At 61.6% G+C, this 57,431-nt stretch carries 53 protein-coding genes (2 of these 53 only partly in view); 42 read left to right on the top strand and 11 right to left on the bottom strand.

Features of this window, described 5'->3' with window-relative positions:
* On the bottom strand, positions 1-202 hold the 5' end (the start) of the coding sequence (locus BLU15_RS12520) for an amino acid ABC transporter substrate-binding protein (RefSeq protein WP_034796750.1). The gene continues 824 nt to the left of window position 1, outside the view; 202 of the gene's 1,026 nt are visible here — the first part of the coding sequence; its start codon is at positions 200-202; its stop codon lies off the left edge, out of view.
* A 340-nt stretch (positions 203-542) separates the two neighbouring features.
* Here BLU15_RS12520 and BLU15_RS12515 point away from each other — a divergent pair, with 340 nt between their 5' ends.
* A complete protein-coding gene (locus BLU15_RS12515) occupies positions 543-1,733 on the top strand; it encodes a cystathionine beta-lyase (protein WP_060585308.1) in 1,191 nt (396 codons plus the stop codon).
* Positions 1,734-1,843: 110 nt separating this feature from the next.
* On the opposite strand, the gene BLU15_RS12510 is transcribed toward BLU15_RS12515, so the two are convergent.
* Complete coding sequence (locus BLU15_RS12510; protein ID WP_090295674.1) at positions 1,844-3,010, bottom strand: FAD-dependent monooxygenase; 1,167 nt, start codon at positions 3,008-3,010, stop codon at positions 1,844-1,846.
* Positions 3,011-3,019: 9 nt separating this feature from the next.
* Positions 3,020-3,265 (bottom strand): zinc-finger domain-containing protein, encoded by a 246-nt coding sequence (locus BLU15_RS12505; RefSeq protein ID WP_057255736.1) that lies wholly within the window; start codon positions 3,263-3,265, stop codon positions 3,020-3,022.
* A 174-nt stretch (positions 3,266-3,439) separates the two neighbouring features.
* On the opposite strand from BLU15_RS12505, the gene BLU15_RS12500 reads away from it, so the two are divergent.
* From BLU15_RS12500 to BLU15_RS12465, 8 genes are all read left to right on the top strand, one after another.
* On the top strand, positions 3,440-4,225 hold the full coding sequence (locus BLU15_RS12500) for an alpha/beta fold hydrolase (protein ID WP_034796743.1): 786 nt from the start codon (positions 3,440-3,442) through the stop codon (positions 4,223-4,225).
* A gap of 88 nt (positions 4,226-4,313) precedes the next feature.
* On the top strand, positions 4,314-5,141 hold the full coding sequence (gene cysE / locus BLU15_RS12495) for a serine O-acetyltransferase (RefSeq protein ID WP_034796741.1): 828 nt from the start codon (positions 4,314-4,316) through the stop codon (positions 5,139-5,141).
* Between the two features lie 99 nt (positions 5,142-5,240).
* A complete protein-coding gene (locus BLU15_RS12490) occupies positions 5,241-5,444 on the top strand; it encodes a DUF3126 family protein (protein ID WP_034796738.1) in 204 nt (67 codons plus the stop codon).
* Positions 5,445-5,723: 279 nt separating this feature from the next.
* A complete protein-coding gene (locus BLU15_RS12485) occupies positions 5,724-6,080 on the top strand; it encodes a phasin family protein (RefSeq protein WP_034796735.1) in 357 nt (118 codons plus the stop codon).
* A 240-nt stretch (positions 6,081-6,320) separates the two neighbouring features.
* The gene (gene clpS, locus BLU15_RS12480; protein WP_043622145.1) at positions 6,321-6,674 is read left to right on the top strand and encodes an ATP-dependent Clp protease adapter ClpS; all 354 of its coding nucleotides are present in this window, start codon (positions 6,321-6,323) and stop codon (positions 6,672-6,674) included.
* A 9-nt stretch (positions 6,675-6,683) separates the two neighbouring features.
* Positions 6,684-9,200 carry an ATP-dependent Clp protease ATP-binding subunit ClpA gene (clpA, locus tag BLU15_RS12475; protein ID WP_090295672.1) on the top strand — a complete coding sequence of 839 codons (2,517 nt, stop codon included), beginning with the start codon at positions 6,684-6,686 and terminating at the stop codon, positions 9,198-9,200.
* Positions 9,201-9,392: 192 nt separating this feature from the next.
* The gene (locus BLU15_RS12470) at positions 9,393-10,130 is read left to right on the top strand and encodes an AzlC family ABC transporter permease (RefSeq protein ID WP_060607501.1); all 738 of its coding nucleotides are present in this window, start codon (positions 9,393-9,395) and stop codon (positions 10,128-10,130) included.
* Positions 10,127-10,471, top strand: a complete 345-nt coding sequence (locus tag BLU15_RS12465) for an AzlD domain-containing protein (protein WP_034796719.1) — start codon at positions 10,127-10,129, stop codon at positions 10,469-10,471. Before BLU15_RS12470 ends, BLU15_RS12465 begins: the two co-directional genes overlap by 4 nt.
* A gap of 88 nt (positions 10,472-10,559) precedes the next feature.
* Here BLU15_RS12465 and BLU15_RS12460 read toward each other — a convergent pair whose 3' ends face one another.
* Genes BLU15_RS12460 through BLU15_RS12445 form a run of 4 tightly spaced genes read right to left on the bottom strand, consistent with a single transcriptional unit; the run spans position 10,560 to position 13,418 of the window.
* Positions 10,560-10,976, bottom strand: coding sequence for an HIT family protein (locus BLU15_RS12460; RefSeq protein WP_090295669.1), 417 nt, complete (start codon positions 10,974-10,976; stop codon positions 10,560-10,562).
* A 43-nt stretch (positions 10,977-11,019) separates the two neighbouring features.
* Positions 11,020-12,207 (bottom strand): GNAT family N-acetyltransferase, encoded by a 1,188-nt coding sequence (locus BLU15_RS12455; RefSeq protein ID WP_090295667.1) that lies wholly within the window; start codon positions 12,205-12,207, stop codon positions 11,020-11,022.
* A 4-nt stretch (positions 12,208-12,211) separates the two neighbouring features.
* Complete coding sequence (locus BLU15_RS12450; protein ID WP_060585298.1) at positions 12,212-12,937, bottom strand: glycerophosphodiester phosphodiesterase; 726 nt, start codon at positions 12,935-12,937, stop codon at positions 12,212-12,214.
* Between the two features lie 13 nt (positions 12,938-12,950).
* Complete coding sequence (locus BLU15_RS12445) at positions 12,951-13,418, bottom strand: RidA family protein (RefSeq protein ID WP_043622203.1); 468 nt, start codon at positions 13,416-13,418, stop codon at positions 12,951-12,953.
* A gap of 145 nt (positions 13,419-13,563) precedes the next feature.
* On the opposite strand from BLU15_RS12445, the gene BLU15_RS12440 reads away from it, so the two are divergent.
* The 8 genes from BLU15_RS12440 to rseP all read left to right on the top strand — a co-directional run bounded on the left by BLU15_RS12440 (position 13,564) and on the right by rseP (position 20,830).
* Positions 13,564-14,391, top strand: a complete 828-nt coding sequence (locus BLU15_RS12440) for a cell envelope integrity EipB family protein (RefSeq protein ID WP_034796712.1) — start codon at positions 13,564-13,566, stop codon at positions 14,389-14,391.
* Positions 14,392-14,573: 182 nt separating this feature from the next.
* The gene (gene rpsB / locus BLU15_RS12435) at positions 14,574-15,341 is read left to right on the top strand and encodes a 30S ribosomal protein S2 (RefSeq protein ID WP_034796710.1); all 768 of its coding nucleotides are present in this window, start codon (positions 14,574-14,576) and stop codon (positions 15,339-15,341) included.
* Positions 15,342-15,593: 252 nt separating this feature from the next.
* Entirely contained in the window at positions 15,594-16,517 is a 924-nt protein-coding gene (tsf, locus tag BLU15_RS12430) for a translation elongation factor Ts (RefSeq protein WP_034796708.1), read from the top strand.
* 192 nt (positions 16,518-16,709) lie between these two features.
* On the top strand, positions 16,710-17,432 hold the full coding sequence (gene pyrH / locus BLU15_RS12425; protein WP_090295665.1) for a UMP kinase: 723 nt from the start codon (positions 16,710-16,712) through the stop codon (positions 17,430-17,432).
* 53 nt (positions 17,433-17,485) lie between these two features.
* Positions 17,486-18,046, top strand: a complete 561-nt coding sequence (gene frr / locus BLU15_RS12420) for a ribosome recycling factor (protein WP_034796704.1) — start codon at positions 17,486-17,488, stop codon at positions 18,044-18,046.
* A 42-nt stretch (positions 18,047-18,088) separates the two neighbouring features.
* On the top strand, positions 18,089-18,832 hold the full coding sequence (locus BLU15_RS12415) for an isoprenyl transferase (protein ID WP_090295662.1): 744 nt from the start codon (positions 18,089-18,091) through the stop codon (positions 18,830-18,832).
* Positions 18,832-19,665, top strand: a complete 834-nt coding sequence (locus tag BLU15_RS12410; RefSeq protein WP_090295660.1) for a phosphatidate cytidylyltransferase — start codon at positions 18,832-18,834, stop codon at positions 19,663-19,665. Before BLU15_RS12415 ends, BLU15_RS12410 begins: the two co-directional genes overlap by 1 nt.
* Before the next feature lie 31 nt (positions 19,666-19,696).
* Positions 19,697-20,830, top strand: a complete 1,134-nt coding sequence (rseP, locus tag BLU15_RS12405; RefSeq protein WP_090295657.1) for an RIP metalloprotease RseP — start codon at positions 19,697-19,699, stop codon at positions 20,828-20,830.
* An 84-nt stretch (positions 20,831-20,914) separates the two neighbouring features.
* Here rseP and BLU15_RS39525 read toward each other — a convergent pair whose 3' ends face one another.
* Positions 20,915-21,139 carry a hypothetical protein gene (locus BLU15_RS39525; RefSeq protein WP_162251000.1) on the bottom strand — a complete coding sequence of 75 codons (225 nt, stop codon included), beginning with the start codon at positions 21,137-21,139 and terminating at the stop codon, positions 20,915-20,917.
* Here BLU15_RS39525 and bamA point away from each other — a divergent pair.
* From bamA to lpxB, 6 genes are read left to right on the top strand one after another with little or no spacing between them, the layout of a single operon-like run.
* Positions 21,081-23,417 (top strand): outer membrane protein assembly factor BamA, encoded by a 2,337-nt coding sequence (bamA, locus tag BLU15_RS12400; RefSeq protein WP_060607504.1) that lies wholly within the window; start codon positions 21,081-21,083, stop codon positions 23,415-23,417. The two genes, BLU15_RS39525 and bamA, sit on opposite strands and share 59 nt — an antisense overlap.
* Before the next feature lie 46 nt (positions 23,418-23,463).
* On the top strand, positions 23,464-24,531 hold the full coding sequence (gene lpxD / locus BLU15_RS12395; RefSeq protein WP_034796696.1) for a UDP-3-O-(3-hydroxymyristoyl)glucosamine N-acyltransferase: 1,068 nt from the start codon (positions 23,464-23,466) through the stop codon (positions 24,529-24,531).
* Positions 24,524-24,988 carry a 3-hydroxyacyl-ACP dehydratase FabZ gene (fabZ, locus tag BLU15_RS12390; protein ID WP_034796695.1) on the top strand — a complete coding sequence of 155 codons (465 nt, stop codon included), beginning with the start codon at positions 24,524-24,526 and terminating at the stop codon, positions 24,986-24,988. Before lpxD ends, fabZ begins: the two co-directional genes overlap by 8 nt.
* The gene (gene lpxA / locus BLU15_RS12385; RefSeq protein WP_162731877.1) at positions 24,985-25,800 is read left to right on the top strand and encodes an acyl-ACP--UDP-N-acetylglucosamine O-acyltransferase; all 816 of its coding nucleotides are present in this window, start codon (positions 24,985-24,987) and stop codon (positions 25,798-25,800) included. The genes fabZ and lpxA overlap by 4 nt, the downstream gene beginning before the upstream one ends.
* A 5-nt stretch (positions 25,801-25,805) precedes the next feature.
* Entirely contained in the window at positions 25,806-26,693 is an 888-nt protein-coding gene (locus tag BLU15_RS12380; RefSeq protein ID WP_060585276.1) for an LpxI family protein, read from the top strand.
* On the top strand, positions 26,690-27,865 hold the full coding sequence (gene lpxB / locus BLU15_RS12375) for a lipid-A-disaccharide synthase (RefSeq protein ID WP_090295651.1): 1,176 nt from the start codon (positions 26,690-26,692) through the stop codon (positions 27,863-27,865). Before BLU15_RS12380 ends, lpxB begins: the two co-directional genes overlap by 4 nt.
* Before the next feature lie 198 nt (positions 27,866-28,063).
* Here lpxB and gltA read toward each other — a convergent pair whose 3' ends face one another.
* Positions 28,064-29,353 (bottom strand): citrate synthase, encoded by a 1,290-nt coding sequence (gene gltA, locus BLU15_RS12370; RefSeq protein ID WP_034796688.1) that lies wholly within the window; start codon positions 29,351-29,353, stop codon positions 28,064-28,066.
* Positions 29,354-29,668: 315 nt separating this feature from the next.
* On the opposite strand from gltA, the gene BLU15_RS12365 reads away from it, so the two are divergent.
* From BLU15_RS12365 to exoR, 9 genes are all read left to right on the top strand, one after another.
* Positions 29,669-32,143, top strand: coding sequence for a ComEC/Rec2 family competence protein (locus BLU15_RS12365; protein WP_244546739.1), 2,475 nt, complete (start codon positions 29,669-29,671; stop codon positions 32,141-32,143).
* Positions 32,144-32,326: 183 nt separating this feature from the next.
* Positions 32,327-33,409: a tonB-system energizer ExbB gene (gene exbB / locus BLU15_RS12360; RefSeq protein WP_244546738.1), complete on the top strand. Its 1,083-nt coding sequence runs from the start codon at positions 32,327-32,329 to the stop codon at positions 33,407-33,409.
* 3 nt (positions 33,410-33,412) lie between these two features.
* Positions 33,413-33,838: a TonB system transport protein ExbD gene (gene exbD / locus BLU15_RS12355; RefSeq protein WP_034796684.1), complete on the top strand. Its 426-nt coding sequence runs from the start codon at positions 33,413-33,415 to the stop codon at positions 33,836-33,838.
* A 204-nt stretch (positions 33,839-34,042) separates the two neighbouring features.
* Positions 34,043-34,708, top strand: a complete 666-nt coding sequence (locus BLU15_RS12350; protein WP_060583185.1) for a protein-L-isoaspartate O-methyltransferase family protein — start codon at positions 34,043-34,045, stop codon at positions 34,706-34,708.
* A 288-nt stretch (positions 34,709-34,996) separates the two neighbouring features.
* Entirely contained in the window at positions 34,997-36,364 is a 1,368-nt protein-coding gene (locus tag BLU15_RS12345; protein WP_034796676.1) for a TolC family outer membrane protein, read from the top strand.
* Between the two features lie 208 nt (positions 36,365-36,572).
* Positions 36,573-37,376 (top strand): PopZ family protein, encoded by an 804-nt coding sequence (locus BLU15_RS12340; protein ID WP_060516970.1) that lies wholly within the window; start codon positions 36,573-36,575, stop codon positions 37,374-37,376.
* A 121-nt stretch (positions 37,377-37,497) separates the two neighbouring features.
* Entirely contained in the window at positions 37,498-40,338 is a 2,841-nt protein-coding gene (locus tag BLU15_RS12335) for a valine--tRNA ligase (RefSeq protein WP_090295648.1), read from the top strand.
* A gap of 499 nt (positions 40,339-40,837) precedes the next feature.
* Positions 40,838-42,115 (top strand): outer membrane protein transport protein, encoded by a 1,278-nt coding sequence (locus BLU15_RS12330; RefSeq protein ID WP_034796673.1) that lies wholly within the window; start codon positions 40,838-40,840, stop codon positions 42,113-42,115.
* A gap of 467 nt (positions 42,116-42,582) precedes the next feature.
* Entirely contained in the window at positions 42,583-43,389 is an 807-nt protein-coding gene (exoR, locus tag BLU15_RS12325) for an exopolysaccharide production regulator ExoR (RefSeq protein ID WP_034796672.1), read from the top strand.
* Between the two features lie 79 nt (positions 43,390-43,468).
* On the opposite strand, the gene xth is transcribed toward exoR, so the two are convergent.
* On the bottom strand, positions 43,469-44,260 hold the full coding sequence (xth, locus tag BLU15_RS12320) for an exodeoxyribonuclease III (protein WP_060607481.1): 792 nt from the start codon (positions 44,258-44,260) through the stop codon (positions 43,469-43,471).
* Positions 44,261-44,466: 206 nt separating this feature from the next.
* On the opposite strand from xth, the gene BLU15_RS12315 reads away from it, so the two are divergent.
* A complete protein-coding gene (locus tag BLU15_RS12315; RefSeq protein WP_090295647.1) occupies positions 44,467-45,930 on the top strand; it encodes a phospholipase D-like domain-containing protein in 1,464 nt (487 codons plus the stop codon).
* 61 nt (positions 45,931-45,991) lie between these two features.
* Here the strand turns inward: BLU15_RS12315 and erpA are convergent, their stop codons facing one another.
* A complete protein-coding gene (gene erpA / locus BLU15_RS12310; protein ID WP_034796669.1) occupies positions 45,992-46,324 on the bottom strand; it encodes an iron-sulfur cluster insertion protein ErpA in 333 nt (110 codons plus the stop codon).
* 212 nt (positions 46,325-46,536) lie between these two features.
* Here erpA and BLU15_RS12305 point away from each other — a divergent pair, with 212 nt between their 5' ends.
* From BLU15_RS12305 to tatB, 9 genes are all read left to right on the top strand, one after another.
* Positions 46,537-47,754 (top strand): deoxyguanosinetriphosphate triphosphohydrolase, encoded by a 1,218-nt coding sequence (locus BLU15_RS12305; RefSeq protein WP_034796668.1) that lies wholly within the window; start codon positions 46,537-46,539, stop codon positions 47,752-47,754.
* Positions 47,755-47,850: 96 nt separating this feature from the next.
* Positions 47,851-49,611, top strand: a complete 1,761-nt coding sequence (gene argS / locus BLU15_RS12300; RefSeq protein ID WP_034796661.1) for an arginine--tRNA ligase — start codon at positions 47,851-47,853, stop codon at positions 49,609-49,611.
* 63 nt (positions 49,612-49,674) lie between these two features.
* The gene (locus tag BLU15_RS12295; protein ID WP_090295645.1) at positions 49,675-52,551 is read left to right on the top strand and encodes an SPOR domain-containing protein; all 2,877 of its coding nucleotides are present in this window, start codon (positions 49,675-49,677) and stop codon (positions 52,549-52,551) included.
* A gap of 152 nt (positions 52,552-52,703) precedes the next feature.
* A complete protein-coding gene (nagZ, locus tag BLU15_RS12290) occupies positions 52,704-53,720 on the top strand; it encodes a beta-N-acetylhexosaminidase (protein ID WP_090295642.1) in 1,017 nt (338 codons plus the stop codon).
* Positions 53,721-53,773: 53 nt separating this feature from the next.
* On the top strand, positions 53,774-54,640 hold the full coding sequence (locus tag BLU15_RS12285; RefSeq protein WP_371589813.1) for a segregation and condensation protein A: 867 nt from the start codon (positions 53,774-53,776) through the stop codon (positions 54,638-54,640).
* A complete protein-coding gene (scpB, locus tag BLU15_RS12280) occupies positions 54,633-55,361 on the top strand; it encodes an SMC-Scp complex subunit ScpB (protein WP_060516985.1) in 729 nt (242 codons plus the stop codon). Before BLU15_RS12285 ends, scpB begins: the two co-directional genes overlap by 8 nt.
* 82 nt (positions 55,362-55,443) lie before the next feature.
* Positions 55,444-56,556: an ABC transporter ATP-binding protein gene (locus BLU15_RS12275; protein ID WP_090295639.1), complete on the top strand. Its 1,113-nt coding sequence runs from the start codon at positions 55,444-55,446 to the stop codon at positions 56,554-56,556.
* A 91-nt stretch (positions 56,557-56,647) separates the two neighbouring features.
* Positions 56,648-56,854, top strand: coding sequence for a twin-arginine translocase TatA/TatE family subunit (locus tag BLU15_RS12270; protein ID WP_034796642.1), 207 nt, complete (start codon positions 56,648-56,650; stop codon positions 56,852-56,854).
* A gap of 74 nt (positions 56,855-56,928) precedes the next feature.
* A protein-coding gene (gene tatB / locus BLU15_RS12265) for a Sec-independent protein translocase protein TatB (protein ID WP_090295637.1) crosses the window boundary here: on the top strand, positions 56,929-57,431 show its 5' portion. The gene runs 214 nt beyond the window's last position; 503 of the gene's 717 nt are visible here — the first part of the coding sequence; its start codon is at positions 56,929-56,931; its stop codon lies off the right edge, out of view.

Raw genomic sequence — 57,431 nt, 5'->3', positions numbered from 1 at the left:
CGATTGCCTTGCAGTAGTCTACGTCGAATCCGCTCCAGTTGCCCGAAGCATCCGGCGCAGCGAAGCCGGCGAGACCGGTGTTCACGCCGCACTGGACAAAGCCCTTGGCCTTGACGTCATCAAGAGTAGCGCCCGAAGCCGCCTGTGTGCCAATCCCCATGACAGCAGCGCCAACGAGAGCTGTCAGAATTCTTTTTGCCATTTTTAGAACCTTTTTCTGTTGTCGTTAGTTCCAGTCTGCACCGTCGCGTCTCCTAGCGCGGTGAGCCTCCGCCACCCTCCTGGCGCGAGTGTCGGCTATCTCATGCTCAATTTCCATGAGGGTCAAGAGAGGCCGCCGATTTTCTGGTTTTGCATGTGAAAAACTCGAAACAAGCCAGAAAGTTAGGCAGATCTTGGGGGTGTGAAGCACGCTCTGGCGGAAAATTCGCCAGAAGTGGCCTCGCGACGGTCAAAACGACGCTTCATGATTTTTGCCACTTGACCGCGATTGTGGCTCGTTCGAAGAGTTTTGCATTCGAAATCTAGAAGCGGAATGAGCAATGGCAGACAGTGGCAATGTGAACGGCAAGGCAGGCATCAACACGCGTCTCGCCCATAGCGGCAACAACCCCTCCGATTACTTCGGCTTCGTCAATCCGCCGGTCGTGCACGCCTCCACGGTGCTGTTCCCGAACGCCAAGACCATGGAGACGCGGGCGCAGAAGTACACCTACGGCACGCGCGGAACGCCGACCACGGACGCGCTCTGCGACGCGATCAACGAACTCGAAGGGTCCGCCGGAACGATCCTCGTGCCGTCGGGGCTGGCGGCGGTCACGGTGCCGTTCCTCGCCTATCTCTCGGCCGGCGACCACGCCTTGATCGTCGATTCGGTCTACTTCCCGACGCGCCATTTCTGCGACACGATGCTGAAGCGACTTGGCGTCACGGTCGAATACTACGATCCGATGATCGGCGCTGCGATCGAGAGCCTGATCCGCCCGAACACGCGCCTGGTACACACCGAAGCACCGGGATCGAACACCTTCGAAATGCAGGACATCCGCGCGATTGCCGATGCCGCCCATCGCCATGGCTGCATCGTCACCATGGACAATACCTGGGCGACGCCCGTCTACTTCAAGCCGCTCGACCATGGCGTCGATGTGTCGATCCATGCGGCCACCAAGTATCCGTCCGGCCATTCGGACGTGCTCTTCGGTACCGTTTCGGCCAATGCCGAGCACTGGCCGGCCCTGACAGAGGCCATGGTGACGCTCGGCGTCTGCGTTTCGCCCGATGACAGCTACCAGATCCTGCGTGGCCTTCGCACCATGGGCATCCGCCTCGAACGGCACCAGGAGAGCGCACTGACACTGGCGAAGTGGCTGGAAACACGCGACGAAGTGGCCCGCGTGCTGCATCCGGCGCTGCCGAGCTTCCCCGGCCACGAGCTCTGGAAGCGCGATTTCACCGGCGCGAGCGGCATCTTCTCCTTCGTGCTGAAGGCGGAGAGCCCTGACCGCTTCAAGGCCAAGGCGCACGCCTTCCTCGATGCGCTGAGATTGTTCGGGCTCGGCTATTCCTGGGGCGGTTTCGAAAGCCTCGCGCTCCATGTCGGTCTCGGAGATCGCAAGGTGGCGCTGGCGCCGACCGAAGGTCCGGTTCTGCGCCTGCAGATCGGCCTTGAGGACGTGCCGGATATCCGGCGCGACATCGAAGCGGGCCTGGCTGCGGCAAACGCCGTTTGACGAAGGCAATGACGGACGCCGCGGTCATCCGCGGCGTTCTGCTTTTCTGGACTAGATCTTTCGCGCGCCGGCAGTTTATCGAACGGATCGCGGTGAATGGCCGTCGCTTCTCAGTGCTCCGGCGCGCCGTAGCCGTAGAGCCAGTCGAGGTCGGCTGCAAGCGCGTCGGGCCCCTTGAGCTTCAATACCATGTCGCGGCCGATACGCACCGGGCCGCGGGCGTGATAGGCGAAATGGTTGAAGGCCGCACGGCGGCGGACGCGCGCGATGCGTGGCCTGCGAAGCGCCTCGAATTTCCGCAAGGAATTCGCGACGCTGAGGTTTTCAGACAGGCAAGCCGCAAGCGCGGATGCGTCCTCGACGGCCATGGCCGCACCTTGCGCCGCAAAGGGCGTCATCGCATGGGCCGCGTCGCCGATCAGCACTGTATTTTGACCATCATGCCAGGCGCCGTCGTCGACGGTGCAGAGCGGCCAGTAGGTGGGCGCCACGGCCTTATCGAGAAGTGAGCGGATGCCTGGGCTCCAATCGGAAAAGGCGTTGAGGCAATCCTGGCGCCGCGCGTCCGAATCCTTGCCGACCCAGATCGCGTCGGTCTCCTTGCCCTCGATGATGGCGACGAGATTGAAACCGCCGACCTCCCGCAGAGGATAGGCAACGAGGTGGGCGCGCGGGCCGAGGAAGGCGGTGACCTCACCGCGGTTGAGCACGCCCGCGGCAACGTCGCCTGCAAGCGTCATGCGCCAGGCGATATTGCCCGAGAACCGGACACGGCCGGCGGCGGGCACAGTCTCGCGCAGCCGCGACCAGATGCCGTCGGCGCCGATGACGACGTCCGGCATGCGCCCTGTCACTGCCGCGATCGCCTGGTCCCCGGGCTTGTCGATCTGGCATCCGAGGTGGAGACGGCAGCGCGGTTCGGATTGAACAGCCTGAAACAGGATTCTCTGAAGGCTGGCGCGGTGGAGAACGGCATAGGGCGCATGCCAGCGGCGGCGCGCGAAGGTCCCGGCCGGTACGCTGGCAAGCGCGCGCAGAGAGCGGCCGTCAACGAGCCCGATGCGCTCGGGCTCCGTCCATACGCTCTCAAGCTGCGTCAGTAGGCCGAGCTCGATGAGGATGCGGGAGGCGTTCGGTGAGAGCTGCAGGCCGGCTCCGACCTCGGTCAGTGCCGTCGCCCGCTCGATGATATCGACGTCGAAGCCGCGCCGGGCAAGGCATAGGGCAGCCGTGAGGCCGCCGATGCCGGCGCCGATGATCGCGACGGGGCGCGACATCGTCGCTTATCAGGCGGCTTTATGGGCGAAGAGGCAGCCGGGGGGATTGGTTTCGGTCGCCTTCAGCTTCGGATTGTAGCGATAGAGCGTAGAGCAGTAGGAGCAGACCTTCTCGTTGTCGTCACCCATGTCGATGAAGATGTGCGGGTGATCGTAGGGAATGGATGCGCCGGTGCACATGAATTCCTTGACGCCGATTTCGATTGCCTGATGTCCGCCGTCGTTCTGGAAATGCGGGATGCTGTGGCCGGCCATGTCATGCTCCGATGAATGCAAGTCTGAAGGTCAAATTTGGCGGCACCATAGTCAGCTTTGCCGGAAATGTGTAGCGGCAAAGCTGCCGCAGTTGTGGTTTTTGCCGGTGCGGGGTTTCGCCCGCCAAGGCGACGAACTAGGTTGCGCGGGATCGATATGCCCAAGGATGAATAGATGGATCTCACCCCGCCGCCGTTTTCCCGTTTCAATCATGACGGTCTGGAGATCGCCTTCTTCGACGAGGGCGACCCGTCCGGCGCGCCCGTTCTGCTCATTCACGGCTTTGCCTCCAGCGCCAACGTCAACTGGGTTTTCCCGGGCTGGCTGAAGACGCTGGGTGACGCCGGCTACCGCGTCATCGCGCTCGACAATCGCGGCCATGGCAAGAGCAGCAAGCCCTACGACCCGGAACTCTACCACCCTCAGCAGATGGCGGGTGACGCCGCCGCATTGCTTGGGCATCTCGGGATCGCCGAGGCCCATGTCATGGGCTATTCGATGGGCGCTCGCATCTCGGCCTTCCTGGCGCTCGCGCATCCCGACCGCGTGCGCTCGCTGGTCTTCGGCGGCCTCGGCATCGGCATGGTGTCGGGGGTAGGAGATTGGGATCCGATTGCCGACGCTCTGGTGGCGCCGTCGCTTGACGACGTGACCCATGCGCGCGGGCGCATGTTCCGCGCCTTTGCCGACCAGACCAAGAGCGACCGGCAGGCGCTTGCCGCCTGTATCTCGACCTCGCGGGATCTGCTGACGGCACAGGATATGGCGCGCATCGAGCAGCCGACGCTGATTGGCGTCGGGACGACCGATGACATCGCCGGGTCGGCGCAGGAACTGGCAGCGCTGATGCCGCGTGCGCGTGCGCTCGACATTCCGGGCCGCGACCATATGCTCGCCGTCGGCGACCGGGTTTTCAAGAAAGCGGTGCTCGAATTTCTGGCAGAGATCGATCGCATCTAGCGTATCGTCATTGCCGCCAGTCGCCATTTAAGTCACGCCTGATTTCCCCTATAGTGGTGGCAGGCACGGACAAGGAAGGAGAGCGACGATGGTCGCCAAGACCGAACTTCGCCAGGCAGAAGCGCTGCAAGTGATGGACCCGATCTGGAATAGCCTGCGCGAAGAAGCCCGGATTGCCGCCGAGCAAGACCCAATGCTCGCGGCCTTCCTCTATTCCACCGTGGTCAATCAGCACTCTCTCGAAGAAAGCGTGATCTACCGCATCTGCGAAAGGCTGGATCACCCGGATCTGCAGGCGAACCTTTTGCGCCAGACCTTCTCGGAGATGCTGGAGGACTGGCCGGAATGGGGCACCATTCTGCGTGTCGACATCCAGGCCGTCTACGACCGCGACCCCGCCTGCACCCGCTTCATCGAGCCGGTGCTCTATTTCAAGGGCTTCCATGCGATCCAGACGCATCGCCTGGCGCATTGGCTATTGAAGCGCGGCCGCAAGGATTTCGCCTTCTACCTGCAGAGCCGGGCGTCGAGCGTCTTCCAGACGGACATCAACCCCGCCGCCCGCATCGGCCGCGGCATTTTCCTTGATCATGCCACCGGCCTTGTCGTCGGCGAGACCGCGGTCATTGGTGACAACGTCTCGATCCTGCACGGCGTGACGCTCGGCGGCACGGGCAAGGAAGGCAGCGATCGCCACCCGAAGATCGCCGACGGTGTGCTGATTGGCGCCGGCGCCAAGATCCTCGGCAATATCCATATCGGACACTGCTCGCGCGTCGCTGCGGGTTCGGTCGTGCTGAAACCGGTGCCGCCGAAGTCGACGGTCGCCGGCGTACCGGCAAAGGTCGTGGGCGAGGCCGGCTGTTCCGAGCCGTCGCGCCAGATGGACCAGATCCTTGCCAGCTTCGATATCTGACATGCGGGAACCGGTGTGTAGCCTCTTTCGAGGGGTTTACACCCGCCGATGCAGCGTGCGAGAAGCGCCGCACAGTTTAAACGGCTACGGAGACGTGTTTTGAAGCCCGAAGAAATCCGCAAGCTTGAAGCCTACTTCAAGCGCACCTTCAATCAGCAGATGGTCGTCAAGGCTCGCCCGAAGAAGGACGAGTCCGCTGAAGTCTATCTCGGTGACGAGTTCCTCGGTGTGGTCTTCCGCGATGAGGAAGACGGCGAGCTTTCCTACAACTTCTCCATGGCGATCCTCGACATCGACCTCTAAGTCGCGACGCCGGACGCTTTCAGTATAAACCCCGAAAATCCATGGGATTTTCGGGGTTTATTGTTTTGTGCGGGATGTTGATGTCTTGCTGGGCAATTGCTCGCTAGTGCTTATCTTGCGGCTGTAGCGAGCGCGGCAAGAAATTTCATGCCGGACCGCGATATTTCATCAAGTTGTTGCATCTGTTGTATTTTATTGCATCGCACACTCGTCTTGACTTTTTGTGCAGTGCACATAAACTGAAGCCTCCAGATCAGGCCGTCACCAAGGAGACACCGGATGTTCAACTTCGACGATGCAAACAAGAAGAGCAAGGAAGCCATTGATGTGGCTGTGAAGAGCTATTCCGCTTGGACCAAGGGTCTCCAGGCTATCGCGACCGAAGCTGCCGACTTTTCGAAGAAGTCCTTCGAGGACAGCGTCGCGCATGTCGAAAAGCTGACCAGCGTCAAGAGCGTCGAGGCTGCTTTCGAACTGCAGACCAACTTCGTGAAGTCGAGCTACGAAGGCTTTGTCGCCGAAGCAACGAAGATCGGCGAAATGTATGCCGACCTCGCCAAGGACGCCTACAAGCCCTACGAAGCGCCAGTTGCCAAGGCAACGGCAGCAGTTAAGGCCGCCGCTGCAGCAGCCTGATCACCGGCTAAAACAATTTCTCAACAAAAAGGCCGGTCGCAGCGCTTGCGACCGGCCTTTTTGTTTTTCGCATAAGCTGTGCGCAGCCCAAAGAAAGTTGATCAATCTTGCCGGTCAACGTGCGATTATGATTGCAGTGTGTTGGTTCGGTCTTAAAATCTGAAAACGAACCATTAGATAAAGGGCAAGCAGGCTGCGGCCGAGTTCGATGGGTCGCTACTGTACAAGGAACTGACAAGAATGATCGCCATGCCGGTCCGGATGCAGCAAGGTAGCGATGATGAGGGGAACGGCAACAACCGCAGCACGTCCGTCATCACGCGTACCAAGCCGAAGACCAAGAAGCCAAGTTTGTATCGTGTTCTGCTTTTGAATGACGATTACACGCCGATGGAATTCGTCATCCATATTCTGGAGCGCTTCTTTCAAAAGAACCCGGAAGAGGCGACCCGCATCATGCTCCACGTCCACAATCACGGTGTGGGAGAGTGCGGCGTCTTCACCTATGAGGTCGCCGAAACCAAGGTGACGCAGGTGATGGACTTCGCCCGGCAGCATCAGCATCCGTTGCAATGCGTCATGGAAAAGAAATGAGGAACTAACGTGCCAACATTTTCGCCCAGCCTCGAAAAGGCGCTGCACCAGGCACTGACTTTTGCCAACGAGCGCCACCACGAATACGCTACGCTCGAGCATCTGCTTCTGGCATTGATCGACGATGCCGACGCGGCGGCCGTGATGGGCGCCTGCAACGTCAATCTTGAGACGCTGCGCAAGACCGTAACCGATTACGTCGACAACGAACTGTCGAACCTCGTGACCGGCTACGACGAAGATTCCAAGCCGACGGCCGGGTTCCAGCGCGTGATCCAGCGGGCGGTGATCCACGTGCAATCGTCCGGCCGCGAGGAAGTGACCGGCGCCAACGTGCTGGTCGCGATCTTCGCCGAGCGCGAAAGTCACGCAGCCTATTTCCTGCAGGAGCAGGAGATGACCCGCTACGACGCGGTCAACTTCATTTCGCACGGCATCGGCAAGCGGCCCGGCAGCTCTGAGTCCCGTCCTGTGCGTGGCTCTGACGATCATGAGAGCGAGCAGAAGCCCGCGCGCGACAACGAAGAGGCCAGCGCCAAGAAGCAGCAGGACGCGCTGACCGCCTATTGCGTCAACCTCAATGAGAAGGCGAAATCCGGCAAGATCGACCCGCTGATCGGCCGTCACGCCGAGGTGAACCGCACCATCCAGGTGCTGTGCCGCCGCTCGAAGAACAATCCGCTCTATGTCGGGGACCCCGGCGTCGGCAAGACGGCGATCGCCGAAGGCCTTGCCAAGCGCATCATCGAAAAGAAGGTGCCGGAAGTGTTGCAGGATGCGACGATCTTCTCGCTCGACATGGGCACGCTTCTTGCCGGCACGCGCTACCGTGGCGATTTCGAAGAACGGTTGAAGCAGGTCGTCAAGGAGCTCGAGGACTATCCGGGCGCCGTGCTCTTCATCGACGAGATCCATACGGTCATCGGCGCCGGAGCTACGTCCGGCGGCGCGATGGATGCATCCAACCTTTTGAAGCCGGCGCTTTCCTCCGGCGCGATCCGCTGCATCGGTTCGACCACCTACAAGGAATACCGCCAGTTCTTCGAGAAGGATCGGGCGCTGGTCCGCCGTTTCCAGAAGATCGACGTGAACGAGCCGACGATTGCCGACGCGATCGAGATCATGAAGGGGCTGAAGCCTTATTACGAGGAATATCATCACCTGAAATACTCGAACGAGGCGATCAAGGCCGCGGTCGAGCTTTCGGCCCGCTACATCAACGACCGCAAGCTGCCGGACAAGGCGATCGACGTGATCGATGAATCCGGTGCCGCACAGATGCTTCTGCCCGCCAGCAAGCGCCGCAAGCTGATCACCGAGAAGGAGATCGAGGCGACGATCGCGACGATGGCGCGCATCCCGCCGAAGACCGTCTCCAAGGACGACGAGGCCGTGCTTGCCAATCTCGAGCGAGAGCTGCGCTCGGTCGTCTACGGCCAGGACCTGGCGATCGAGGCGCTCGCTTCGTCGATCAAGCTGGCGCGTGCCGGCCTGCGCGAACCGAACAAGCCGATCGGCTGCTACGTCTTCTCCGGCCCGACCGGCGTCGGCAAGACGGAAGTCGCCAAGCAGCTTGCGACCTCGCTCGGCGTCGAGCTCCTGCGCTTCGACATGTCGGAATACATGGAGCGGCATACGGTTTCGCGCCTGCTCGGTGCACCTCCCGGCTATGTCGGCTTCGACCAGGGCGGCCTCTTGACCGATGGCGTCGATCAGCACCCGCATTGCGTGCTGCTGCTCGACGAGATCGAGAAGGCGCATCCGGACCTGTTCAACATCCTGCTGCAGGTCATGGACCATGGCTCGCTGACGGATCACAACGGCAAGAAGATCGACTTCCGCAACGTCATCCTGATCATGACGACCAATGCCGGCGCATCGGAAATGGCCCGGGCCGCCATCGGCTTCGGTTCTTCCAAGCGTACGGGCGAAGACGAAGAGGCGCTGAACCGCCTGTTCACGCCGGAATTCCGCAACCGTCTGGATGCGGTCATTCCGTTTGCTTCGCTGCCGACACCGGTTATCCACCAGGTGGTTCAGAAGTTCGTCATGCAGCTTGAAACCCAGCTTGCCGAGCGCAACGTCACCTTCGACCTCGCGCCGGAGGCGATCGCCTGGCTTGCCGAAAAGGGCTACGACGAGAAGATGGGCGCGCGACCGCTGTCGCGTGTCATCCAGGAAAACATCAAGAAGCCGCTCGCCGATGAAATCCTCTTCGGCAAGCTGAAGAAGGGCGGGGTCGTCAAGGTGACGATCGGCACGAAGGCCGATGGCACCAAGGGCCTGCTGCTCGATGCCGTTCCTGAGACGACGCCAATCAAGCCGAAGGCGGAAGTATCCCGCCCGGCGATGAAGGCCGCCAAGCCGAAAAAGGCCGAGGACAAGGAAGAGGTGGGCGCCGAGCCTGCGCCGAAGTCCAAGCCGAAGAAGGCTGCCGCCAAGGCGTCAACGGATGACGAGGCCGGGGCGGGCGACGCGGCTCCCAGAAAGGGCCGCACGGTGCCGAAGGTGCCGCGCAAGAAGTAGCCCCCGCAAGACACGTTTGACGGTGCTGGATGCAAACCATTCGGCACCGTTTTTCTTTAAAGAAGAAATGAGAAGAGCCTGCGTGGTTTTTCGTCCGCGTGCCGGTCTGATAGCCTATATTCGGTCATGCTGATCCCGGACGATTCGATCCGGGGTGGTCGTATTCGAGTTGAAAACAATCCGGAATCGCCGATGAAGAGAGAAGAAGACGAGCAATCTTCGCTCGCCTGGTTCGGGAAAGGCATGCGCGGCATTTTCAGTCTGCCGGCCTTCATTCTGATGTTGTCCTTTGTCGGCTTCTGTTCGCTGACGGCTCAGGCCGGCATCCCGGTCGAGCAGGTGGTCTTCATGGTCGGCATGGTCTGGGCGCTTCCGGCCAAGGTCATTCTCGTCAGTTCGATGATGAGCGGAGCCGGGCTCGCGACCGCGTTCCTCGCGGTCTCGCTGTCGTCCGTCCGGCTGATGCCGATGGTCGCCGCGCTGATACCGGAGCTGCGCGGGTCGCGCACGCCGACTTGGCTTCTGCTCTTCCTGTCGCATTTCGTCGCGATCACCGCCTGGGTGTTCGCGATGGAGAAGGTGCCGCACGTGCCGCGCGAGCGTCGCGTCGCCTTTTTCGCGGGCTTCGGCATCACGCTGGTGGCGGCAAACATGCTGCTCGTCGCTGTCGTCTACCACTTCGTCGCCGATTTCCCGCCGATCGTTGCCGGCTGCCTTTTCTTCCTGACGCCGGTCTACTTTCTCGCCTCGATCTGGCATTCGGCGCGCCATCCCGTCGTCTATGTGGCGTTGCTCTTTGGTCTTGCAGGCGGGCCGCTGTTCTACTGGCTGTTTCCGGAATTCGACATCCTGCTCGCCGGCCTCGTCGGCGGCACGCTTGCCTGGCTCATCGAGCGCCTCTGGCGGCGCCGCAAGGAGGTGGGAGCATGACCTGGCAGGATGGTTGGTGGGCCTATGTCTTTATCGCGATTGCCGGCTGGCTGGCGACCGACATCTGGCGCTGGTTGGGTGTCATCACAGGCAACAGGCTGCGCGATGATTCCGAGGCGCTGAACTGGGTGAGGGCGGTTGCCACCGCGCTGGTCGCAGCGGTCATCGCCAAGCTTATCCTCTATCCGACCGGCGTACTCGAACAATCCCCGCTCTGGCTGCGCGCAGGTGCCGTCGCGCTCGGGGCGGCCGCCTTCTTCCTGTTCGGAAGAAAGCCGGCGATCGGGATCGCGTCAGCGATTGCCGCGTTGGCGCTGGGCCTGTGGTGGTTGGGTTTTTAGGCCGGGTGAGGTGCTTTCACCTGACCGTCGGTTAAAGAGCCGGCGCGTCGCCGGCTCCCTGGCTCCTGCGCGGATAGTATGAGCGCGATCAGAGCGCCTGCCGAACCTTTTCGGCATTGGCAGCCAGAACGGCGCCGTCTTCCATCGTGCCGGAATGCGGCTTCAGCGGCACGCCTGCTTGCCGCGGAATGACGTGGAAGTGCAGGTGGAAGACCGATTGTCCAGCCGGTGCTTCGTTGAACTGCATGATCGTCACACCATCGGCGTCGAAAGCTTCCTTGGCGGCAACAGCCAGCTTCTGTACGGTGGCAATCAGCGCCGGCAGCGTTGCTGCATCGGCGTCGAGCAGGTTGCGCGAAGGGGATTTCGGCACCACGAGCAGATGGCCTTCTGCCTGCGGCATGACATCCATGAAGGCGATCGTCGCGTCGTCCTCGTAGACGCGGTGCGAGGGAATTTCACCGCGCAGGATCCTGGCGAAAATGTTGTTGTCGTCGTAGCTCATTGTTCTTCCTCGTGTAATGAAGCCGGCCTTCACGAAAAGGCGGTCAGTCGTCCTGCCGTTCACCTTTGCGGAAAGGTCCGTGCTCGGCAAGAAACTCGCCCGTTTCCTCCACATCCCTGCGCTCGCGCTGAAGATAGTCGCCGACGGCGCGGGCAAGTCCCGGATGTGTGATGAAATGGGCGGAATGGGTGGTGACGGGCATGTAGCCGCGCGCAAGCTTGTGCTCACCCTGGGCGCCAGCCTCCACCCGTTTCAGCCCCTTGGCGATCGCGAAATCGATCGCCTGGTGATAGCAGACTTCGAAATGCAGGAACGGGTGATCCTCGATGCAGCCCCAGTGGCGACCGTAGAGCGCATCGCCGCCGATGAAGTTGATCGCGCCGGCGATGTAGCGGCCGTTGCGGCGTGCCATCACCAGCAGGATATCGTCGGCCATGCGCTCGCCAATGAGCGAATAGAACGCGCGCGTCAGATAGGGGCGGCCCCATTTGCGTCCGCCGGTGTCCATGTAGAAGGCGAAGAACTCGTCCCAGATCGATTCCGTCAGGTCGCTGCCGGTCAGCCAGTCGATCGAAATGCCGTTTTCGAGCGCAGCCCTGCGCTCCTTCTTCAGCGCCTTGCGTTTGCGTGAGGCAAGGGTCTCCAGAAAATCGGCGTGGGAGCCATAGCCTACATTGGTGAAGTGGAACTGCTGGTCTGTGCGGTGCAGGAACCCGGCGCGCTCAAGCGCAGGGATCTCGGCTTCGGGCACGAAAGTCACATGTGCCGAAGAGACATCGTGTCTGCGGGCAAGCTCTTTCAGGCCCGCGGCAAGCGCATCCTGAACGGCGTTCGTATTTTCGTCCGGTGCCGAAAGCAGCCGTGGTCCGGTCGCAGGCGTGAAGGGGATGGAACTTTGCAGTTTCGGATAGTAGCGACCGCCGGCGCGCTCGAAGGCGTCTGCCCAGCCGTGGTCGAAAACGTATTCGCCCTGGCTGTGGCTCTTCAGGTAGCAGACGAGGCCGCCGCGCAATTGCCCGTCGCCGCCTTCAAGCAACAGATGCTGGCCGAGCCAGCCGGTCTTGGCCGTCGCCGACCCGGACTCTTCGAGCGCCGAGAGATAGGCATGCGAGAGGAAGGGATTGTAGACGCCGCCAGGAAACGCCTTCGATGCACCGGACAGCACATTCCAGCGTGCCGCTGGTATATCGGTGAAGGATTGCGCGATGCGGAGGGTGACGGCGTCTGACATTACTTTAGGAAACCAGGGCCTCCCGCGGGTCGAAACCCTCGAAGGTCATCTGATCCGCATGGGCAAACGTGTAGGCTTCGGCCTGCCGGTCGCGCACGGTCCAGGTGATGATCGTCTTGCCGAGCGTCCGTTCCTTGGTGATGAACGAGTTCGGCAGGTGGCCGTAGTGGTAGGAGATGAAATCGAGCCCGAGCTGCATCGCTTCCTCATGCACGAAGAAGGTCTCCGGATTGGCACCTTCCGCTGTGAGGCCCAGCGGGTAGGGCGCGTCGAGCGCCTTCAGGTCCTTGAGCAGCCAGTGATCGAAGCTCATCAGCGCAACGTGGCCCTTGTAGCCTTCGAGCGTTTCGAGCACGGCGGCGGCAAAGCCCTCGTCGTCGCCCTTGCGGCCCTTGAGCTCGATGACGAGCGGCACCTTGCCGGCAACCAAGCGCAGCATCTGCGTCAACGTCGGCACCTTGTCCTTCGTGCCGCCGATCGCCATCAGGCCGAGTTCGCCGGCGGTGCGCGCGCGAACGTCGCCCTTGATCCCGCACAGTCGCTCGGTATCGTCATCGTGGAAGACGACCGGAATGCTGTCGGCGGTATACTGCAGATCGCATTCGATCGCGAAACCGGCGTCGACGGCGCGGGAGAAGGCCGAAAGCGTATTCTCCCACACCTGCTTGTTCATGTCGTGATAGCCGCGATGGGCAATCGGTTGGGCCTTCAGCCAGGAAATATCAGCCATGCCGGGCACTCTGTCAGGCGATTTCGATGACGGCGTCGATCTCGACGGCGGCATTGAAGGGAAGGGAAGCCATGCCGACGGCGGCACGCGCGTGCTTGCCGGCTTCACCGAGCACGGTCGCAAGCAGATTGGATGCGCCGTTGATGACCAGATGCTGCTCGACGAATTCCGGTGTCGAGGCGACGAAGCCGTTGATCTTCACCAGGCGTCGGATGCGACCGAGATCGCCGCCGAGTGCTGCCTTGGCCTGGGCGAGGATGTTGATTGAGCAGAGTTCGGCGGCGCGCTGTGCGCGGGCCACGTCCACATCCTTGCCGACGATGCCGGTCACAGCGACCTTGCCGTCTTCCATCGGAAGCTGTCCGGAGATGTAGAGCATCGAGCCGCTGATGACGTAGGGCACGTAGTTTGCAACCGGGGTCGCAGCCTGGGGAAGTGTGACTCCGAGGTCCTTGAGGCGCGCTTCGATCTCTGCCGACATGGAAAGCTCCATTGTTGTCTTTTGTGTTAAAATCCTGCATTCAGGCCGGATCGCGGCGGGCACCGGCTTTTTCCTGCGAACGCCGCCTCGCTTCTGCCGAACGCTTGTTTATAGCATTGCCGGCGAGTCCAACAGGAGGAAACGGATGTTTCATAAAGGCTTCGGTCTCGTCACTTTGGGCAGCGCCTGTTTCGCCGTCATGACAGTATCGGGCGCCACGGCGGCACACGCAAACGCCCTTGTGCCGCACCGCGCCGTCTATGATCTCGAACTCAAGGATGCATCGGATCGTTCGGGCATTGCCGGAATGTATGGTCGCATGGTCTACGAGTTCAATGGCTCGGCCTGTGCGGGCTATACCGTCAGCTTCCGTTTCGTCACCCAGGTCGATACCGGCGAGGAAGTGCGCCTGACCGATCAGCAGACGACCACCTACGAAGATCTAAAGAATGGCAATTTCCGCTTCCTGACCCGCTCCTTCACCGATGAGAAGCTGGACAAGGAAGTACGCGGTACAGCGCATGAGGAAAAAGCGGGCGTTAAGGTCGAGCTGACTGCGCCGGACAAGCGCGAAATCGAGCTTGCGGCGAGCCGGTTTCCGACGGCGCACATGATGGAGGTGATCTCGCGAGCGAAGAAAGGCGAGAGCCTCTTTGAGGCGCGCATCTTCGACGGCTCCGATTCGGGTGACAAGACCTTGATCACCTCGACCTTCGTCGGCAAATCGCGCAAACCCACGGCGGACGAGCCGGATGCAGGCAAGGCGGGCAAGCTCAGCGGCGACAATTACTGGCCGGTGACGATCTCCTATTTCAACGATGACAAGAGCGGCGACGCGCTGCCGATCTACCGTATGTCGTTCAAGCTTTACGAGAACGGGATTACCCGCGACCTGACGATGGACTACGGCGATTTCGTCCTGAGCGGCAAGCTTGCGGACCTCGAAGTGTTCAAATCCGAGGACTGCAAATAGCCGATTGCGGTAAAAAGCGGCGTTTGCGGCTTGATTTCTCGGGCAGTTGCCGTTAAGGGGCTGCCCATTCCACACGTGAAGCTTGGGATGTTCCGGGAGAAATCCGGATCGTTCCGCCGGTGGGCCGGTCGAAAGACATGCTCGACGCTTCGCGGAGGTTCAACCGGAAAAGGAGAAAAGGCATGGCATTGCCTGATTTTAGCATGCGTCAGCTTCTGGAAGCTGGCGTTCACTTCGGCCACCAGACGCACCGCTGGAACCCGAAGATGAAGCCGTACATTTTCGGCGATCGCAACAACGTTCACATCATCGACCTCGCACAGACCGTGCCGATGCTGTCGCGCGCCCTGCAGATCGTCAGCGACACCGTTGCCAACGGCGGCCGCGTTCTGTTCGTCGGCACCAAGCGCCAGGCGTCCGAAATCATCGCTGACGCTGCCAAGCGTTCGGCCCAGTACTACGTCAACGCTCGCTGGCTCGGCGGCATGATGACCAACTGGAAGACGATTTCGAACTCGATCCAGCGCCTGCGCAAGCTCGACGAAATCCTCTCTTCGGAAGCTTCGGGCTTCACCAAGAAGGAACGCCTGAACCTCGAGCGCGAACGCGAAAAGCTGAACCGCGCTCTCGGCGGTATCCGCGACATGGGCGGCACGCCGGACCTGATGTTCATCATCGACACCAACAAGGAATCGATCGCGATCGACGAAGCCAAGCGCCTCGGCATCCCGGTTGTCGCAGTCATCGACTCGAACTGCGATCCGGACCAGATCGACTATCCGATCCCGGGCAACGACGACGCTTCGCGCGCCATCGCTCTCTACTGCGACCTCATTGCACGCGCTGCCATCGACGGCATCGCACGTCAGCAGGGCGCATCGGGCCGTGACCTCGGCGCATCTGCCGAAGCTCCGGTCGAGCCGGCGCTCGACGAGGCCTCCGACGCCTGATCGGGCCTTGGCGGCAGGTAAGCCTGCCGCCCCCAATGAAATGTCGGGACAAGGCCGTTTGTGATGAAAATCTGAACGGCCTTGTTCTTTTCAGCCGGGGATGGCGCTGATCCGTTCGGATCTTTGGAGCCGAGCAACCCCGTGATGGTTCAGTCATCACGGTGTCACATTGAAAAGCCATTCCCTGCCACACCTCCTGGTACCGCGCCCTCAAGGGCAGCGCGCCAACCAAACAGACAAAGAGGCAATAAGATGAGTGTAACTGCAGCAATGGTGAAGGAACTGCGCGAAAAGACCGGCGCAGGCATGATGGACTGCAAGAAGGCGCTCGCCGAAACCAACGGCGACATGGAAGCTGCGATCGACTGGCTGCGCGCCAAGGGCATCGCCAAGGCCGACAAGAAGTCGGGCCGCACGGCTGCTGAAGGCCTCATCGGTATTGTCAGCGGTGGCGTCAAGGCTGTCGTCGTCGAAATCAACTCCGAGACCGATTTCGTTGCCCGCAACGAAGCCTTCCAGGAACTCGTCCGCGGCGTTGCCAATGTAGCGCTGACCACCGACGGCTCGGTTGAAGCCATCGCGGCTGCAAACTACCCGGCAACCGGCAAGTCGGTCGACGAGACCATCAAGGACGCGATCGCCACCATCGGCGAGAACATGACGCTTCGCCGCGCAGCCCTCCTCAAGGTCGAAGACGGTGTTGTTGCTACCTACATCCACAACGCTGCCGGCGACGGCATCGGCAAGCTCGGTGTTCTCGTCGCCCTGAAGTCGATCGGCGACAAGGAAGTTCTCTTCTCGGTTGGCCGTCAGATCGCCATGCACATCGCTGCGACCAACCCGCTCGCGATCCGTGCGGACGAAGTCGACGCCGCTGTTGCCGAGCGCGAACGCAACGTCTTCATCGAACAGTCGCGCGCTTCGGGCAAGCCGGACAACATCATCGAAAAGATGGTCGAAGGCCGCATGCGCAAGTTCTTCGAAGAAGTCGCTCTGCTGTCGCAGGCCTTCGTCATGAACCCGGAAATCACCGTCGGTCAGGCCGTCAAGGACGCTGAAAAGCTCGCTGGCGCACCGATCGAAGTCACCGGCATGGCTCGCCTGCTGCTCGGCGAAGGTGTCGAGAAGGAAGAGTCCGACTTCGCTGCAGAAGTTGCAGCCGTCGCCAAGGGCTGATTTCTTCACCCATATTGGGAAAACCTTGGGGCATCGCGTGACAACGCGGTGCCCTTCGTGTATCCGGCTTCGTCAATGCGCTGGACCCGCCGGAAAATAAGCCGCTGCGGTTGAAACCATGGTGCGCAATGTGTCCTTATGCGCTGTGCGCCGCCATCGTGCGCACGCGCGCCGATCTGTTCAGGAGCGATGATGCCGGCCGAGCCACTCTACAAACGCGTTCTACTCAAAGCCTCCGGTGAAGCTCTCATGGGCAGCCAGGGCTTCGGCATCGATGTGGCGGTCGCTGACCGGATCGCCGCAGATATCGCGCAAGCGCGCGCCATGGGCGTCGAAGTGGGCGTGGTTGTCGGCGGCGGCAATATCTTCCGCGGCGTGGCCGTCGCTTCCAAGGGCGGCGACCGGGTAACCGGCGACCACATGGGCATGCTGGCAACCGTCATCAACGCGCTGGCGCTCGCAACGTCGCTGCGCAAGCTCGACATCGATACGGTCGTGCTCTCGGCAATCGCGATGCCGGAAATCTGCGAGAGCTTCTCGCAGCGCGCAACGCTCTACCATCTTTCCCTCGGCCGCGTCGTGATCTTCGCCGGCGGCACGGGCAATCCTTTCTTCACGACCGACTCTGCCGCCGCCCTTCGCGCCGCCGAAATGGGCGCGCAGGCGATCTTCAAGGGCACCCAGGTCGATGGCATCTATTCCGCGGACCCGAAGAAGGATCCGGACGCGACCCGCTTCGACCGCCTGACGCACAGCGAAGTCCTCGAGAAGGGGCTTGCCGTCATGGATGTTGCCGCCGTCGCGCTTGCACGCGAAAATGCCATTCCGATCGTTGTCTTCTCCATTCATGAGAAGGGTGGCTTTGCGGAAATATTGACCGGCGGCGGTCGCGCGACCATCGTCACAGACAATTAAGAAGCTGCAGAACGGCCCTCGGGCCGGCGAATGATAGAACGGGAGTTTCGACCATGAGTGAAGGTGTTGACCTGAAGGAACTGAAGCGTCGCATGGATGGCGCCATTTCCGCATTCAAGAGCGATATCGCGTCGCTCCGTACCGGCCGCGCGTCGGCGAACGTTCTCGACCCGGTGACCGTCGAAGCCTATGGCTCACGCGTGCCGCTCAACCAGGTGGCGAACATCACGGTTCCCGAGCCGCGCATGCTGTCCGTCTCGGTCTGGGACAAGCAGATGGTCGGCGCTGTGGATCGCGGCATTCGCGAATCGAACCTCGGCCTCAATCCGATCATCGACGGCCAGAACCTGCGCATTCCGCTGCCGGAACTCAACGAAGAGCGCCGCAAGTCGCTCGTCAAAGTGGCACATGACTACGCCGAAAAGGCGAAGGTCGCCGTGCGCCACGTGCGCCGTGACGGCATGGACGACCTGAAAAAAGCCGAAAAGGATGGCGACATCGGTCAGGATATCAGCCGTTCTCAGTCCGAGCGCGTGCAAAAGATGACCGACGAAACGATTTCCGATATCGACCGCTTGCTCGTCGAGAAGGAAAAGGAAATCATGCAGGTCTGATCTGCTCTGCTCGTGATCTGAGTCTCCTTTCGCGGACGCCTTATGCAAAACCTCACTTCCACGACCGTTCCGGAACATGTTGCCATCATCATGGATGGCAACGGGCGTTGGGCGAACGCGCGTGGTCTGCCGCGCACGATGGGGCACCGCAAGGGTGTCGAGACCGTTCGCGCCGCCGTCAAGACGGCGGGCGACTTGGGGATCCGCTACCTCACGCTTTTTGCCTTTTCCTCGGAAAACTGGAGCAGGCCGGCGGCGGAAGTCAGCGATCTGATGGGGCTGCTCAAGACCTTTATCCGCCGGGATCTTGCCGATCTGCACCGCGAGAATGTCCGCATCCGAGTCATCGGTGACCGCTCCAACCTCAGAGGCGACATTCTACCGTTGCTGGTGGAGGCGGAAGAAACGACGCGGGCAAATACCGGGATTACGCTCGTCATTGCCTTCAATTACGGCGCCCGGGACGAAATGACACGAGCCATGCGGCGGCTGGCGACGGAAGTCGCCGAAGGACGCTTGCGGCCGGAAGACATCAACCCCGAGCGTATCGCGGCGATGCTGGACACGTCGGACATTCCCGATCCGGACCTGATCATCCGCACCAGCGGCGAAGAGCGTCTCTCGAATTTCCTTCTTTGGCAGGGCGCCTATTCGGAACTGATCTTCGTTCCGGAGTTGTGGCCGGACTTTACGCGCGAAACGTTCCAGGCGGCGCTTGAAAAATACGCCTGCCGCGAGCGCCGCTTCGGCGGCGTCGCCGAGCCCACGTTGGCGGTCGGTTCCTGATGCAGACTGAACTTAAGCTTCGTATCGCTTCGGGCGTGGTCCTCGCAGCGGTGACACTAGCGGCGACCTGGTTCGGCGGTTTGGCGTTTCAGTTGCTGTCGGCGCTGATTGCGCTGCTCGTCTATTATGAGTGGTCGACGATCACGGACCTCCAGGAGCGGGATTTCCAAGGCAATGCCGTTGGTTGGCTGGGCGTCGTGATCATCGCCGGCCTGATCGTGACCGGCTATATCGGCTACAGCCTTCCGGTCCTAGCCGCTTTTGTAGTTCTCACTGTCCTTTGGGTATTTCTGCAGAAGACCAGTTGGTGGCTGCCGGGTGGCATCGCCTATGCCGGGCTGACCGGCATTTCGCTTGCGGCCCTTCGCGGCGCCGACGATCTTGGCTTGATGGCGACGCTGTTCGTCTTTGCCGTCGTCTGGGCGACCGACATCTTCGCCTATTTTACCGGCCGCGCGATCGGTGGACCGAAGCTCGCGCCACGCATATCGCCCGGCAAGACATGGTCGGGTGCCATCGGTGGCACAATTTGCGGCATTGTTGCCGGTGTTGCCGTCTTTATGGCTTATTTTTCACTGCAAGATCTCCGCATTCCGATCATTGCGCTGGTGCTTTCCGTCGCCAGCCAAGTGGGAGACTTGTTCGAATCCTTCATCAAGCGCCGTTTTGGGGTGAAGGATTCCAGCCGTCTCATTCCGGGGCATGGCGGCGTTATGGATCGGGTCGACGGGTTGATTTTCGCGTGTGTCGCGGCGTTGATTCTGGTCATGGTTCAGTATTTCGTCAGCGATGGGCGCCAGATCGCTTTCGGATCCGTCCTGTATAGCCTTTGAGCTTAGGCCCGCGGGTGCTTGAGGAACGTTCATGACATATCTGCTTGATGCCCTTCAGATTCTGACCGGCTACGTCGTCCCATTTCTTCTGGTGCTGACGCTGCTGGTCTTTGTGCACGAGATGGGCCACTACCTCGTTGGCCGCTGGTCGGGCATCCGCATTCTGGCTTTTTCGATCGGCTTTGGCCCTGAGCTCGTCGGCTGGACCGATCGGCACGGAACGCGGTGGAAACTGGCGGCGATTCCCCTTGGCGGTTACGTCAAGTTCTACGGCGACGAGGATGCGGCGAGCGTGCCGGACTACAAGCGCCTGGAGGCGCTGGCGCCGGAAGAGCGCAGCCAGACCTTCCTCGGCGCCAAATTGTGGAAGCGTGCGGCAACCGTCGCCGCCGGACCGATCGCAAACTTCATTCTCGCCATCGCCATCTTTGCCGTGCTGTTTTCCGTCTACGGGCGTCAGGTCGCCGATCCGGTGGTTGCGCGGGTGAATGAGAACAGTGCTGCTGCGCAAGCCGGTGTCGTGCCGGGAGACCGTCTGATTTCGATCGACGGCACGCCCGTCGTCACCTTCGACGACGTTCGCCGCTACGTCAGTGTTCGCCCGGAAATGCCGATTTCGATCCGAATCGAACGCAACGGCGCGATGCTCGATCTGTCCATGGTGCCGCAGCGTACCGAGCTCACGGATCAGTTTGGCAACAAGATGGAAATCGGCGTCATCGGTATCCTGACCGACCAGGAAGCCGGCAATTTCCGCACGGTCAGCTATGGTCCGATCGAGGCCGTCGGGCAGGGCGTCCTGCAAAGCTGGCACGTTGTCACCGGTACTTTCGACTATCTCTCCAATGTCGTGACCGGGCGGATGAAGGCGGATCAGATCGGCGGACCGATCCGCGTCGCCAAGGTCTCGGGGCAGATGGCGACGCTTGGAATTCCGTTTTTGCTGAATATTGCCGCGATCCTGTCTGTTTCCATAGGATTGCTTAACCTCATGCCCGTTCCGGTGCTTGATGGCGGCCACTTGATGTTCTATGCGGTTGAGGCCTTGCGCGGAAGGCCGGTGGGCCCGGCCGCGCAGGATGTCGCCTACCGGATCGGTTTTGCCATGGTGCTGATGCTCATGGTCTTTGCCACCTGGAACGACATATCGATGTTCTTCGGCTAGCGTTCGGCCGGGGAAACGGCGAGGGGGATTTCGACGGATACTGTGAACGATTGGTTTTCAACGGCTTGCGACGAAAGGTTTTGTTTACGATAAATCGAAGCTGTAGTGGCCGTTAAGCCACGGTTCGAATTGAAGTAAACAGAAATTAACGAGCTGGCTTGCTTGTATGGGAAAAGCGGTTAAAACGGCAACCGTGACCGGAGTCGGCACGAAACTGCCGCGCGACGTTTGGAAAAGGTAAGATTTGAACATGAAAGCTGGTTCAAGGTTTTTGAACGCGGTGTCGGCGGCTGCGCTGTCAACAAGCATTGTTGTTTCCGGCGCTGGTGTTGGGTTGCTCGCAGGCACGTCCGTTGCAGAAGCTGCGGTCATCAATCGTGTCGAAGTGCGCGGCGCCACGCGCGTCAGCGCTGAGACGGTTCGCGCCAACATCACGATCGTTCCGGGCAAGAGCTTCAACAACACCGACATCGACGCTTCTGTGAAGCGCCTGTATGCGACCGGCTACTTCTCCGACGTCAGCATCAATGTTTCCGGCGGCACGCTGGTCGTCAGCGTCAGCGAGAATCAGCTTGTCAACCAGGTCGTCTTCAACGGCAACCGCAAGATCAAGGACGACAAGCTGCAGGGCGTCGTGCGCACGCAGCCGCTCGGTCCTTACAGCGAAGCGACGGTCGAGACGGACATCCAGTCGATCAAGGACGCCTATGCGGCGATCGGTCGTGGCGATGTCACGGTGACGACGCAGGTCGTTCCTGTCGCCGAAGGTCGCGTCAACCTCGCGTTCGTCATCAACGAAGGCGAGCGCACCAAGATTTCTCAGATCAACTTCGTCGGCAACGAAGCCTACAGCGACGGTCGTCTGCAGTCGGTCATCGCGACGAAGGAATCGGGCATCTTCTCCTTCATTACGCGGAAGGACGTCTACAATCCTGACAAGCTGCGCGCGGACGAAGAACTGCTACGTCAGTTCTACTACAACCGCGGCTACGCCGACTTCCAGGTCGTTACTTCGGATGCGACCCTGAATGAAGCGACCAACGAATACACGGTGACGATCACAGTCGAAGAAGGTCCGCGCTACGACTTTGGTTCCGTCAATGTCGAATCGACCGTTGAGGGCATCAACGCCGAAGAACTGAAGGGGCTTATCGTCAGCCGTCAGGGTTCGGTCTACAAGGCCAAGGACGTTCAGGCGACGATGACCGAGATCTCGAAGCGCGTCGCTTCGGCTGGCTACCCGTTCGCTCGCGTCACGCCTCGCGGCAACCGCGATCTCGGCAACCACACGATCGCCGTCGACTACCTCGTCGACCAGGGCGAGCGCGCCTATGTCGAGCGTATCGAAATCCGCGGCAACACCCGTACCCGCGACTACGTTATCCGTCGCGAGTTCGACATGGGTGAAGGCGACGCCTTCAACCAGGAAATGGTAGCGCGCGCCAAGCGTCGTCTCGAGGCTCTCGGTTACTTCTCGACGGTCAACGTTTCGACCGCTCCGGGCAGCGCCGCTGACCGTGTTGTCGTGATCGTCGACGTACAGGATCAGTCGACCGGTTCGTTCGGTATCGGTGCAGGTTACTCCGCCGGTAGCGGTGGTGGCTTCCTCGTCGAAGCTTCGATCGAAGAAAAGAACTTCCTCGGCCGTGGTCAGTACATCCGCGTTGCCGCTGGTCGTGGTGACGAGAGCCGCACGTACAACGTTTCGTTCACGGAGCCGTATTTCCTCGGCTATCGTCTGGCCGCAGGCTTCGACGTCTTCAAGAACGAAAACGACTTCGATGACGACAACTACAGCTACGAAGATCAGGGCTTCAGCCTGCGCGTGACCGCGCCGATCACCGAGAACCTGTCGACGACGCTGCGTTACAACTTCACGCAGTTCGATTATAGCGGTGACCGGTCGAAGCTTTCGTCGCCCTACATTCGTGCGATCGACGGCGGCAACTGGGTCCGTTCGTCGGTGTCGCAGTCGATCACCTACAACACGCTCGACGATGCGCAGCTGCCGCATGACGGCATTCTTGCGACCTTCACGCATGAATTCGCCGGCCTCGGCGGTGACTCCGACTTCTACAAAATGACCGGTAAGGCCAAGTGGTACTACACGGTCAACGACGAAGCCGACATCATCGCCTCGCTCGGCGGTAGCGCTGGCCATATCTTCGAGACCGGTAGCGATCTGCAGGTCTTCGACCAGTTCCAGCTCGGCACCAGCGACATCCGCGGCTTCGAGCGGAACGGTATCGGCCCGCGCGAAAAGCAATCGGGTGACTCGCTCGGTGGTACGACCTATTTCACGGCTTCGGCCGAGGCGACGTTCCCGCTTCCGGGTATCCCGCGTGACAGCGGCTTCCGCGGTGCGGTCTTCGCTGACGCAGGAACGCTCTACAGCAACAAGGTCGCGCTCACCGGTCCTGGTGAATCGGTCCAGGGCAACGACGCCTCGCTGCGCGCCTCGGTCGGTATTGGTCTGATCTGGGCTTCGCCCTTCGGTCCGCTGCGAGTCGACTACGCATGGCCGGTTGCCAAGGAAGATTTCGACCGGGTTCAGAACCTGAAGTTCGGTATTTCGTCGTCGTTCTGATAAGAAGCAGTCCAGAACTGCCAGAAAAGATCGTTCTGGAGTGTACATGGAACAGAACTGGTTTTTTCCGCCCCACGATGGGATCCGCCTGGGCGACCTGGCGGATCGAATTGGGGCGGAATTGGTGGATGTCGCGGTCGCTGACCGTGCTGTCCGCTCCGTAGCGCCGGTCTATCGGGCAAAGCCCGGGGACGTCTGCTATATGTTGTCTCGCAAGAGCCGTGCCGAGCTCGAAACGTGTGAAGCATCGGCGATCATTTGCGATAAGACGATTTCGTCTCTCGTCCCTGCACATATTCCCGTCCTTTTGACAGCGCGGCCGCACACGGCCTTTGCGCTTGCCGGCACGTTGTTGCACGAGATTGCGATGCGTCCGGCACGCAATACGAGCCTGCGCGGCATCGCGCCTGGGGCGTTCGTGGATCCGACGGCGCGGCTTGAGGACGATGTCGAGGTCGAACCGACGGCTGTGGTTGGTGCCGGCGCCGAGATCGGCCGCGGCACGCGGATCGCGGCCGGCGCGGTCATCGGCCCAGGCGTGCGCATCGGTCGCGAGTGCACGATTGCCGCAGGTGCAAGCGTGCTTTGCGCTCTCGTCGGCAACAGCGTGATCATTCACCCCGGCGCTCGCATCGGTCAGGACGGCTTCGGCTATGCGCCGGGTCCGAAAGGCGGGATGATCAAGATCGTTCAGGTCGGACGGGTGATCATTCAGGATCATGTCGAGATCGGCGCGAATACGACCATCGACCGTGGCACGATGGATGACACAGTGATCGGCGAGGGTACGAAGATCGACAATCTCGTTCAGATCGGTCACAACGTGCGCATTGGTCGCTATTGCGGCATCGTCAGCGGGGTCGGCATCGCCGGCAGTACAAAGATCGGCGATGGCGTCATGATCGGCGGCGGCAGCGGCGTCAATGGCCATATCACGGTTGGTGATGGCGTCCAGATCGCCGCCATGAGCGGCGTGGCGGCTGATGTTCCCGCCGGCGAACGGTACGGCGGTATTCCAGCGCGCCCGATGCGTGATTTCCTGCGCGACGTTGCGGAAATGGCCATGCGGGCAGAGGAAAGACAGAAAAAGAAGAAGGGCGGCGCGAATGAGTGAAGCAGCAACGGTTCTCGGCACGGCGGATATTCAGGAAATCCTGAAACTGCTTCCCCATCGCTACCCATTTCTGCTCGTCGATCGCATCATCGAGATCGACGGCGACAATTCGGCGATCGGCATCAAGAACGTTTCGGCGAACGAGCCGCATTTCACCGGCCACTTCCCGGAGCAGCCGATCATGCCGGGCGTCCTGCTGGTCGAGGGCATGGCGCAGACTGCCGGCGCGATCTGCGCCCGCAAGGTGGGAACCGGCACGAACCTGGTCTATTTCATGACCATCGACAATGCCCGTTTCCGCAAGCCGGTCGTGCCCGGAGATCGCGTCGAATTCCATGTCGTGAAGCAGAAGCAGCGCGGCAATATCTGGAAATTTCACTGTGACGCAAAAGTTGACGGGCAACTTGTCGCAGAAGCTGATATCGGCGCGATGATAGTCAGCAAGGAAGACGCCTGAACATGATTGCAGCATCTGCGAAGATCCACCCGTCCTCGATCGTCGAGAGCGGTGCTGTGATCGGCGAGAACGTCAAGATCGGCCCGTTTTGCTACATCGGGCCGAAAGTCGTTCTGGGCGACGATATCGAGCTTCTCAGCCATGTCGCGGTGATCGGCCGGACGACCGTCGGCAAGGGAACGAAGATTTTCCCGAACGCCGTTATCGGCGGTGACTCCCAAAGCGTTCATCACAGTGCCGTCGACACCGAGCTTCTGATCGGCGCCAATTGCACGATCCGTGAAGGCGTGACGATGAACACCGGTACCGTCGAGCATGGCGGTAAGACGGTCGTCGGCGATAACAATCTCTTTCTCGCCAACTCGCACGTGGCGCATGATTGCCGCCTCGGCAGCAACATCATCCTGTCCAACAATGTGATGCTGGCGGGCCACGTCACGGTCGAAGATCGCGTCATTCTCGGCGGCGGCTGTGCGGTCCACCAGTTCACCCGCGTCGGCCGTCAGGCCTTTGTCGGCGGTCTGTCGGCTGTCAGCTACGACGTCATTCCCTATGGCATGCTCAACGGCAATCCCGGTCTGCTGAGCGGTCTGAATGTCGTCGGCATGAGCCGGGCTGGCATCGATCGTGCAACGATCCATGTGGTTCGCCGCGCCTACAAGCAGATCTTCGAAGGGCCGGAATCGATCCGCGCCAATGCCGCAGCGATTCGCGAAGACTATATGGATTGCGCGCCGGTCATGGAAATCCTCGATTTCATCGGCGCCGAGAGCGACCGCGCGCTATCTTCGCCGCAACGCGGCAAGGCCTGACCGTGATGTCTTCTGCTGCGAGCCGCGCGGCGACCAGCGGCCGGCTCGCAATCATCGCTGGTGGCGGCGCGCTGCCTCATCACGTTGCCGAAGCGGTTCGTGCACGCGGCGAAGATCCCTACATCATCGCGCTCACGCGTGAAGCGGAAGAAACCGATTGGGTCGATTTTGACCATTCGGTTCTGGCGATCGGCGATTTCGCCAATATCAGCCGCACATTCAAAGAAGAGGGCATCGACCGCGTCGTCTTGTCCGGGTGGGTTCGGCGTCGGCCGGAGTGGCGCGATATCCGCCCGACGTTGCGGACCCTCGCAAAGATACCGTCAGTGCTGAAGACCTTGGTCTCGGGCGGGGACGATGCGGTTCTGCGCATGGCGATGCAGCTGATCGAGGCAAGCGGCGCGCACGTCATCGGCGTGCACGAGGTGGTACCCAATCTCCTGGCCGAATCAGGCCCCATCGGTGCTGTGAACCCTGACGGTGACGACCAACGCGACATAGAAGCGGGCATCGCTGCGGCCAACGCGCTCGGCGCGCTCGACGTGGGGCAGGGGGCGGTTGCGGTCGGCGGGCGTGTCGTAGCGCTCGAGGGCGCGGAGGGCACGGACGCCATGCTGGAGCGTGTCGCTGTCTTGAAGGCGGAGGGGCGCGTCTCTTCGCGCCGGCGCGGCGTTCTCGTCAAACTTTGCAAGCCCGGGCAGGATCTGCGCGCGGACCTGCCGTCGATCGGCCCGTCCACCATCGCGCTTGCCGAGCGGGCCGGTCTTGCCGGTGTTGCCGTCGAAGCCGGACGGGCGCTGGTGCTGGAACGTAGCGAAGTGGTCAAGGTCGCCGATCAAGCGGGGCTTTTTGTCGCCGGAGTGGAGCGCACTTCCGGAGGTATCAGACGATGAACGCGCCACGTTACAAGCTCGCAGTGATCGCGGGTGAAGTTTCCGGCGACCTTCTGGGTGCCGATCTCGTCCGCGCGCTTCGGGCGCAAAGCCATTCTGACGTCGAACTCGTCGGGGTCGGCGGCGAGGCGCTGGAGGCCGAGGGCCTTCGCTCGTTGTTCGACTATTCCGAACTGTCGATCATGGGCTTCACCCAGGTGCTCGCCCGTCTGCCGAAGCTGATCATGCGTATTCGCCAAACGGCAAAGGCGATCATCGCAGCCCGACCCGACGCGCTTCTGATCATTGATAGCCCGGATTTCACCCACCGCGTGGCGCGAAAAGTGCGCGCCGCATTGCCGGATCTGCCCGTCATCAACTACGTCTGCCCGAGCGTCTGGGCCTGGAAGCCGGAGCGAGCACCGCGCATGCGCGGCTACGTCGATCACGTGCTCGCCGTCTTGCCGTTCGAGCCGGAGGCGATGGAGCGGCTGCAAGGCCCCCCGACCACTTATGTCGGCCATCGCCTTGCAAGCGACGCCAATGTGCTCGCCGTTCGCGCAAGCCGCCAGCCGCGCCTTGCGGGCGCCAAGGAGGGGCGTGTTGAGACATGCCTTCTATTGCCGGGCTCGCGCTCCAGCGAGGTCGGTCGCCTGCTGCCGATCTTCCGCGCGACAGTCGAGGAACTCGAAGCCCGCCATCCGGGAATTCGCTTCCTGCTCCCGACCGTCCCGCGCCAGGAGAAGCTGGTGCGGGAAATTACCGCATCCTGGACGATCCAGCCGGAAATTTCCGTCGGTGCGGCCGACAAATGGGCGGCCTTCGATCGAGCCGACGCGGCGATTGCTGCTTCGGGTACGGTCATTCTGGAACTCGCTTTGGCTGGCGTGCCCGTGGTTTCAACCTATGCGCCGGATTTCCTGGTGAAGTTCCTGCACAAGCGCATCCGCATCTGGAGTGGCGCGCTGCCGAACCTGATCGCGGATTTCCCGATCGTCCCGGAATATTTCGGCGAATCGATCCGCCCCGGCGCGTTGACGCGCTGGATGGAGCGGCTTTCGGGCGCAACGGCGCAGCGGGCCTCGATGCTCGACGGTTACGCGCTGGTGCAGCAGCGCATGACGACCGATCATCCGCCGGGCGAGATGGCGGCCAAGATCGTTTTTGGCTATCTCAACAAGAGCCAGCCGTAAGACTTAGCGCCGCCCGAGCGCACGACTGCCGCAATACTTCTGAAGACGGTGCCTGGTGCACAGTGCGCGCTAGGGTGGCGTTGTGTTGCCGCCATTACGAGACCGGCCACAACCGGTGCGAAACGTCGATCCTACCCTGCAAAAACAAAAGCCCGGCCATCGCTGACCGGGCTTTGTTGTCTCTGCTGATTGTCAGTCTTAGCGCTTGGAAACCGGCACGTAGTCGCGCTGCGGAGCGCCGACATAGAGCTGGCGCGGACGGCCGATGCGCTGTTCCGGATCCTCGATCATCTCGTTCCACTGCGCGATCCAGCCGACGGTACGGGCAAGCGCGAAGAGAACGGTGAACATGGTGGTGGGGAAGCCGAGAGCCTTCAGCGTGATGCCCGAGTAGAAGTCGATGTTCGGGTAGAGCTTCTTCTCGATGAAGTACTCGTCGGTGAGCGCGATGCGTTCGAGTTCCATCGCCACTTCGAGAAGCGGATCGTCCTTGTGGCCGAGTTCGGCGAGCACTTCATGCGTGGTCTTCTGCATGATCTTGGCGCGCGGATCGTAGTTCTTGTAGACGCGGTGACCGAAGCCCATCAGGCGGAACGGATCGTTCTTATCCTTGGCGCGGGCGATGAATTCCGGAATACGGTCGGCCGTGCCGATTTCGGCAAGCATGTTGAGTGCCGCTTCGTTGGCGCCGCCGTGCGCCGGGCCCCAGAGGCAGGCGATGCCGGCCGCGATGCAGGCGAACGGGTTGGCACCCGACGAGCCGGCGAGACGAACCGTCGAGGTCGAAGCGTTCTGTTCGTGGTCGGCGTGCAGGATGAAGATACGGTCCATGGCGCGCGACAGAACCGGGTTGACGACATATTCTTCGCAGGGAACGGCGAAGCACATGCGCAGGAAGTTCGAGGCGTAGTCGAGGTCGTTCTTCGGGTAAACGAAGGGCTGGCCGATGTGGTACTTGTAGGCCATGGCCGCAATCGTCGGCATCTTGGCGATCATGCGCAGCGACGCAACCATGCGCTGGTGCGGATCGGTGATGTCGGTCGAGTCGTGGTAGAAGGCAGAAAGCGCGCCGACGCAGCCGCACATGACGGCCATCGGGTGTGCGTCGCGGCGGAAGCCGGTGAAGAAGCGCGACATCTGCTCGTGCACCATGGTGTGGTGCGTGACGCGGTAGTCGAAGTCAGCCTTCTGCGCCTTCGTCGGCAGTTCGCCGTAAAGCAGCAGGTAGCAGACTTCCAGGAAGTCGCCGTGCTCGGCGAGCTGTTCGATCGGATAGCCGCGGTGGAGCAGCACGCCTTCGTCGCCGTCGATATAGGTGATCTTGGATTCGCACGACGCCGTCGACGTGAAGCCCGGGTCGTAGGTGAACATCTTCGTCTGCTTGTAGAGCGAGCCGATGTCCACGACGTCAGGGCCGATGGACCCAGATCGCACAGGAAGATCCGCCGACTTTCCATCGAGTGTTACAACCGCGGTTTTATCAGTCATCGGACCCTCCGTCTTATGGCAACGTGGCACACAGACGTGCCACGACAATGAACGTTGCGAATTTGCTATATGATTTATTTTCGACTGCCAAGCTGTACGAAAGGCAAATTGTGCGATGCGAAAATGTGCATATGGCGACGCAATAATGGCATGTTACGGCAATAAGTCCAAAGAGATCAATAAGCTCGTCCGATGATGGTGCGGTACCATTCTATATAGGTTTGCCGCTTTTTTCGGCAGATAGCGCCTCGGTTGCAGTTGCGCTGCGTTGGTTGCATGATCGACCGCGAAGTCAGGGTCCAAAGTGCGGGCGCAATGAGCGAAACGGAAATGCGGCAAGCGTCGCTCGACGTCGAACGCGGAAGCTTCAGGCTTCCCGGATCCGATGCCGCCGTTATCGCCGCGACATTACCTACGCGAGGCCGGTTCTCCCTGTTTCTCCGGCCATCGTGGCAAGCAATTGCGGGCCGCGCAGCCCGTTTCCGGCCTGCCGCGCTTAAACCGGCATTCCTCGCCGCCATCGAAGAGGAACGGGCATTCGGTCACGGTTTCGTGTTGATCCCGGTGTTCTTGATCTTCGGCGTGCTCGCCTGGCTGGCGCTGCCCTTCGATATCCGGATTGCCAATCTTGCAGTGCTGCTGTGCATTTTCGGAATAGCAGCGCTGGCCTGTCGGTGGCGGCTGGCGCCTTTGAGGGCTCCGTTGATTGCGGTTACGCTCTTCATCTCCGGCATGCTGCTGGTCGCGATCGAGACATGGCGCACCGACACCATTGTTCTCGACGCTCCGGTGACCACGAACCTTCGGGGTGTGGTCTTTTCACGCGAGCAGGATGATCGCGGCCGGTGGCGCTACGGGCTGGAGATCGAGGAAACGAGCCGGCCAAAGCTGCGCCGCCAGCCGCTGAAGGCGACGCTGGTGACGCGGGGCTCCGGAGAGCCGTTTCCGCTCGGCGCCCTGATCGAGGGCAGGGCGCGGCTGTCTCCGCCCTCGGGTCCGGCGCTGCCCGGCCTGAACGATTTCGCCTTCGACAGCTATTTCAAGGGAATCGGCGCCGTCGGGTTTTTCTACGGCGCGCCCAAACTATCCGAGAAGGTGGCGACCGAAGAGCCGGGGACGGCTTTCTCGCTGCGTTCGGCAGCGGCAAAAACGATGGCCGCAATGCGGGAAACGGTTGGCGAGAGGATTCGCGCCTCGATCGGCGGCGATACCGGCGCGCTAGCGGCGGCTCTGGTGACCGCAGAGGAAAGGGCCATCAGCCGGGAGACGGTCGAGGTGCTGCGACAGGCGGGGCTAGCGCATGTGCTGGCGATCTCCGGCCTCAACATGGCGCTGGCAGCCGGCACGTTTCTGATCGGCGCACGCACTGTTCTCAGCATGGTTCCGGGGCTGGCGCACCGTGCGCCGATCAAGAAGGTTGCCGCTGCCGGTGCGCTGCTGATGGTCTGCCTCTACATCCTCATTTCCGGCGGCGCCGTATCGGCACTTCGCGCCTGGATCATGATCTCGATCATGCTGGTCGCGGTGTTTTTCGACCGCATGTCGATCAGCCTGCGCAACGTCGCGCTCGCCGCAATCGTCATCGTGGTTCTCATGCCTTCGGCTGTGGCCGGGCCAGGCTTCCAGATGTCCTTCGCCGCCACCCTGGCGCTGGTTGCCGGCTACGGGCGCTGGCGCGAACGGCGCAACGGCAAGGCCGAAGCGGCTGGCGGCCGCACCAAGGGGCGCCTCATCACCGGCGTCGCCGCAGGCATCCTCATCACCTCGCTCATCGGCGGCCTGGCAACGTCGGTCTATTCGATCGCCTACTTCCACAGGCTGCCGGCCTATGGCCTGCTCGCAAACATTCTCACCATGCCGCTGATCAGCATCGTGATCATGCCGTTCGGTCTGTTCGCCATGCTTCTGATGCCGTTCGGGCTTGAGCATATGCCTTTGATGGCGATGGCGTGGGGTCTCGATCGGATGCTCGACGTCGCCCGGTTCGTGACGTCGCTCGATGGCGAGGTCGTGACCGGCCGCATCGGACCCATCGGCTTCGTGCTGATCGCGATCGGCGGGGTTTTTCTCTGCGTGCTGCGCAGTTGGCTGGCAATCTCTGGCATCGTGCTGATCTGTGCAGGCTTCTTCAGTCTGGCATTGGAAGATGGGAGTCGGCCCGACATCGTGATCGCCGAGGACGGACGCCTTCTCGGCCTGGTCACGGATGATGCCATCGCAACGAACCGGCCGCGCCCGCCGGACTTCATATTTTCGCAATGGCAACGAGCGCTCGCCGTGGGGGAGCACGAGCGGCCGGTCATGCTCCCGCCTGCAGCCGATGATCTTTACCCGGCTATGGAACAGGCGGTCCGACGAGCGCCGCCGATCGATGGAGAGAAGGCTACGGCGATCCGTGCGGATTTTTCATCGGCCATCGAGGCAAGCCGGCCAGGCCGATTTGTCTGCCGCGACAAGCAATGGTGTGCGGCGCGCAGCGCCATCGGCTGGACGATCGTCACCCTCGAAAATCCGCGCCTCTTTCCCGCCCTGTGCGATCAGGCAGACTTGATCGTGGTCGCCGCGCGGGTCGATGTGGAAGCGTGCGCGCCGCGCCGAGCCCGCATCGTCGACGCACGGACGCTGCGCCGCATGGGCGCAATCGAAATTCGGGCGGAGCAGCAGGAAGGGCAGGGCTCACCCGTCATGCAAATCCGGCCGGCTTTCACGACGCTTGCCCGTCCATGGGAGCGCCATCGCACCTATGATTGGCGCAGCGACACCTTCATCGAAGATCAGCCGACGCCCTGAAAACGCCTGTCCAGCTCCGGCAATGGGTGGTTGCGAAATTATTCTTGATTGATAAACTCCACAAATCCTTGTCATTCGGTTTTCCTTTGCTTAAAGAGCCCCGGAAGCGCGCAAGGGTAGCGGCGGATGACGGAAAACCCTTCGCCCTGACACGACGAAATGGACCAGTACGTGAGGAACGAGATGCCGAGACGAGCCCGATCGACGATCAATTTGTTGGCAGCCGCGATGCTGGTCCTGTCCTCCGCAGCTTCGCCAACGGCCGCCTTGGCCCAAGCGACGACGCAGGCACCCGCGGTTAATGGTACGCAAAGCGGAGCAACGGCGCCGTCCGCATCCGCGCCGACGGCAGAAAGTCAGGGCACGGCCGTAACCGTTCCGCCAGCGGAACCGGCGACGCAGGCGCAGCCGACACTGCAAGCTCCTGCCGCTACGTCGGGCGAGGGGGCTCCGGTAACCGTTGAAGGCGCCCCGGTGACGGCGGAAAGCGGGCCGGCAACGGGCGAGGGTGCAGCAAGCCCGGTGTTGCCGCATGATCTTTCGCCGATTGGCATGTTCATGGCCGCCGACGTGGTGGTGAAGAGCGTGATGATTGGCCTTGCGCTGGCGTCCGTCGCCACCTGGGCGATCTTTGTGGTCAAGTTGCTGGAACTCTTTGGCGCCAAGGCGCGCCTGACGCGCGCAGTTCGCCTGCTGTCGGCTGCCAACGGCCTGGCAGACGTCAAGGGAGCCTTTGACGGCAAGTCGGGACCGGCGCCCGAAATGGTCGCCGCGGCGATCGACGAAATGGCCCGCTCGGAGGCGGTGATCGACCATGCGCCGACGGGCGGCCTGAAGGAGCGTGTTTCCTCGCTTCTGACCCGCATCGAGGTTCGCGCCGGTAAGCGCATGACAAGTGGCACCGGCATCTTGGCCTCGATCGGCTCCGTCGGCCCATTCGTCGGCCTGTTCGGCACGGTCTGGGGGATCATGAATTCCTTCATCGGCATCAGCAAGGCGCAGACGACCAATCTGGCGATCGTGGCGCCGGGCATCGCGGAGGCGCTTTTGGCGACCGCTATCGGCCTGGTGGCGGCGATCCCGGCCGTCGTCATCTACAACTATTTTGCCCGCTCGGTCGGTGGCTACAAGGTCATTCTCGCCGATGCCGCGGCGGCCGTGGAACGGCTCGTCAGCCGCGACCTCGACCATCGCCTGGCCCGCAAGGCGCAGCCGCGCCGCCAGGACTTCGGTCACACCGAGACGACCATCGCAAGGATCGGGTGACCTATGGCCGGAAAAATCAGCGACGGTGGCGGCGATCTCGATGAAAACGCCGAGATCAACGTCACCCCCTTCATCGACGTCATGCTGGTGCTGTTGATCATTTTCATGGTGGCGGCGCCGCTTGCCACCGTGGACATGAAGGTGGACCTGCCGCAATCGGCTGCAAAGCCGGCTCCGCGGGACGACAAGCCGGTCTTCGTGACTTTGAAGGCGGATCTGGCTCTGGCGATCGGCAACGATGAGACGGCGCGCGAGAGCTTTGCCGACGAGTTGAAGCGCCTGACCGAAGGCAATACCGAGACGCGCGTTCTGCTGCGCGCGGACAAAGCCGTCGACTACGGTGAACTGATGACGGTGATGAACCTCATTCAGAACGCCGGCTACACCAAGATTGCCCTCGTTGGGCTGGAAGGCGCGCCGGGACGCTGATCCCGGCCGGCAATCGTGTTGCCTCCGCCATTCGCAGTGCAATTCCCTCCCGTTTTTCCGGCGCAGATTGCCGCTATCGCTTGAAACCGGCCGGGCGCCGATTTATGAGCTTACCTCAAAGGCTTTCCGACGGGAGCCAGAAGACGATCGTGCGTGCTTGCCCGAAAGCGGGCGCCGCGCCTATCCGGACACGAGGGCACTACCATGAATTTCGAAGCAGCGCGCACCAAGATGGTGGACAACCAGATCCGCACGACGGATGTCACGTCCCACTCGGTTCTGTCCGCGTTCCTGAGCGTGCCGCGCGAGGAATTCGTGCCTGCCAAGATGAAAGAGCTTGCCTACATCGACACGGATATCGCGCTTGAGGTTACCAATGGCAACGCACCGCGTTTCCTGATGGAGCCGTCGCCGCTCGCCAAGCTTCTCCAGCTGGCCGAAATCGCCAAGTCCGATGTCGTCCTGGAGATCGGCTGCGGCACCGGCTACGCGTCCGCACTGCTGTCACAGGTTGCAGGTTCGGTCGTTGCGCTCGAAAGCGATGAAGGCCTCGCCGCCACCGCGACGGAAACGCTGTCTCGCCTCGGCTACGACAACATCGCCGTCGTGACCGGCGAACTCGAGAAGGGATATGCCGCCGAGGCACCCTATGACGTGATCTTCGTTCACGGCTCGGTCGAAGTCCTGCCGACCGCTTTGTTCGAGCAGCTGCGCGATGGCGGGCGGCTGGTCGTCGTTGAAGGATTTGGCAATGCTTCTCGCGCTAAACTCTATGTGCACGAGCACGGAAAGACGTCCGAGCGCCCCGATTTCAACACCGCGGTCAAGCCGCTTCCCGGCTTCCGTCGTGCACAGGAATTTGTTTTTTGAGGTCCCGCTTATTGAGGGATATCAACAATTAATTGCGTTGCTAAAATAACAATGTTGCCAATTCGCAACGCGGTACTTGTTTCTTTTTGAAATGGCTGCGCAGAGTATGGCTGCGCAGTTGTCGGAATGCTGATTCCGGGTTTCAAAGAGTGCAGTGGTAGTGATTTGCTCACCAGTGGGCGGTGTGAGCGCTTCATCGCCGTGTCTAGTTGGGGTCGCTTTTTGCACAAAGAGCGGCGCCGCGGAAATAGAGGGCAGGCTCTGCCGCCCCGATCGGAGAGAGAAGTAATGGTGTCGATTGTCCGCAAAGCGGCCCTCCTGGCCGCCGTTTCGACAAGCTTGCTGCTTGCACCGCACGCAGTACTGGCCGAAACGATCTTCGGCGCAATGGCCAAAGCCTACGCAAACAACCCTGACCTGAACGCCGCGCGGGCCGGCCTCAGGGCGACCGACGAGAGCGTGCCGATTGCCAAGTCCGGCTTTCGCCCCCAGGTGGCGGCATTCGCGTCCGGAACGCTTTCGACCATCGACAGAGAAAAGACCCTGAGCGAAGACCTCCACCAGGGACAGGTCGGCATCACCGTAAACCAGATGGTGTTTGACGGCTTTCAGACGCTGAACAATGTGCGCGCCGCTGAATCGAACGTCTTTGCGACCCGCGAATCGCTGCGCGCCAACGAGATATCGATTCTCCTTTCGGCCGCGACCATCTATTCCAACATCGCGCGCGACCAGCAGCTCGTATCGATCCGCAAGCAGAACATCGCCTTCCTTCAGGAGCAGGTTAACGCGGCGAAAGCCCGTCTCGATGTGGGCGAAGGCACCCGAACGGACGTGAGCCTCGCCGAAGCCTCGCTCGCCAACGCCCAGTCGCAGCTTATCGTCGCCGTCGCTCAGTTGAAGCAGAGCGAAGCGACCTATGTACAGATCGTCGGCGATGTGCCGCGTGGCATCAAGCAGGCTTCGCCGGCTTCGAAGGCCCTGCCGCGCACGCTCGATCAGGCCGTCGCGACCGGTCTGCGCGAAAGCCCGATCATTCTGTCGGCGCAGTACTCCGTTGATTCGGCCGGTTATCAGGTCAAGTCGGCGGAAGGCACGATGCTCCCCGGTGTGACGCTGCAGGGCCAGGTTGGCCGCACCACCGGCAATGCCAGCCAGTTCGATAGCAATGCATCGAGCATTACGGCTCGCCTCGAAGTTCCGATCTATCAGGGTGGCGCCGAGTACGGCCAGATCCGCCAGGCCAAGGAACGTCTCGGCCAGCAGCGCATCCTCGTCGATTCGGCGCGTGCGGCGGTACAGCAGACTATTGTCTCCGCCTATGCTCAGCTGGAAGCCGCGATTGCGCGCATCTCCGCCAACAAGGCGCAGATCTCCGCCGCCAAGCTGGCTCTCGATGGCGTGATCGAAGAGCGCAAGGTCGGCCAGCGTACGACACTCGACGTGCTTGATTCGCAGCAGGACGTGCTTCAGGCACAGGAACTTCTGGCCGTTGCCCAGCGCGACGCGGTCGTTGCGAGCTATTCGCTGCTTGCTGCCGCCGCGCGGCTGACCGTGAAGGATCAGGGCCTGCAGGTTGCCGAATACCGTGCCGAAGAGCACTACGAAGTGGTCAAGGACAAGTGGTTCGGTCTGCGAACCGTTGACGGTCGCTAAGGCGTCCGTTCGCATCATTGAGTACCTGCCAACGCCTCGGGTCTTCCCCGGGGCGTTTCTATTTTTTCCCCTGAAAACAAATCTGTGCAAGAATCCTTAGCGTTGATTCGTGGCGTATGTTTCGTTCGCGAACTCACTTAAGGTTTGTCGGAAATCGGCGCATGTCCAGTTTTGGGACACATGTCTGCCGCGTCAAACGAGGATGGAAATGGCACAGCTCAATGTCGCGCGTGAACCGTCGATGGATGAAATCCTGGCATCCATTCGCAAGATCATTGAGAGCAACGAACCCGGGCAAGCCGGATTTGCGCCGCAGGAGCAGTTCGAGGACGAGGGCAACGACGAGATCGAGCTGACTATCGACAGCGAGATCGAGACGATCGCCTTTGGCCGACGCGATGAGGCGCCCAAGGCCGCGTTTGTCGAACCGGTCGTGGACAGCCAGGCCGGGCTGTCGGAGCCGTCGCCGGCAGCGCAGCCGCCGCTTTCACTTGCCGATGTCGCAGCACGGGTTCGCGCCGCGTCCGAGCGTCATACGACGAGCTTTGCCGGACGTGAGGTGCCGCCTGCGCCGCAGGTCGTCGCTATTCAGGACAGTCCGGTCGTCACCTCGCGCATGGCAGCAGTTTCCGCGCCGAAAGCGCCGGTGATCGAGCCCGTTGCTGCAGTTGAGGCGCCGGCAGAGCCGGAAGTCGTAGCGCCGCCGCCAGTCGAACTCCCGGAAGTTCTAAGCGCGGTTCCGCCGGTGGCCGCCGTCGTTCCGCCGGAAGCGCCCGCGCCGGAGACGGCGCTTGCCGCGATCGTCTCGCCGGAGGTCGGCCGCAAGGTCGCTCAGTCGTTCGGCGATCTTGCCCACGCAGTGGATCAGGAATCGCGGCGTTCCTTTGATGAAATTGCCGAAGCGATGCTACGGCCGATGCTGCAGGAATGGCTCGATGACAATCTGCCGACGCTCGTCGAGCGGCTCGTCCGCGAGGAAATCGAACGCGTCGCGCGCGGCCCCCGCCGCTAAATGCCGAATCCGAACACGAAAGAAGCCGCGCGATCGTCGCGGCTTTTTGCGTTCGTGTTGACTTGCACCGGCCGTTCCGGTTTACAAGACGCTGACATCAATCTCGTAAATTGGCTCCAAAATGCTTGATAAGACCTACGATTCCGCATCCGTCGACCCGCGTATCGCCAAGAAGTGGGACGAAGAAAACGCGTTTCGTGCAGGGGCGGGTGCCAAGCCCGGCGCCGACAGTTTCTGCATCGTGATCCCGCCGCCGAACGTGACGGGTTCGCTGCACATGGGCCACGCGCTCAACAACACGCTTCAGGACGTGCTCGTTCGTTTCGAACGCATGCGCGGCAAGGATGTGTTGTGGCAGCCGGGCATGGACCATGCAGGCATCGCCACCCAGATGGTCGTCGAGCGTAAGCTGATGGAGAGCCAGCAGCACCGCCGGCAGATGGGCCGCGAAGCCTTCATCGAGAAGGTCTGGGAATGGAAAGCCGAATCGGGCGGGCTCATCTTCAACCAATTGAAGCGTCTTGGCGCGTCCTGCGACTGGTCGCGCGAACGCTTCACCATGGACGAAGGTCTGTCCGAAGCCGTTCTCGAGGTCTTCGTTTCGCTCTACAAGGAAGGCCTGATCTACAAGGATAAGCGCCTGGTCAACTGGGACCCGAAGCTTCTGACCGCGATTTCGGACCTGGAGGTCGAGCAGCACGAGATCAACGGCAACCTCTGGCACCTGCGCTATCCGTTGGAGCCTGGCGTAACCTTCGATTACCCGGTCGCCTTCGATGAAGACGGCAAGGCGACCGAGTGGGAAAAGCGCGATTACCTCGTCGTCGCCACGACGCGTCCTGAAACCATGCTCGGAGACAGCGGCATCGCGGTCAATCCGGAGGATGAGCGCTACAAGCCTTTGATCGGCAAGCACGTCATTCTGCCGATCGTCGGTCGCCGCATTCCTGTCGTTGCCGACGACTATGCGGATCCGACCGCCGGCACCGGTGCGGTGAAGATCACGCCTGCGCATGATTTCAACGACTTCGACGTCGGCAAGCGCGCCGGTCTGCGCGCGATCAACATCATGACGATCGAAGGCCGCATCACGATCAAGGACAACGAGGATTTCCTCGAAGGGCTCAGCGATCCGGCTGCCCTGCACGGCGCCTGGGACGAACTCGAAAGCAAGGACCGCTTCGAAGCGCGCAAGATCATCGTTCGCATCTTCGAAGAGGCGGGCCTGCTCGACAAGATCGAGCCGCACAAGCACATGGTTCCCCATGGCGACCGTGGCGGCGTGCCGATCGAACCGCGTCTGACGGAGCAATGGTACGTTGACGCGAAGACGCTGGCCAAGCCCGCGATCGCCGCCGTCAAGGAAGGTCGGACCAACTTCGTTCCAAAGAACTGGGAGAAGACCTACTACGAGTGGATGGAAAACATTCAACCCTGGTGCGTTTCGCGCCAGCTGTGGTGGGGGCACCAGATCCCGGCCTGGTACGGTCCGGACGGTCAGGTCTTCGTCGAAAAGACCGAGGAAGAGGCGTTGCACGCGGCGATCCAGCATTATCTGGCGCATGAAGGCCCGATGAAGGCCTATGTCGAGGATCTGCTCGAGAACTTCAAGCCGGGCGAAATCCTGACGCGTGACGAAGACGTTCTCGACACCTGGTTCTCCTCGGCGCTTTGGCCGTTTTCCACGCTCGGCTGGCCGAACGAGACGCCGGAACTGGAGAAGTACTATCAGACCGACGTGCTGGTCACCGGTTTCGACATCATCTTCTTCTGGGTTGCCCGGATGATGATGATGGGCCTGCATTTCATGAAGGATGCCGACGGCACTCCGGTCGAGCCTTTCCATACGGTCTATGTCCATGCGCTCGTTCGCGACAAGAACGGCCAGAAGATGTCGAAGTCGAAGGGCAACGTCATCGATCCGCTCGAACTGATCGACGAATACGGTGCTGACGCCTTGCGCTTCACGCTGGCGATCATGGCGGCCCAGGGGCGTGACGTGAAACTCGACCCGGCCCGCATCGCCGGCTACCGCAACTTCGGCACCAAGCTGTGGAACGCGACGCGTTTTGCCCAGATGAATGGCGTTACCAGCAGCGATGGTTTCATTCCCGAAACCTCATCGCTCACCGTCAACCGCTGGATCCTGACGGAGCTGTCGCGGACCATCCGCGACGTCACCGAGGCGCTCGATGCCTATCGCTTCAACGACGCGGCCGGCAGCCTCTATCGGTTCGTCTGGAACCAGTTCTGCGATTGGTACCTCGAACTGCTGAAGCCGATCTTCAGTGGCGAGGACGAAGCGGCAAAACGCGAGTCGCAGGCCTGCGTCGCCTACGTTCTCGACGAGATCTACAAGCTGCTGCACCCGTTCATGCCGTTCATGACGGAAGAGCTCTGGGCGCAGACGGCAGGCGAGGGCCAGGAGCGTTCGACGCTGCTGTGCCACGCCGAATGGCCGGCGCCGTCCTATGCTGACGACACGGCGGCCGACGAGATCAACTGGCTGATCGATCTGGTTTCGGGCATTCGTTCGGTCCGTTCGGAGATGAACGTCCCGCCGGCGGCAACCGCGCCGCTGATCGTTGTCGGTGCCAACAACCTGACGCGCGAGCGCCTGCAGCAGCATGCCCAGGCCATCGGTCGTCTGGCGCGCGTCGAGCATATCGACCACGCCACTGTTGCGCCGCGCGGCAGCGCCCAGATCGTCGTTGGCGAGGCAACGGCCTGCCTGCCGCTCGGCAACCTGATCGACCTTTCCGCCGAGAAGGCCCGACTTGAGAAGGCGATCGCCAAGGTGGAAGCCGAGCGCGAGCGCATCCTCGGCAAGCTGGCCAATGAGAAGTTTGTCGCCAACGCAAAGCCGGAACTGGTCGAAGCGGAACGTGAACGCCTCGTAGAGCTCGATCTCCAGAAGGAATCGCTGAGCGTTGCGCTGACGCGCGTCGCCGAGGCCGGTTGAGGCCGTTAATCGACGGATTCAACGAGAGGGCGTTCAAGAGAATGCCTGACCGTCAGAAATCGAAATCCGCGGCAGAAATGCCGCGGATTTTTTATTTTAGAGATACAAGATAGACTTCAGCCTATCGAGATTTGGCATTGATTCGATCAGTTGAATCTGCTGCGCGGGTCATTAAGCGCGCGTGGCGTTTGAGCGGAACTTCAACGGAGTTTTTCGCTGTTCTACCGCAAAAAGCGATAATGTTGTTCAGGCGACACAGGTTTTCGATGGTTTGGAAATCCATTCTAATTCAGTGGATTTCATCCATGATTCTGGAAAAATGGTTCCGATCTGGCGCCATTGTGGCTAAATCATGAGAATCTTACGTAAATTCTGTGACCGATCGAGCCTGCTAACTGCTAGATCTCGCATTTGCGATTTCACGGGATCGTGAGAATACTTCGGCCCACACGACATGAGGTGGAATGTCGCAGTTTTGCAGTGCAGGGGGAGGAGCTGGATGGCTCACATGAATTTAAAGCGGGGTGTTCTGTCGGTAGCAGCGGGTTTGCTGTTTGCCTCCGCCGCGCACGCGGGCGGTCTTGAGCGCGGCGGTTACAACATCGATCTGCTGTTCGACCCGTCGGATTATGCGGGGGAAGCGTCGGCGACCTACGTCAATCCGCAGCGCGAATTGAAGAACGTCCGTGATACCGATACCGGGAACACCAACATCCTTACCGGGACTTTTGGTGGCGGCAATCTCAACAACAGACCGAATACTGCTGACGACACCGAGAGCTACTGGGTTCCGCGCGTCGGCGTTAAGGCGGCCTTTGGTGACAGCGTCGACTGTATGGCTGACTACTCCCAGCCCTGGGGTGCCCACACCAATCCGGGGCAGAACTGGGCCGGTGCCAACAGCAATATCGAAACGAAGGTAGAGAGCGACAACTACGCCGCGACCTGCTCCTACAAATGGGACATGGGGCCAGGCCAGTTCCGTGTGATCGGCGGCGTCTTCTATCAGGAAGTCAACGGCTTCAAGGAACGGCTGGTTCAGGATTATACAGGCACGCCGCTCGCTGGTGCCTTTACCGGCATTGGCAGGCTCGAGCTTGGAGGGCATGGCTGGGGCTGGCGCGCAGGTGCTGCCTACGAAATCCCCGAGTATGCCTTGCGAGCGAGCCTCGTCTACAACAGTGCTGTCGATCTGGATAACCTCTCGGGCTTCATCGACCTTCGCCAGTTGGGCTTCGTTGTACCGGGTGTGGGCCTTGTGACCGGTACGAAATACGACGTAAACGGTGCGGCTTCGATGCCGGACTCGCTGGAACTCAAGCTGCAGAGCGGCTTTGCACCCGGTTGGGCGGCATTTGGCTCGGTGAAGTGGACGGACTGGAGCCAGCTTCAGGTCCTGAAGTTCTGCCCCGCCACGGTCTCCCGTACTACGCCATGCACGAGCCTTGATCTTCTCTACCGTGACGGCTGGACGATCACCGGCGGTGTCGGCCACAAGTTCAATGATCAGTGGAGCGGCGCCGTCAGCCTGACCTGGGACCGCGGCACCAGCCACGGTTATGGAACGCAGACCGACACCTGGACGCTGGGAACCGGTGTTTCCTACACGCCGACCGAGAACCTTGAGTTCCGTCTTGCTGGTGCTGTCGGCATCATGACCGGCGGCAGTTCCGGTGCGGTGAAGTATGGTGACGACGTCATTGGTGACGACGTTTCCTACGATTTCGACGACGACTTTGTCGGTGCCATTTCGACATCGATCAAAGTGAAGTTCTGATCCTTCGTCATCTGATCCTGCAAGGCCCGGTTTTACCGGGCCTTTCTTATGTGTGGAGCCTCTTAACCACGCGTCCGCACTGTCCCGCAATGTGACGATTCAGCAACACTTTTAATGCTAGAGTTTGCTAGGATCAGACTCGTTCCGGCTATGTCCATTTCCCGCCACAAACAGGGAGCAGCGATATAGGGACAAGCCTGCAATGTGAGTGCGATACCTGCAGCGTTTGGGGTGAAATGAAACTTGGATCGATGACCGTCATGAGAAATGTGGCCTCCGGCACGCCAGTGCAAGTGGTCCATCAAAATGACTGCTTCGGGGACTATGTCGAAGTTTCATTGTGGAAAGGTTGCGCCGGCTTTGTCGGCGGAGTTGGTGCAGTTCCCGGCGGCGGGTCGTCCGGGCTTGTGTGTTTGCAGCGGTGATGGGTTCGGCGTGGCCGGCTGGAACGGAAGAATTAGACTGTGATGCTTGCGGGTGAACTAAAGTCACTAAAGGTTGCGATACTCGGCGTGTCGCTGGCGGTCTGTGGGACCTTCGCCATGCCGGCCTACGCTTTTGATCCCGGTGCGGGCGTCACCAAGGAATCAGGTCCGTTCGCGCTCTTCAAGTTCGGGTTTTCCGCCTACAAGAATGGCCGCAAGGACGAGGCCGTAGAAGCTTACAAATACGCGGCCGAGAAGGGCCACACCGGATCCCGCTGGGCCCTCGCCAACATGTACGCCTATGGCGACGGCGTCGCCGAGAACGACCTCGAAGCCTTCAAGATCTATAGCGAAATCGCCCAGGAGGGCGTGGAGCCGGGGTCGGAAGACACCGGTTACTTCGTCAACGCGTTGATCTCCCTTGCCGGCTACTATCGCCGCGGCATTCCCGACAGCCCGATCAAGTCCGACATGTCCCAGGCGCGCCAGCTCTATTTCCAGGCGGCATCGACCTTCGGCGTCGCCGAGGCGCAGTTCCAGCTCGCGCGCATGCTCTTGTCGGGCGAGGGCGGTAGCGTGAACGTTCAGCAGGCCAAGAAGTGGCTCAATCGTGCGCGCAAGAGCGGTCACGCCGGCGCCATGGGCGTCTTTGGCAATGTGATTTTCCAGGAAGGCCAGACCGTTCGTGGTCTCGCGTTCATGACTGCGGCACTCGACCAGTGTTCGCCGAAGGATCGGCCCTGGATGCAGTCGATGCAGGAGCAGGCCTTCTCGCTTGCCAGCGAGGACGATCGACGCACGGCAATCGCACTGTCGCAGAACCTGCACATGCAGGGCGACGACGACTGATTGTCATCGTCGAGCGTTCCCCGAACCGCCGCCGGCCCAGGGATCATTCTCCACACACTAAGATCTGGAAAAATGCGCCTTAAGCGGGCGCGAACGCAAACGTCCCGATGACGGGCACGTGGTCCGAAGGCTTCTCCCAGGCGCGGACATGCTTGTCGATGGATGTTGACACCAGCCGATCGGTCGCCTCCGGCGACAGCATCAAATGGTCGATGCGGATGCCGAAATTTTTCGGCCAGCAGCCGGCCTGATAATCCCAGAACGTATAGAGCGGCACAGCGTCCGACGTCGCGCGCACAGCGTCGGTGAAGCCGAGGTTGCGCAGCCGGCGAAATGCCGCGCGCGTTTCCGGCAGGAAGAGGGCATCGTTCTGCCAGACCTTGATATCCCAGCAGTCGTGTTCCTCGGGGATGACGTTGTAGTCGCCGGCAAGGATGAAGGGTTCTTCGAGCAACAGGCGCTGCTTCGCATAGGCCTCCAGCCGGCGCATCCAGGCGAGTTTGTAGGGATATTTCTCGCTGTCGACGGGGTTTCCGTTCGGAAGGTAGAGCGAGCAGACGCGGATCGCGCCGCCTTCGACCGAGAAGACACCTTCGATGAAACGTGACTGTTCGTCCGTATCGTCACCAGGCAGGCCGCGATTGACCTCGTCCGGCCGCAGCTTGGAAAGCAGCGCGACGCCATTGAAGCCCTTCTGGCCGTGTGTTTCGACATGATAGCCAAGCGCCTCGATCTCGAGGCGCGGAAAGCCGTCGTCGACCGATTTGATCTCCTGCAGGCAGACGATATCCGGTCCGCTTTCCTTCAGCCAGGCCAGCAGGCTGTCGATTCGCGCCTTGACGCCATTGATGTTCCAGGTGGCAATCTTCATGGCTCGAAACGCCCTTCCATGTCGGTTAAGTCCTTGGCGGGGTCATTTCTAGCCGCTCCGGATTCTTTTGACAAATCCGTTGCCTGCGGGTTTTCAACAGCGCGCGCGAGCCGCACCGACGCTTCCCATCAGGGGGCAGCGGTCGATACGGTATACGCTGCAGGCGTCGAATTGATTCCGCCCGTTGGCGGGCTATAGTCCCGCCCATGATCGATCTCGTGCAGAATTATTGGCCGCATATCCTGGCGCTTTTGTCCTTCGCGCTGGGCATTCCCGCGGCCATTCATGCCGCGATGACGAAGGACGACGTGCGCGCCGCGGCGGGCTGGGTCGGTGTCGTCCTGCTTTCGCCGATCGTCGGCGCGCTGATCTATGCCGTTGCCGGAATCAACCGTATCCGGCGCTCCTCAATCGGCTCGCAACGCGCTCTGTTGCGCGGGCAGGGGCCGGATCAGTTCGGCCGCTTCGACGTTTCGGATGCCGACATATCGGTGCAGTTCGGAGAACGATTTGCGGCGATGAAGATCCTCGGCGACCGCGTTTCACGCCATCGCATGTGCACGGGCAACCGTATTTCGGTGCTCGCCGGCGGCGATACCGCCTATGCCGCGATGCTGGAAGCGATCGCCGGCGCCCGGCGCTCGATCCTGCTCGAAAGCTATATCTTCGATCGCGACGTCATAGGCCTACGCTTTGCCGACGCCCTGATCGCGGCGGTGGCGCGCGGTGTCGAGGTGCGGGTGCTGATTGACGCCGTAGGCGCGCGCTACTCGGTGCCGAGCATTGTCGGTCATCTGGAGGCGGCGGGCGTTCCGACGGCGGTTTTCAACGGCAACATCATCATGGGGCTACGGCTGCCCTATGCCAACTTGCGCACGCACCGAAAGATCCTTGTGGTCGACGGTCAGGTTGCCTTTGCCGGCGGCATGAACATCCGGGTGGGCTTCACCAGCGAGATCGCCGGTCAGGCGCCGGCACAGGATACGCATTTCCGCATGGCCGGACCGGTGGTCGCCGATATCTTCCAGGTCTCGTCCGAAGATTGGCAATTCTCAAGTGGCGAGGTTCTGGCGGGCCCCGCATGGGCGATCGAAGAGGCACCGCTGCCGGCGGATGGGCCGTCGGTACTGATGCGTGCCGTGCCATCCGGACCTGACGCCACCAATGAGACCAATCACAAGATGCTCATGGGGGCGTTTTCGGTCGCGCAGAAGAATATCCGCGTGATGTCACCCTATTTCCTGCCGGACCGCGAACTGATCAGCGCGCTCGTCACCGCCGCGCGCCGCGGCGTCGAGGTGGATATCATCGTTCCCGCAGTCAACAATCTGCTGCTGGTCGACAGGGCGATGACTGCGCAGTTCGATCAGGTGCTGAAGGGCCATTGTCGTGTCTGGCGGGCGAAGGGCGCATTCAACCACTCCAAGCTTTTGACCGTGGACGAGCGTTGGGCCTATGTCGGGTCCACCAATCTCGACCCGCGCTCCCTGCGCCTCAACTTCGAGTTCGACCTTGAGGTTCTCGACCATGGCTTCGCCGAGGCGATCAATGGCACGATCTCCGACATTCTCGCCTCAGCCGAGCCGGTCACGCTCGAAAGGCTGCGCAAAAAGTCGTTCGCGGATCGATTGGCGAACCGCATTCTCTGGCTCGGATCGCCCTATCTCTGACGCAAACGGCTCCGTTCGTTGTTGAAACGGAGCCGGCTAAGAGAGACGTGGGGCGCTGGCGTCAGATGGAGAAACTCGTTCCGCATCCGCAGCTTGCAACCGCGTTCGGATTCTTGATCTGAAACGACTGGCCGAGCAGGTTGTCGACGAAGTCGATTTCCGAGCCGCCCATATAGACGAGCGACAGGCTGTCGATCAGGACCTTGGCTTCGTTCTTTTCCAGCACCAGGTCGTCGTCATTGCTGCTGTCGACCAGGTCGAACTTGTAGGAGAAGCCCGAGCAGCCGCCGCCCTCAACGGACACTCGCATGGCGTTGTTGTGGCTGTCGGAACGCAGGATCGTGGCGATCCGCTTCGCTGCAGCGTCCGAGAGGGTCACGGTTTCATGCGTCATATCTGCCTCCTGCCGGGGTCAAGAACCGGAGAGAATTGCCCTGTGTTAAAGCATGCGATCTGGTCGGTTTCGGGGCCTCTTTCAAGACCCGCGGCCAAGCCGTTGCTTCCGCTTGCGGAATCGGTCGATCTTGCATGACGTGTTTCCGTAGCTTTCACTATAGGTATGAAGGCTTGAATGTCCCGTCAATGGGACGACGAATTAGGTGGAAGATGACATTCGACAAAAATGCGCTCGGCTTCGGTTATGGTGAACATGCGCCGTTCGCGTCGAATCCCTGGATGACGCGCGGCAGGCTCTTTCCCGAAGCGACGAGCGCGACGCGCTCCGATTTTCAGCGCGACCGCGACCGCATCGTGCACACCACTGCGTTTCGCCGCCTGAAGCACAAGACGCAGGTCTTCATTGCCGCTGACGGCGATCACTACCGCACCCGTCTGACGCACACGATCGAGGTGGCGCAGATCGCCCGGGCTCTGGCGCGCGCGCTCAAGCTCGACGAAGATCTGGCCGAAGGCGTCGCTCTCGTGCATGATTTCGGCCACACGCCCTTTGGCCATACGGGCGAGGATGCCCTTCACGAGATGCTGAAGCCCTATGGCGGCTTCGATCACAATGCCCAGTCGCTGCGCATCGTCACCAAGCTCGAGCGGCGCTACGCCGAGTTCGACGGGTTGAACCTGACCTGGGAGAGCCTGGAAGGTCTGGTCAAGCACAACGGGCCGTTGCTGACCGCGGACGGTGAGGGCACGCGAGGGCCCGTGCCGCAGCCGATCCTCGACTATTGCGCGCTGCATGATCTGGAACTGGCGAGTTTTGCGAGCCTCGAAGCGCAGGTCGCGGCCATTGCTGATGATATCGCCTACAACACCCATGATATCGATGACGGTCTGCGGGCTGGCTATCTCACCTTCGAAATGCTCGAAGACGTGCCGTTTCTCGCGCGCCTGATGCGCGAGGTCCATGACCGCTATCCCGGTCTTGAAAGCAGCCGCTTCACGCATGAGATCATGCGGCGTCAGATTACCGCGATGGTCGAGGACGTGATCGGCGTCGCGCAGCAACGGATCGGCGAGATAAGGCCGCAAAGTGCTGCCGATGTGCGCCAGGCCGGCACCGTGATGGCAACCTTCTCTGAGGAGATGGGCGAGACGGACAAGCAGATCAAGCGCTTGCTGATGACCCGGATCTACCGGCACCCGGAAGTCATGCGCGTGCGCGAAAATGCAGCCTCGATCGTCTGCGATCTCTATCATGCCTTCATGGACGACCCGCAGCTGATGCGTGAGCACTATTGGATCGACCAGATTGCCGGCATGGCGGAGCCGGCGCGGGCGCGGCACGTCGGCGACTACCTCGCCGGCATGACCGACACTTTTGCGATCAGCGTGCACAAGCGCTTGTTTGACCATACGCCCGATTTGCGCTAGGGACCCCCCGCCCGGAGGCTTGCGGTTCGGCCGAACCGAGCCTCCTTTTTGAGTTTTGCGCCGGTCACTTGTGGCCGGGAAAAGCGGACGGATCAGATGAATCTCTTCACGGACTTCGAATCAAGAATTAAGGACATTCTCGAAACGCTTGAAAGCGTTCGAGAAAAGCGATCCGAGCTTGACTTCGGCCGTGTCAATGTCGAGCCGCCACGTGATCCGAGCCATGGTGATGTTGCGACCAATGCTGCGATGGTGCTGGCAAAGCCGCTCGGCATGAATCCTCGCGCGCTTGCCGAACTCATCGTCGAGAAGCTCAAGCAGGATCCGGAAGTCACCGACGTCTCCGTCGCCGGTCCGGGCTTCATCAACGTCCGCCTTTCTGTTTCCTACTGGCAGAAGCTGCTGTCGGGCATGGCGCGTGCGGGCGTCGACTACGGCCGTAGCGCTGTCGGTGGCGGCCGCAAGGTCAACGTCGAATACGTATCGGCCAACCCGACCGGCCCGATGCATGTCGGCCATTGCCGCGGAGCCGTTGTCGGCGACGCGCTGGCCAACCTTTTGGCCTTCTCCGGCTATGAGGTCACGAAGGAATACTACATCAACGATGCGGGGTCGCAGATCGACGTTCTCGCGCGGTCCGCATTCCTGCGTTATCGCCAGGCGCTGGGCGAAGAGATCGGCGAGATCCCGCCGGGCCTTTATCCGGGCGACTATCTCGTGCCGGTCGGCGAGGCGCTCGCCGACGAATTCGGCACGAGCCTCAGGCTGATGCCTGAAGACAAGTGGATGCCGCTCGTCAAGGACCGGACGATCGACGCGATGATGGCGATGATCCGCGAGGATCTCGCGGCGCTGAACGTCAATCACGACGTCTTCTTCTCCGAGCGCACGCTGCACGCGAACGGTGCTGCCGCCATCCGCACGGCGATCAACGACCTGACCTTCAAGGGCCACGTCTACAAGGGCACCCTGCCGCCGCCGAAGGGCCAGCTGCCGGAAGATTGGGAAGACCGCGAGCAGACGCTGTTCCGTTCGACCGAGGTCGGCGACGATATCGACCGGCCGCTGATCAAGTCGGACGGCAGCTATACCTACTTCGCCGCCGACGTTGCCTACTTCAAGGACAAGTTCGACCGCGGCTTCGACGAGATGATCTATGTGCTCGGTGCCGACCATGGCGGCTACGTCAAGCGCCTGGAAGCGCTGGCGCGCGCCGTCTCCGGCGGTTCGTCGAAGCTTACGGTTCTGTTGTGCCAGCTGGTCAAGCTCTTCCGCGACGGCGAGCCGGTGAAGATGTCGAAGCGCTCCGGCGACTTCGTCACGCTGCGCGATGTCGTCGATGAAGTCGGCCGCGATCCGGTGCGCTTCATGATGATCTACCGGAAGAACTCGGAACCGCTCGACTTCGACTTTGCTAAAGTAACAGAACAGTCGAAGGATAACCCGGTCTTCTATGTGCAGTATGCGCATGCGCGCTGCCGCTCGGTCTTCCGCCAGGCCGCGGACGCATTCCCGGATCTGAACCTCGAATCGGTCGATCTCGCCAGTGCCGTTCTGGGCCAGATCACGGATCCGACGGAGCTCCAGCTCGTCGCCAAGCTCGCAGAATATCCGCGAGTCATCGAGGCTGCGGCACTGGCTCAGGAGCCGCATCGCATCGCGTTTTACCTGTATGATCTTGCCGCCGCCTTCCACGCACATTGGAACAAAGGTAAAGAGAATCCGGAATTACGTTTTGTTAACGATAAAAATAGAGAATTAAGTACTGCCAGACTCGGGCTGGTGCATGCTGTCGCTTCGGTATTGAAATCCGGCCTGTCTATTACAGGCACCTCCGCACCGGAGGAAATGCGATAAGTATTGTCACCATTTTCCCACAATGCACTGGCACAGCGATACAGGCAATTGTGAGTGGAGAGCATGGCAGACAAACAATTCGCACGAAGCGGGCCGGCTGAATTCGATGTATTGGCAGACGATGATCCGTTGGCCGAACTCGCCCGGATCGTCGGTTACGATGCCCGGCCGGCCGTCCAACAGTTGCAGGAACTGCAACGACACCAGGAGGCGGTGCGTCAAGATCCCGCCTTCGATCTCGAAGGCGAGCTGCTTCGCGCGTTCGACAGCTACGACGCGCCGCGGTCCGCACCGCAGCCGGCTCCGATCGAAGAGCCCCGGTTCGAGCCGGTAGCTGAACACGTCGTCGTTCACGAAGAGCCGGTGGCGGAGCCCGTCGCCGAGCTTGACGAGCCGGTGTTCGTCCAGCCCGAACGCGTCGAAGCGGCGCCAGCCCCCGTCGCTGACGAGGACTATGCCGAGGTTCACGCCTTCTCCGTGGCGCCGCAGGTTGCCGAAGACGGCAACGCCGAGGCCGTCGTCGACGAGCCGGCGTTTGACCTTGAGCGCGAACTCGAGTTGTCGCTTGGCGAAGCCGATCTGTTGTCGGACGACGTTGCCGAGGTTGCGGCGCACGTCGAGCCGCAGGATATCGATCCGCGTGATCAGTTCGTCGATGCATGGCAGGCGCCGGCCGTCGAAGCCGCTCCGGTCTGGGCCGAGCCGGCTCCGGTTGCGGATGCATTTTCGGCCTATGAACAGCCGCGCTTCGATGTCGCGGCCGAAGAGCGTGAAATTGAGCCTTCCTATCAGGAAGACGTGGTCGCAGCTCAGGCAGTCGTCGAGCAGGATGCTGGCCGTGACGATCTTCTGGCGGACATAGAACGGTTCCCGGTTCCGCCGGTCTCAGCGATGGTTGCCGCTGCGGTCCAGTCGCATCCGGCTCTCCATGTGGAAACACAGCCCGTCGTTGCGCCGGTGGTCACGCCAGCGGTTGCCACTGCCGCTCCGATAAAGAAGAGCCCTTATCCCTTTACGCCCACCTTCAGCCGTGCGACGCCGGTTGCGTCCGCCTCGGGCGCCAGCCAGCAGCGTGCCTTTGCCGGCCCGTTGGTATCGTCGGTCGCAGCACCGGTGGCCGCTGTTGCAGCGCCGGTTGCGGCAGTGGCTACTGCTCCCGTTCAGGTCGCGGAACCCTTGGTCGAGCTGGCCAAGCCAATTGCGCAGCCGGAGCACGAGCCGAGCTTCGACATCGAGAACTTCGAAATTGAGCTCTCCGACGAGGCGCTGAAGCTCGACTTCGCAGACGTCACAGTAGATGAGCCGGTCGTTGCTGCCGTCGTGCCACAAGCACCGGTGCAGCCGGTCGCGCAGGCGGCCGTTCCCCAGCGCGAGCCGGAGCGGTTCGTCGAGCCTTACGTCGCTCCCGCGCCGGTCGAGCGCCAGGAAGCACAGCCCGAGAGCACGCTGCCCTTCGATCCGTCGATGATTGCCGAAGCCGAGAACGGCGTCGCCCCGATCGCGGATATGGACGTGCCGCAGCTGCCGGTTATCGAGACCGAGAAGCCGTTCGCTTATCCGGCCGACTACGATCTCGACATCGACGCGGAAATGGCCCAGCTCTTCGGAACGCCGGCTCCGGTCAAGGAAAGCCGTCCGGCGGCCGTCGAAAAGGTGGAGCCGGCCCGTCCGGCACCGGCCGCTGCCGCTGCGCCGGCTTTCGGTCAGGGTTCGCTTGACGATTTCGACGAGTTTGAAAAGGCGATGGAAGAAGACTTCCGCCGCTCGATCGTCGAGCGTCCGGCGGTTGCCCGAGATGCCGAACGGGTTTCAGCGGCGCAGAGCCAGCAGGATGCCGGCGAATACCGCGAATATGGCACCGGCCGTCGCTCGCAGCGCACGATGTTGCTGGCAGCAAGCGTTGCCGGCGTCATCATCCTTGGTGGCGCTGCCGTCTACGCCTGGATGGGCGGTAGCGGCGCGGTCAGCTCGGCCGAAGGCCCGAAGATCATTCTGGCCGACAAGGCCCCGGTCAAGGTCGTGCCCGAGGAAAAGGGCGGCAAGACCGTGCCGAACCAGGACAAGGCGGTTTATGACCGCGTTGCCGGTGCTCAGGCTGGTGCCCCGCAGCAGGAAGCCCTGGTCTCTTCGACCGAGGAGCCGATGGATGTCGTCCAGAGGACGCTGACGCCGGAGACCCTGCCGCTCGAAGGCAGCAACGAGGCCGAAACCCTGCAGACGGCATTGCCAAACGAAGAGGACGGCGATCGCCTGCTGCCGGATGGCGCCAACGGCGAGACCGCTGCCCAGGAAGAAGACAAGACGCCGGCCGTCGCACCGAGGAAGGTGCGCACGATGATCGTCAAGCCGGATGGAACGCTGGTCGCTCGAGAGGAGCCGGTTGCAGCACCGGCGACCGATGTCGCCGGCACGACCCAGCCGCTGCCCGCAACGCCTTCGAACGAAGTCGCTGCTGCAGGCCAGGCTGCGGCCAACACCGACCAGGTTGCGCTTGCCGCAACGGGTAACGCCAACATCGAACAGGTTCCGGTGCGCAGCGTCACGACGACGGCTTCTGCCGGTGGCGACAAGGCGCCGACGCCGCAGACCCGTCCGGCCGCACAGCCTGCCGAAATCGCCCGTCCGGCGGAAGAGCAGGCCGCTCTCCCGGCTGAGACCCAGCCCGCGCAGCAGGTTGCCACGGCATCGGTTCCGGCCGGTGGCTACTTCATCCAGGTCGCATCTCTGCCGTCGGAAGCCGAGGCGCAGAAGTCCTACAACAGCCTTTCGAGCAAGTTCGGAAGCGTCATCGGCGGCCGCGGCGTCGACATCCGCAAGGCGGAGATCGCCGGCAAGGGTACCTACTACCGCGTCCGCATCCCGGCCGGTTCGAAGGACGAGGCCAATGCCCTTTGCTCCAAGTACAAGGGCGCCGGCGGAAGCTGCCTGGTTACCAAGTAAACGGGCATAATGATCGAGTTGACGAAGGGCGCGGCCGAGGAGGCTGCGCCCTTCGCGTTTTCGGGCTTCCGATGCCCATGACCTTGTGCATGAGTGGGGGTGCGCTGTGTTTGTGGCTTCGCGCCGGGCAGCCCGCGCTCTATGCTTTTGGGATGAGCGAATCAAAAGCATTTATCTCCGGCTGCAAGGGCCTTTCCCTCACGAGCGACGAGCGCGATTTCTTTGCAGGAGAACGCCCCTGGGGCTTCATTCTGTTCGGTCGCAACATTGGCGAGGAGCAGCAGATCTCGGATCTGGTGGCAGCCCTTCGCGACAGCATCGGCAATCCCAATGCGCCCGTGCTCATCGACCAGGAAGGCGGACGCGTTCAGCGCATCCGCCCACCGCTCGTTCAGCAGTATCCGAATGGCGCGGCGATCGGCGAAATCTACCGCCGCGACGCGAAGCTCGGTCTGCGCGCCGCCTGGCTGATGGGACGCCTGCACGCCTTTGACCTGATGCGCTTCGGCATCACCGCCGATTGCCTGCCTGTGCTCGACGTGCCCGTGCCCGGCAGCCACGACGTCATCGGCAATCGCGCCTATGGGCACGATCCCGAGACCGTCACGGCAATCGGCCGTGCGATGGGCGAGGGACTGAAGGCCGGCGGCATGCTGCCTGTAATGAAGCATATGCCGGGCCACGGACGCACCTTCGTCGACTCGCACCACAACCTGCCTGTCGTCAGCGCCACATTCGACGAGCTTGCTGCGAGCGACTTCCTGCCCTTCGTTGCGATGAAGGACGAGGTGATGGCGATGTCGGCGCACATGGTGTTCACCGCGATCGATCCGGACAATCCGGCGACCACCTCTGCGAAGGTCGTGCGCGAGATCATTCGCGGCCATATCGGTTTCGACGGCTTGCTGATGTCGGATGACGTGTCGATGAACGCGCTTGCCGGCGACATGACGACCCGCGCGCGCAACATCATTGCCGCGGGACTTGATCTCGTCTTGCATTGTCATGGCATAATGGAGGAAATGAAGGCCGTCGCGGATGTCGTGCCGGTTCTGGCTGGCGAAAGCTTGCGCCGGGCGCGGGCCGCCGAAGCCGCGTTCCGGGCGCCTGACTGTGCGAGCGAAGTCGATCTGCGGGCGGAGTTCAATGCCCTGTTTGCAACCGTCTGAGGCAAACTGAGGCTGACGGCAAACAGGGATTGAAGGAAAGGATCGGGCTGCCAGTGAGCAATGCGGGCGAAAGACAAGGCAAGCCTGCGTCGAAGGCGCCGATGGAGCCCTTGTGGCAGGATGAGACTGCCGAGCGCGGACTGCATGAGGAAGCGCTGGTGGTCGACATCGCCGGCTTCGAAGGTCCGCTCGACCTGCTGCTGCATCTCGCCCGAAGCCAACGCGTCGACCTTTCGCGCATTTCCGTCCTGGCGCTCGCCGAACAGTACATCGCCTTTATCGAACGCGCGCGCAGCATCCGCATCGAGCTTGCGGCCGATTACCTCGTCATGGCGGCGTGGCTCGCCTATCTGAAGTCGCGGCTGCTGATCCCGCAGCAGGCGAAGGATGACGGTCCTACCGGCGAGGAGATGGCCTCGGCGCTGGCCTTCCGGCTCAAGCGGCTGGAAGCGATGCGTGAGGCGGCGACGCGGCTCATCAACCGAAACCGGCTCGGCCGGGACGTTTTCGTCCGAGGCGCACCGGAGCATATCGTCACCGAGAGGAAATCCGGTTTCGACGCTTCGCTCTACGATCTGCTGAGCGCCTACGCGGGCCTGCGCCAACGACAGGCGATCACCCATGTGACAATCGAGAAGCGCCACGTCTGGTCGCTGTCCGATGCGCGGCTGATCCTGGCCCGCATGATCGGTGGTCTCGACGACTGGACTGCGCTCGATCATTTTCTCGTGCGCTACATGACGACGCCGAAGGAGAGAGCGACGGCAATCGCCAGCTCCTTTGCCGCGTCGCTCGAAATGGTTCGCGAGGGCCGCCTGGAGATCCGCCAAGAGGAGGCCTTCGCGCCGATCTATCTCCGGCGCGGACCAAATCCGATCGATGCGGAGACTCTCGCCGAGATGGAGGCAGCCCGTGGCTGAAGCCCAGAAGTACCTGCCTGGCGTTCCCGACGAGGAGGACGAGATCGAAACGGCATCCCTCGACCCCCGGCTGGAGCAGGAAGCCGAGCGGATCGCCGAAGCCCTGGTGTTCGCTTCGGCGCAGCCGGTGTCCGAGGCCTATATCGAGAGCCGGTTGCCGCGTGGCGCCGATGTCCGCACGATCATGCTGCGGCTTAAAGCCGTTTACGCGACGCGCGGCGTCAACCTCGTTCAGGTGGCCGACCATTGGGCCTTCCGCACGGCCGCCGATCTCTCTTTCGTCGTTCAGACCGACGAACAGGAGGTCCGCAAGCTTTCAAGGGCAGCCCTCGAGGTTCTGTCGATCATCGCCTACCATCAGCCGGTTACGCGCGCCGAGATCGAGGATATCCGCGGCGTGCAGACCTCGAAGGGTACGCTCGACGTGTTGATGGAGGCGGGCTGGGTCCGGTTCCGCGGGCGCCGGCGCACACCGGGGCGTCCGGTGACCTTCGGTACGACGCGCGACTTCCTCGATCACTTCGGGCTTGAGGAACTGCGCGACCTGCCGGGCATCGAGGAATTGAAGGGCGCCGGGCTGCTCTCCGGCCGCGTGCCTTCGAACCTCAACATCCCCGTTCCGACCGGCGACGACGAACTGGCCGAGAACGAGGATCCGATCACCCAGCTCGACCTGGAGGAACTGGGGCTCTTGACACCGAAGGGCGAAGAAGCCGATTAGAAAAACCTGATTATAGATATCGGCTTTCCATGGCGTCGGGGCTCGCTGAGCCTGCGCCACTGGTGTCAAGGAATGCAAGAGCATGGTTTCAGATCCGCAGGACGCTCCCGTCATGACCACGCGACGGACAGCGGGCGTCTCCTTCGCGGCGAGCCTGACCTTCGAAGATATTCACCACAGCTATCACGCCAAGGAAACGATCAAGGGCGTCAGCCTGGCGGCAAAGGCCGGCGAGGTCCTTTGCCTGCTCGGGCCTTCGGGATCCGGCAAGACGACCCTGCTGCGCATCGCCGCGGGTATCGAGAGGCAGAGCGCTGGGCGTCTGATGCTTAATGGCCAGGAAATTTCCGGCCCCTCTGTCTTCCTGCCGCCGGAAAAGCGTGGCGTCGGGCTGATGTTTCAGGACTTTGCGCTTTTCCCGCACATGACGATCCGCGACAATGTCCGTTTCGGTCTGACGGCGATCTCCAAGAAGGAAGGTCTGATCCAGGCGGATGCGGCGCTCGAGCGTGTCGGCCTGTCGCACTATGCCGATCTGTATCCGCACGTGCTTTCCGGCGGCGAGCAGCAGCGCGTAGCGCTTGCCCGCGCGCTCGCGCCGCGCCCGGCGGTGCTGCTCATGGACGAACCATTTTCCGGCCTCGATTCGCGCCTGAAGGATTCGATCCGTGCCGATACGCTGGCGATCCTCAGGGAAACGCGGGCAACGGCTATCGTCGTCACGCATGACGCCGAAGAGGCGATGCGCATGGCGGATCGCATCGCGCTCCTGAAGGACGGGCGCCTCGTTCAGGTCGGAACGGCCGACGAACTCTACCGCGAGCCGAGGGATCTTTTTGCCGCCGGCTTCTTCTCGGAGATCAACGTCTTCGATGCGCAGGTTCGTGACGGCCGCGTCGAAACGCCGGTCGGAAGCGTTGCAGCCGGCCCCCATCCGGAAGGCAAGCGCCTCTCGGTGGCTGTCAGGTTGTCTGGAGTGCGCGTCGGCGAAGAGGATGGCGACATTCCCGCCCGCATTCTCTCCCGTCGCTTCATCGGCGTGGTCGAGCTTCTGGAGCTCGCTGTGCCGCGTTGTGAGGAGGTGGTTCGGGCGCGCATCAGGGCGGACCGATTGCCGCATGGATTGCGTGATGTAATGCTTTCAGTTAACGAGCGGGATATATTACTGTTTGAAAAAAGCAGTTCGGCATCTTAGGTTCTGTCACAACGAGACGCGTGCTTGAGGCACGCCTGAAAATTGACATGTGATAGAGCCTAAATCGGGGAAGGCTCAGAGGAGTAAGAGCATGGGTTCGTTAAGCATTTGGCACTGGCTGATCGTTCTGGTCGTGGTGCTGCTCTTGTTCGGTCGCGGTAAAATCCCCGAACTGATGGGTGACGTTGCTAAGGGCATCAAGAGTTTCAAGAAGGGCATGTCCGACGATGAGGCGGCTGCTACCGACAAGACGCTCGACAGCAAGACCGTTGACCACAAGTCTGACGAAGTTCGCTAACAGTCTGGTGTCGGTGAAGCCTGTCCGGTGTCCATACCGGGCTGGCGGCATCAAGGGTTTGCAGGACATATCGCATGCTTGATATCGGCTGGACCGAGCTCGTCGTCATCGCAATCGTTCTGATCGTGGTTGTCGGGCCGAAAGATCTTCCGCCAATGTTGCGGGCTTTCGGCCGCATGACCTCGAAGATGCGCGGCATGGCATCGGAATTCCGTCAGCAGTTCGATGAAGCGCTGCGCGAAGCGGACCTTGACGAGGTTCGAAAGACCATCAGCGACGCGCAAAGTCTCAATCCGGCCAATGCGTTGCGCGATGCAATCAATCCGCTGCGCCAGATGGGCAACGATATCAAGGCGGACCTGCAGAAGGCGGCCACACCCGCCCAGCCTGCGACATCGAACACCGTCGATACGGTTTCCGCCGTCGAACCAGCCGTTGCGCCGGCCGCGGTCGAAGCCAAGCCCGCAGATGCGGTTGCCGCTGCGGCAATCGGTTCGGCCAATCGCGAGATCGAGCGCGCAGAGGTCGCATCCGTACCGGCAGAAAAGCCGAAGCGTGCGACCAGGACGAAGGCCGA

This window comes from Ensifer sp. YR511 (genome assembly GCF_900103045.1).
Taxonomy (GTDB): Bacteria; Pseudomonadota; Alphaproteobacteria; order Rhizobiales; family Rhizobiaceae; genus Ensifer; species Ensifer adhaerens.
The sequence above is the reverse complement of the archived record's forward strand: the minus strand, read 5'-3'. Positions and strand labels throughout refer to the sequence as shown.

Coding starts and splice junctions, on each gene's coding strand:
- BLU15_RS12515 (WP_060585308.1), top strand. CDS start 543: ATGGCAGACAGTGGCAATGTGAACGGCAAGGCAGGCATCAACACGCGT.
- BLU15_RS12510 (WP_090295674.1), bottom strand. CDS start 3,010: ATGTCGCGCCCCGTCGCGATCATCGGCGCCGGCATCGGCGGCCTCACG.
- BLU15_RS12505 (WP_057255736.1), bottom strand. CDS start 3,265: ATGGCCGGCCACAGCATCCCGCATTTCCAGAACGACGGCGGACATCAG.
- BLU15_RS12500 (WP_034796743.1), top strand. CDS start 3,440: ATGGATCTCACCCCGCCGCCGTTTTCCCGTTTCAATCATGACGGTCTG.
- cysE (WP_034796741.1), top strand. CDS start 4,314: ATGGTCGCCAAGACCGAACTTCGCCAGGCAGAAGCGCTGCAAGTGATG.
- BLU15_RS12485 (WP_034796735.1), top strand. CDS start 5,724: ATGTTCAACTTCGACGATGCAAACAAGAAGAGCAAGGAAGCCATTGAT.
- clpS (WP_043622145.1), top strand. CDS start 6,321: ATGATCGCCATGCCGGTCCGGATGCAGCAAGGTAGCGATGATGAGGGG.
- BLU15_RS12470 (WP_060607501.1), top strand. CDS start 9,393: ATGAAGAGAGAAGAAGACGAGCAATCTTCGCTCGCCTGGTTCGGGAAA.
- BLU15_RS12465 (WP_034796719.1), top strand. CDS start 10,127: ATGACCTGGCAGGATGGTTGGTGGGCCTATGTCTTTATCGCGATTGCC.
- BLU15_RS12460 (WP_090295669.1), bottom strand. CDS start 10,976: ATGAGCTACGACGACAACAACATTTTCGCCAGGATCCTGCGCGGTGAA.
- BLU15_RS12455 (WP_090295667.1), bottom strand. CDS start 12,207: ATGTCAGACGCCGTCACCCTCCGCATCGCGCAATCCTTCACCGATATA.
- BLU15_RS12450 (WP_060585298.1), bottom strand. CDS start 12,937: ATGGCTGATATTTCCTGGCTGAAGGCCCAACCGATTGCCCATCGCGGC.
- BLU15_RS12445 (WP_043622203.1), bottom strand. CDS start 13,418: ATGTCGGCAGAGATCGAAGCGCGCCTCAAGGACCTCGGAGTCACACTT.
- BLU15_RS12440 (WP_034796712.1), top strand. CDS start 13,564: ATGTTTCATAAAGGCTTCGGTCTCGTCACTTTGGGCAGCGCCTGTTTC.
- rpsB (WP_034796710.1), top strand. CDS start 14,574: ATGGCATTGCCTGATTTTAGCATGCGTCAGCTTCTGGAAGCTGGCGTT.
- tsf (WP_034796708.1), top strand. CDS start 15,594: ATGAGTGTAACTGCAGCAATGGTGAAGGAACTGCGCGAAAAGACCGGC.
- pyrH (WP_090295665.1), top strand. CDS start 16,710: ATGCCGGCCGAGCCACTCTACAAACGCGTTCTACTCAAAGCCTCCGGT.
- frr (WP_034796704.1), top strand. CDS start 17,486: ATGAGTGAAGGTGTTGACCTGAAGGAACTGAAGCGTCGCATGGATGGC.
- BLU15_RS12415 (WP_090295662.1), top strand. CDS start 18,089: ATGCAAAACCTCACTTCCACGACCGTTCCGGAACATGTTGCCATCATC.
- BLU15_RS12410 (WP_090295660.1), top strand. CDS start 18,832: ATGCAGACTGAACTTAAGCTTCGTATCGCTTCGGGCGTGGTCCTCGCA.
- rseP (WP_090295657.1), top strand. CDS start 19,697: ATGACATATCTGCTTGATGCCCTTCAGATTCTGACCGGCTACGTCGTC.
- bamA (WP_060607504.1), top strand. CDS start 21,081: ATGAAAGCTGGTTCAAGGTTTTTGAACGCGGTGTCGGCGGCTGCGCTG.
- BLU15_RS39525 (WP_162251000.1), bottom strand. CDS start 21,139: ATGCTTGTTGACAGCGCAGCCGCCGACACCGCGTTCAAAAACCTTGAA.
- lpxD (WP_034796696.1), top strand. CDS start 23,464: ATGGAACAGAACTGGTTTTTTCCGCCCCACGATGGGATCCGCCTGGGC.
- fabZ (WP_034796695.1), top strand. CDS start 24,524: ATGAGTGAAGCAGCAACGGTTCTCGGCACGGCGGATATTCAGGAAATC.
- BLU15_RS12380 (WP_060585276.1), top strand. CDS start 25,806: ATGTCTTCTGCTGCGAGCCGCGCGGCGACCAGCGGCCGGCTCGCAATC.
- lpxB (WP_090295651.1), top strand. CDS start 26,690: ATGAACGCGCCACGTTACAAGCTCGCAGTGATCGCGGGTGAAGTTTCC.
- gltA (WP_034796688.1), bottom strand. CDS start 29,353: ATGACTGATAAAACCGCGGTTGTAACACTCGATGGAAAGTCGGCGGAT.
- BLU15_RS12365 (WP_244546739.1), top strand. CDS start 29,669: ATGAGCGAAACGGAAATGCGGCAAGCGTCGCTCGACGTCGAACGCGGA.
- exbB (WP_244546738.1), top strand. CDS start 32,327: ATGCCGAGACGAGCCCGATCGACGATCAATTTGTTGGCAGCCGCGATG.
- exbD (WP_034796684.1), top strand. CDS start 33,413: ATGGCCGGAAAAATCAGCGACGGTGGCGGCGATCTCGATGAAAACGCC.
- BLU15_RS12350 (WP_060583185.1), top strand. CDS start 34,043: ATGAATTTCGAAGCAGCGCGCACCAAGATGGTGGACAACCAGATCCGC.
- BLU15_RS12345 (WP_034796676.1), top strand. CDS start 34,997: ATGGTGTCGATTGTCCGCAAAGCGGCCCTCCTGGCCGCCGTTTCGACA.
- BLU15_RS12340 (WP_060516970.1), top strand. CDS start 36,573: ATGGCACAGCTCAATGTCGCGCGTGAACCGTCGATGGATGAAATCCTG.
- BLU15_RS12335 (WP_090295648.1), top strand. CDS start 37,498: ATGCTTGATAAGACCTACGATTCCGCATCCGTCGACCCGCGTATCGCC.
- BLU15_RS12330 (WP_034796673.1), top strand. CDS start 40,838: ATGGCTCACATGAATTTAAAGCGGGGTGTTCTGTCGGTAGCAGCGGGT.
- exoR (WP_034796672.1), top strand. CDS start 42,583: ATGCTTGCGGGTGAACTAAAGTCACTAAAGGTTGCGATACTCGGCGTG.
- xth (WP_060607481.1), bottom strand. CDS start 44,260: ATGAAGATTGCCACCTGGAACATCAATGGCGTCAAGGCGCGAATCGAC.
- BLU15_RS12315 (WP_090295647.1), top strand. CDS start 44,467: ATGATCGATCTCGTGCAGAATTATTGGCCGCATATCCTGGCGCTTTTG.
- erpA (WP_034796669.1), bottom strand. CDS start 46,324: ATGACGCATGAAACCGTGACCCTCTCGGACGCTGCAGCGAAGCGGATC.
- BLU15_RS12305 (WP_034796668.1), top strand. CDS start 46,537: ATGACATTCGACAAAAATGCGCTCGGCTTCGGTTATGGTGAACATGCG.
- argS (WP_034796661.1), top strand. CDS start 47,851: ATGAATCTCTTCACGGACTTCGAATCAAGAATTAAGGACATTCTCGAA.
- BLU15_RS12295 (WP_090295645.1), top strand. CDS start 49,675: ATGGCAGACAAACAATTCGCACGAAGCGGGCCGGCTGAATTCGATGTA.
- nagZ (WP_090295642.1), top strand. CDS start 52,704: ATGAGCGAATCAAAAGCATTTATCTCCGGCTGCAAGGGCCTTTCCCTC.
- BLU15_RS12275 (WP_090295639.1), top strand. CDS start 55,444: ATGGTTTCAGATCCGCAGGACGCTCCCGTCATGACCACGCGACGGACA.
- BLU15_RS12270 (WP_034796642.1), top strand. CDS start 56,648: ATGGGTTCGTTAAGCATTTGGCACTGGCTGATCGTTCTGGTCGTGGTG.